This window comes from Sphingomonas horti (assembly GCF_009753715.1).
Classification (GTDB): Bacteria; Pseudomonadota; Alphaproteobacteria; order Sphingomonadales; family Sphingomonadaceae; genus Sphingomonas_B; species Sphingomonas_B horti.
Genome location: NZ_WQMS01000016.1, coordinates 384167 through 441236, shown reverse-complemented (window position 1 = coordinate 441236; position 57070 = coordinate 384167). Strand labels below are relative to the sequence as shown.

The window sequence follows — 57070 nt, the reverse complement described above, 5'->3', positions numbered from 1 at the left end:
GCCGGCGGCGGCGAGCGCGCCGACGAAGAACAGGCCGCCGATCGCGGCGGGGCCGAGGCCGCCGCTGTCCTGCCCCTCGCGGTCCAGCGGCTCCGTCTGCTTGCGATGGACGGCGGCGCGGGCCGGGTCCGACAGCCATTTGGCGACCTGGCCCTGCACGCGAGTCTTCAGGCTGCCGGTCAGCGCGGCGTGGCGATCCGCCTGCAGCGCCTGGATCGCCTGCGCGGCGACATCGGCGGCATCGTCCTTGGCCGCCTGGCCGGCGGGCGTATTCTCCATGTTCGCGCGGGCGAAGAAGTCGGTCTCGGTCGGGCCGGGCATGAACACGGTGACGTGGATGCCCTTGTCGGCGAGCTCGTTGCGCAGCGCCTCGCCGAACGAGCGCACGAACGCCTTGGACGCGGCATAGACCGCCTCGAACGGGCCCGGCATGATACCGGCGATCGAGGCGGTGTAGAGGATGCGGCCCTCCCCGCGCTCCGCCATGTCGCGGGCGACCAGCTTCGACAGCTGGACCAGGCCGCGCACGTTGAGGTCGATCAGCCGCAGCTCCTGATCGAGATCGGTTTCGGTGAAGTCGCCGCCGCCCGAGCCGATGCCGGCATTGGCGCAGACGATGTCGACCAGACCCTGCGCCTTCAGCTCGCGGTGGAGCTGATAGACGCCGGCTTCCGACGCGAGATCGGCGGCGATCGTGTCGACCGCGACGTCGGGCGCGCGCTCGCGGATCAGCTCGGCGGAGGCTTCGAGCTTGTCGACCTCCTGCGCGGCAAGCGTCACGTCATGGCCGCTTTCGGCGAACTGCCGGGCCAGCTCGAAGCCGATGCCCGACGATCCGCCGGTGACGAGAACGCGCGGCCGATTTTCCGCCATGGCCTTCACTCCGCTGGAGTTGCCGCCGCCTCCGAGCTGCCGGTGCGTGCGATCAATGCCGAACGCGCGAACATGGCCGGGCGTTCACTGGCGGTCGCACGCAGCGCGGCTGCCTCAAGCGCCTCGCGCTGCTCGTCCTCGGCCGCCTTCATCCGGCGATAAGTCGCGAGCGCCTGCCCGACCACCTGGTCCATATTGTAATAGCGGTAGGTGGCGAGGCGGCCGACGAACACGACGTCGGGCTCGGCCAGCGCAAGCGCCTCGTAACGCTTGAACAGCGCCTGGTTCTCGGGCCGCGGGATCGGGTAATAGGGATCGCCCTCGGCCGACGGATATTCGTAGGTGATGCTGGTCTTCGGCGCCGTCTGCCCGGTCAGGTATTTGTATTCCGTGATCCGGGTATAGGGCACGCTTTCGGCCGGGTAATTGACGACCGCGACCGGCTGGAACTGCTCGGTGTCCAAGGTCTCGTGCCGGAATTGCAGCGAGCGGTAGGGCAGCTTGCCGTAGCGATAGCCGAAATATTCGTCGATCGGGCCGGTGAAGACGAGCTTGTCGTACATCACCTCGCGCCGCACATCCTCCCACTCGACGCCGAGCCGCAGCTCGATGTTCGGATGGTCCAGCATCGCCTCGAACATCCGCGTGAAGCCGTCCAGCGGCATCGCCTGGAACTGGTCGGTGAAATAGCGGTCGTCGGTGTTGGTGCGGGTCGGCACGCGCGACGTCACCGACTTGTCGAGCTCCGACGGGTCCATGCCCCATTGCTTGCGGGTATAGCCCTGGAAGAAGGTCTCGTAGAGCTCGCGCCCGACCTTGGAGACGACGACGTCGGCCGAGGTCCTGATCTCGTCGACCGGCTCGGCGCGGCTTTCCAGGAACGCTTCCGCTTCGGCGTCGGTCTGCAGGTCGAGCCCGTAGAGCCTATTCAGCGTGGTGCGGTTGATCGGCATCGGCACCAGCTTGTCGCGCACGCTCGCCAGCACGCGGTGCTCGTACGGCCGCCACTTGGTGAAGCGGGACAGATAGGCGAAAATCTCTTCCGAGTTGGTGTGGAAGATGTGCGGGCCGTAGAGGTGGTAGAGAATGCCGTCCTCGTTCGGCAGATCATAGGCGTTGCCGGCGATGTGCGGGCGCCGGTCGATCACCAGCACTTTCTTGCCGCCATCGCGCGCAAGGCGCTCCGCCATCACCGAGCCGGCAAAGCCCGCCCCGACGATGAGCACATCGTAATGCGGCTTGTTCGCACGCGGCTGCACCGCCCGGCGCTCGGCGGCTGCCTCGGCGATCAGCGCCTGCATCTGCGACGCGGTCTCGTCCCACGACATGGTCGACAGCAGCGCGTCGACCGGACGCAGCCACTCGCGGTTTTCCTTCGGCAGCGCGAGCGCGGCTTCGCAGGCGGCGATGAAGTCGGCCGGATTGCTCGCGATCCGCACCGCGTCGAGCTCGCCATAATGGCGGATCACGTCCTTGATCGGGGTCGAGACGACCGGGCGGCCCGCGGCCAGATATTCGGGGGTCTTGGTCGGCGAGATGAACCTGGTCGCCTCGTTGATCGCGAACGGCATCATCGCCACGTCCCAGCCCGACAGATAGGCGGGGAGCTCGGCATAGTCCTTGCCGCCCAGCCAGGCGATGTTCGGCTGGGTGGGGAGATCGTCGGGGCTGATCTTCACGACCGGGCCGACCATCACGAAGGTCCAGTCCGGGCGCTTCGCCGCGACCTCCGACAGGAGATCCAGGTCCATCCGCTCGTCGATCACGCCGTAGAAGCCGAAGCGCGGGCGCGGCAGGCTCGCCTGGTCGGCCGGGTCCGGCTGCTTCGCGCGCGCCTGGCCGAAATGCCGGACGTCGACGCTGGAGGGGAAGGCGTGGACGCTCAGGTGCCGGCCGCGCTTCGCCTCATAGAGGCTGTAGCCGCCGGTGAAGACGAGATCGGCGAGCCCGATCAGCTCCTGCTCCAGCGGCAGCAATTCGGGCGGCGCGAACTTGAAATTCGCGAGCTCGTCCATGCAGTCATAGACGGTGCAGTCGGCCGCCAGGTGCCGCGAGAAGGGCAGCATCATCGGGGTGTAGTACCAGCGCACCAGCGGGCCCGGGCGGCTGGCGACCAGCTCGTCGGCGAGGCGGCGAAGCTGCCGCTCGTGCAGGTCGGCCTCGTCAGGGTTCAGGTGCGGCACGGCGACGGTGACGCCCGACCTGGCGCAGATCGACAGCGCCAGCGACGGCTCCGCAACCGCGTCGAAGATCGGCTCTTCCCAGAACACCACATGGTAATCGCGCGCGAAGCGGCTCATCAGCTGCTGCGGCCGCTGGAACACGAAATTCCAGCGCAGGTGCGAGAAGCACAAAAGGGTAGGCTTGACGGACGATCCGCCGGAGAAAGCCTGACGCTCGCGGCGACGGGAAGATCCAGATTTCATAGCGCTCCTTCGATCGCCAGCCCGCACTTCAGCATCCGCGAGGACCGCGGCGCCCCACTCACTCATCGGCTGGCACGCCTGTAAAAGCGCCGGAACAGGGACTTAGTTCCGCCCGTTACGGCTCCGTTCGTCGCGCCTGCGCAACGGAATTCACCTGGGTTAGTCGCGCCTCAGCCGCGCCGCACGAGGAAGGCGCCGGCGAAGACCAGCACCAGGCCGAAGACTCGCGCGAGCGTAGCCGGGCGCGGCTCCAGCCCGAGCAGTCCGTAATGGTCGAGCAGCAGCGCGCCGGCGAGCTGGCCGGCGACGGCCGCGGTCAGCAAGGCGCCGACGCCGATCCGCGGCACGACGAACGCCGCCATCGCGACGAAGAAGGCGCCATAGAGCCCACCGATCCACGCCCACCAGGGCAGCGCGCGGGCGCCGGGGAGCGTGCGCGGCCCGCTGCCGGCGAACAGCAGCACCGCGAGCGCGACCGTCCCCACCACGAACGAGATCAGCGCCGCCAGCACCGGCGAGCCCGACGCCCGCGCGAGCACCGCATTGGTCGGCGCCTGCACCGCCATCAGCACGCCGCCGGCAACCGCGAGGAGGATGTAGAGGAGGTTCGCCGTCATGGCGGCGCCTTTGCGCCGGGCGCGACGCGGCTGCAATGGGAGTTAGCTGCCGTTTCCCTCTCCCCGACGGGGAGAGGTCGACTCGCGCGCAGCGCGAGCGGGGTGAGGGGGCAGAGCCGCGGGGACCCAAACAAAAGCGGCGCCGGATTGCTCCGGCGCCGCCCTTGGTGATGCTGGTGTCAGGCGCCTTGCGGGGCCGGGTCGCCGAAGGGGCCGGGCTTCTTGGGCCGGGTCTTCGGGATCGAGCTGCCGCCGGCGACCAGGGGCACGACGCGGCCCTTGTTCTGGTCCTCGCGGCCGATGTCCTCGCCGGCGATCGCGCGCTTGGCTTCCTCGCCGGTGACCGTCTCATATTCGAGCAGGGCCTCGGCAAGGCGGTGGAGCTGGTCGAGATTGTCGGTCAGCACCTTGCGCGCGGTCGCTTCGGCTTCCTCGATCAGGTGACGGATTTCCTGGTCGATCAGCCGCGCCGTTTCCTCCGACACGTTCTGCGAGCGGGCGACCGAGTGGCCGAGGAACACCTCGTCCTGGTTGTCGCGGTAGCGCAGCCAGCCGAGCTTTTCGCTCATGCCATATTCCATCACCATCGCGCGGGCCATGTCGGTGGCCTGCTGGATGTCGTTGGAGGCGCCGGTGTTCAGCTCGTCCTTGCCGTAGATCAGCTGCTCGGCGATACGGCCGCCAAAGGCGAGCGCGAGCCGCGCCTTCATCTGCTTCATCGACATCGAATAGCGGTCGCGCTCCGGCAGGTTCCAGGTCACGCCCAGCGCGCGGCCGCGCGGGATGATCGTCACCTTGTGCAGCGGATCGCAGTTCGGCACGTGCAGCGAGACGAGCGCGTGGCCGGCCTCGTGATAGGCGGTCGCCTTCTTCTCGTCCTCGGTCATGACCATGGACTTCCTTTCGGCGCCCATCATGACCTTGTCCTTGGCTTCCTCGAACTCGCGCATCGCGACCAGGCGCTTGCCCTTGCGCGCGGCCAGCAAAGCGGCCTCGTTGACGAGATTGGCGAGGTCGGCGCCGGAGAAGCCCGGCGTGCCGCGCGCGATCGTGCGGCTGTCCACGTCCGGCGCCAGCGGCACCTTCTTCATGTGAACGGCCAGAATCTTCTCGCGGCCCTCGATGTCCGGGCGCGGGACGACGACCTGGCGGTCGAAACGGCCCGGGCGCAGCAGCGCCGGGTCGAGCACGTCCGGACGGTTGGTCGCGGCGATGATGATGATGCCCTCGTTCGCCTCGAAGCCGTCCATCTCGACCAGCAGCTGGTTCAGCGTCTGCTCGCGCTCGTCATTGCCGTTGCCGAGGCCGGCGCCGCGATGGCGGCCGACCGCGTCGATCTCATCGATGAAGACGATGCAGGGCGCGTTCTTCTTCGCCTGCTCGAACATGTCGCGCACGCGGCTGGCGCCGACGCCGACGAACATCTCGACGAAGTCGGAACCGGAGATGGTGAAGAAGGGCACGCCCGCCTCACCCGCGATCGCGCGGGCGAGCAGGGTCTTGCCGGTGCCGGGGCTGCCGACCAGCAGCGCGCCCTTCGGGATCTTGCCGCCCAGCCGCGCAAACTTGGTCGGGTCCTTCAGGAAATCGACGATCTCCTGCAGCTCCTCGCGCGCCTCGTCGATGCCGGCGACGTCGTCGAACGTCACCTTTCCGTGCTTTTCGGTCAGCATCTTGGCCTTGGACTTGCCGAAGCCCATCGCGCCGGAGCCCGCATTCTTCTGCATCTGGCGGATCACGAAGAACGCGACACCCAGGATCAGCAGGAACGGCAGCGACTGGTAGAGCAGGATCATCCAGAAGCTCGGCTCTTCCTTCGGCTTTGCCGAGAATTTGACGTTCTTGGCGATCAGCCGGTCGATCAGGCGCGGATCGTCGGGCGCCTGGGTGCGGAACGTCGAATCGTTGGTGTAGGTCCCGCTGATGATGTTGTCGGCGATCGCGACGTCCTTGACCGAGCCGTCATCGACCCGCTGCAGGAACTCGGAATAGGGAATCCCCTCCCCGCTCGCGGTGCGCGTCTTGGTGTCGAACATCGACACGAACAGCACCAGCGCCAGCACGACGCCGAGCCAGATCAGCAGGCTCTTCATCCAGGGGTTGGACGCGTTCGGATCCTTCTTGTCGTTCATCGCAGGCGAATCTCACGGGGAACAGGCCCACAACATAGGTGCCGAGGAGTTAACCGACAATGGCGGCGGTGGACCGGATGTTCGCATGCCCCCGCCCGGCCGCGCGGGCGGCGAGATTGACGGACGGCGCCTGTGAGCGCACAATATGAAGATAAGGGAAACCAGGTTCGGTCGCGCAAGAAGCAACTGACCAAGGGGGTAAGCATGACCCGGAATCTCTTGATTGGCACCGCCATGCTGTTCGCGCTGGCGGCGCCGGCGGCAGCCGCCAATTACACCTTCAACGTGATCTACAGCGGCGGCGGCATGGCGTCGCTTGCGGCCGGCAGCGACGACCCGACGACGACCGGGCTGGTCGCCGGCGACACCTTCACCTATCGGCTGACCGCGGCCGGCGCCGGAGAATGGACGACGCTGCAGGCGGGCTCTATCTTCCCGTTCTTCGCGCTGACCATCGGCAACAGCGGCACGCGGACGCTCGATTTCAACCTGAACCTGAACAACAACGGCTCCTCCGTGTTCAACCATTCCGAGATGGGCGCGGGCAACTCGTTCGCTCACCTCGGCACGAACACGGTCAGCTTCGGCGCCGGCATGGTCTGGGACGAATATGAGCTGAGCGGGACGCTGCTGACGTCCACCACCGCGACCACCAACCCGTCTGGGCTGCTGCCCTGGCCGGGCCAGGGGCCGGAACAATATCAGCCGACCTTCATCGCCTTCAACGCGAACGCGGTGCCGGAGCCGGCGAGCTGGGCATTGATGATCCTGGGCTTCGGCGCCGTGGGCATGGGCATGCGAGCCGGCCGGGCGCGGGTGCGCTTCGCCTGATCGACAGGCGGCGGCCGTCGCCTGCTAGCGCGGCCGCCGCGGAGGCGCGGGAGCGAAGGTCCAGCGCGTGCCGGGGCCGGCCTTGAGCGTGCCCAGCGTGGCGGCACGGCCGGCCTGAAGAGACGCGATCAGCCGCGCGAGGTCCGCGCCGCGGGGAACCTCGCCGTGGCTGGCGAAAATGCGAAGCACCAGGCGGCGGAGCAATTCCGGCGGGAGCCCTGCGGGATCAAGGCTGGCGCCGTCGAACCGCTCGGCCCAGGCGCGGTCCGTGGCCCATTCGAGCGCGGCGTCGGACTCGGCCAGATGCGCCGCGCTGTGCGCAAGCCGCGCCGGATCGAGCCAGGCGGCGCCGGCAAGCAGCGCGCGCGCCGCGGTCCGGTCGTAGCGCGGGTCGGCATTGCTCGGATCGCGCGCGGGCGCGATGCCGGCGGCGGCGACGATCGCCTCGAGCTCGGCCTTGCGCGCGCCGAGCAGCGGCCGGACCAGCGTCACCCCGGGGCAAAGCGGGCGGGCAGCGCGGATGCCGGCCAGGCCCGACAGCCCGGCGCCGCGCGCGAGGCGCATCAGCAAAGTCTCGGCCTGGTCGTCAACATGATGGCCAGTGGCAAGATGGGTGAGGCCGTGGGCCGCGCACCATTCGCCCAGCGCGGCGTAGCGCGCTTCCCGCGCCGCCGCCTGCACGCTCCCTTCGACGCTGACGGTCAGCACGTCATGCGGCACGCCGCGTTCGGCACAGAGCGCCCCGACAGCTTCCGCCTCGGCGCGCGATTCCGGGCGGAGCTGATGGTCGACGGTGGCGGCGCGGACGCGTCCCGGCCGCTCGGCCGCGCCGAGCAACAGCAATGCGAGGCTGTCCGGACCGCCGGACACGGCAAGGCCAATGGTGTCGCCAGCAGGAATCGCGTCGAAGAGTGGTCCGGGTCCGGTCATTGCGTCGACTGTAGCGGCGCGCGGACGGGCCCGCACCCCTGCCCTATTTGCCGCCGAAGAACCTGATCGCGTTCAGCGCGCTTTCGCCATAGCGATCGAAGAAGTCGCGGACCGAAAGCCTGATCGCCTCGACCGACCATCCGTGGCGCCACAGCTTTGGGTCGGAGACGACGCGCTGCTGCCACCAGATGAACGCGCGGTCGAAGCTTTCCTGGCTGTCCAGCGACGACATGTCGAAGGTGAGCACGACCTTGTCCTTCACGCCCCGGCTGCTTGCCGGCGACCAGCCGATCAGGAACGGGCCCGGGCCGCTCAGGTCCGCGCCCTGCAGCTCGGCGTCCTGGATGGCGCTGATCCCGCCGTAAAGATCGTAATGGTCGATCACGAAGTCGCAGTCATCCTTCTTCGCAGGCGCGGCCTCGGGCTGGGTCAGCGGCCAGACCGTCACCATCCAGTCCGACCGGCGCACGCTGTTCGGGATCGCTTCCGGACGCGGCAGATATTTCACGAAGGACTGGCACAGCCGCCACAGCCGGGCGCGGGTGGCAGGCGTGGGCAACCCGCGCAGGGCCACCACGCCATAGGCGCCGATCCCGCGCGGCGGGATGGCCGGGGCCGGGAGGTACATCCGGACCGGCACCAGCCGCCGCGCGTCAGACGTGCGCGCCGCGAACGACCTGCCCAGCAAGGCGCCGGCGACCACGCCCGCCGCGACACCGGTCGACAGGTTGCCGTAGTTCCCGGACCGGTGGTCCGGGTCCTCGCCGTCCTCGACGCAACGATCCTCAAGCACGTGCTGCCCGGTCGGGCAGACGAGCGGCGACGCGCCGGGCACCGGCTGGGCGCCCGCCCGCGGCTGTTGCGCCTGCGCCGACTGGAATGCGTGCGCGGGACCGAGCACCGCCAAAGTCACGGAGCAGAGCAGAAGAAGAGCGCGCTTCATCGGCGCTTCCCGCGATGCCGTCTGGCGGTCCGGCGCGACCGGAGCAGGCTGCCCACGGAAATGGCAGCCACCAGGCAGACCACCATCACCAGCGTCGCGCCCGCCGTCCGCGTCGGCTGGAGAAAGGCGATCGCCGCCAGCCCCAGCAACAGGCCGATCAATGCAGATGTCCCGAGATTGCCGAACACCGCGTCCCCCTATCCAGAGCGATCACGACCCGTCAGGCCCATATTCGCGCGCGCCGGCGCGGTCCGCAAGCGATAGTCGCGTGAACCTCCGTGCGGGTCTTGGCGGCGAGCGGCGTCTGTGGGCCGATAGCGCAAGGACGCCGCCGATGAACCGGACGCTGATCGCTGCGATGCTGTTGCCGCTGCTGGCCTGGGCGCCGCGGGCGGGCGGGGCCGGCGGATTGCCGCCGCAACCCGCCCATCCGAACGAGCCGCTCAGCGTGCTGACCTACAATGTCCATGGCCTGCCCTGGCCGATCGTCGAGCCGCGCGGCGCGGAGCTGGCGGAGATCGGGCAGCGGCTGGCGCAGCTGCGGATGGCGGGACGGCAGCCGAGCGTGGTCGTGCTGCAGGAGGCCTTCACGGCCGAGGCGGCGCGGATCGGAGCGGAAGGCGGCTATCGCTTTGCCGCGACCGGCCCTTCGGCAGGCGAACGCGACGCGGCGGCGGTGCGGCTCGATCCGTCATTCGCCGCGGGCGCCCGCGCCGACAAGGGCGAGACGGAAGGGAAATGGGAAGGCAGCGGCCTGCGCGTCTTTTCGGATTTCCCCATCCTGTCGGTCCGGCGGATGGCGTTTCCGCCTGAGGCGTGTGCCGGGTTCGATTGCCTGGCGAACAAGGGCGCGCTGCTGGTGACGATCGAGGTGCCGGGCAAGGGCGCGGTGCAGGTCGCGGCGACGCACCTGAACTCGCACGCGGCTTCCGGCGTGCCCGACGCGCGATCGATCGTCGCCTATCGGGCGCAGGTGGCGCTGCTGGACGGATTCCTGCGGCGCGCCGCCGATCCCGCCCGGCCGCTGATCGTCGCCGGCGATTTCAACGTCGGGGTGGCGCCGGGCCGCTGGCAAGCGCTCGCCGGCCGGGCATCGGGCTGGGAATCGATCGGCGATGGCCGCGGCGGCGAAGCACTGCGCGCATGCGTCGCGGCGGGACGGGTGGACCGGAGCGGCGACGCCGCCTTCATCATCCGCCGCGCACGCGACTTCGAATTCTTCGCCCCGGGCAAGGCGGAAGGACTGGCGCCCGATCACGCATCGGTGGTGTTCGGGCGCGGGCCCGACGGACGGGCGCTGTCCGACCATCTGGGGTTCAGCGTGACCTACCGCATGGGGTGAGCACGCCTGCGCCGCCATTGTGCCAATGCGAGACAATTGCGATCGCAGCGCCAATCTGGCCGGAAATTCCTATCGGCGGCGTTCGTTCGCGGCTAAATTGACAGCAGCGACTTCGTTCTGTCGCCGCCACCCGCCGCCGGCGGGGGCAGACGTAAAAGGGGGTTTGTCACATGACGCGCAAACGGGGTTTCATTGCCGCCATCCTGGCGAGCGCGGCGCTGGCGGGCGCCGCGACTTCGGCCGACGCGAAGATCAGTGCATCGATCGTGATTCCGGATTCCGAAGTCATCATCAACTTCAACAACACCGGGCTGGACTGGGTCTATGCCGGGCCGATCGCGCCGAACGAATTCGGGCCCGGCAATATCGAGCCCGCGAGCTATCGTGCCGCGGAAGGCTGGCGCACCGCCACCGTGTCCGAATGGGCGCTCCGCCCCGAATGGACCGATTTCGTGCGGCCGGGCTTTGCCGCGCCGAGCCCGTCGTGCGGCTTCACCGATCACAGCTCCTACCGCTTCACGTCGGAATATTGGAGCGACTATGCGCACGTGGACCTGTGCGATGCGGCGGCCGGCCGCTTCACGGACGGCGTCAACGGCCCGGTCGCGGGCGTGCCGGAGACGATCTATGTGCGCACCAGCGCCGGCGTCATCGCGGTTCCGGAGCCCGCGACCTGGGCGATGATGCTGGGCGGCTTCGGCCTGCTCGGCAGCGCCGCGCGGCGCCGCCGCCGGGCTGTCGTCACTTACGCCTGATCACGCTCGCCCTCGGGTCGGGCTGGGAAACGCCGTCAGCGCCACGCTGGCGGCGTTTTCCATGTCCGCGTGGTGGCGGTCACCCGCCGGCGCGCGTGGTGACGAAGGTGCCATGGGCCTGCTGCAGTCGGCGGACCAGGCCGGGAGCGAGAGGCCGGGTGAATTTGAGCCCGACCTTCATCAGGTGCACCCAGCGCACTTCCGCCTCCACCACCTGCTGGGCGGCGAGGCGGAGCATCACATAGGCGCCGACGTCGAGCGGCTCGTCACACAGGCCGGAGGCGCCGCCGCACGACAGGTCGCGCAGCCGGATCGAGCAGCACCGCCCCTTGATCCGGACCTCGAACGGATGGCCGTCGAACGGCATGCGCGGATAGACGCGGATGGCATCCCAGGACGCCGAGGCGGGATCGGGCATGCCCGGCGGAGCCGCCCTGGCCCCATAGTCGTTGCTCAGCTCCTCGCCCACGTGCCCGGCATATCCTTCCGTCTCGCTGCTTCCTCCAATGGCTGGCGGCGTGCGATGGATCGGACCTGGCTAGCAAGGCGAGGTAAAATGCGGGTTAAACCTTCGCCGAGCCGCCACCGATAAGGAACCGGAAACGCCTTTGCGGTAAAAGGCGCGGCCATGACCCTGCCACGCGACGACGACGACCTCGACCTGCCGTGCCATGCCTGGGACGACGGCAGCGCGTCGGTGACGCCGGACCAGCTGAAGGCCGTGATCGTCGACGACGACGAGATGATGCGCCGGCTGGTGCGGAGCGCGCTCAAGAGTTTCGGCCTCACGCAGATCCATGCCGCCGAGAACGGCGCCGACGGACTCGAACTTGCCCGGCGGGAAATGCCCGACATCATCATCGCCGACTATCACATGCCGGAGATGCACGGGCTCGAGCTGGTCAAGGGGGTGCGCGAGAACGAGGCGCTGGACCGGACCGTGATCATCATGCTGAGCGCCGCCGACGAGCACGAGGTGATCGAGGGCGCGCGCCAGCTCGGCGCCGATACTTTCATGGTCAAGCCGTTCGAGCGCCCCGCCCTGAAGCAGCTGATCGACACGCTCTATCACCGCTTCAATTGCGCGAAGATCGCCTGGTCGGCCTGACGGTCGCGACCGGCTGAGGCGCGGGCGGGCGTCCGCTCCATCCGTGCTCCATTGCGTCACACTCCACGGCCGGGATAGCGTCCGGCCATGAGTCTCTACCTCGCCGTTGCCTGGCTGCCCTGATGCCGCTTCGGCACCGCGTTCGGGGCGGATGCGCCTTGTGTTGCACGAAAGACACACCACATCGGCGGCACTTGATTGAGGGGACCGCATGAATCTCGAAAAATTCACCGACCGCGCGAAAGGCTTTCTCCAGGCGGCGCAGACGGTCGCGATCCGCATGTCGCACCAGCGCATCAGCCCGGAGCATCTGCTGAAGGCGCTGCTGGAAGACAATGAAGGCATGGCCTCGGGCCTAATCCGCGCGGCCGGTGGCGACCCGGCGGTGGCGCTGAAGGAAACCGACGCGGCGCTGGCCAAGGTGCCGTCGGTCTCGGGGTCCGGCGCGCAGCAGACGCCCGGCCTCGACAATGACGCGGTGCGCGTGCTGGACCAGGCGGAGCAGATCGCGAGCAAGGCAGGCGACAGCTATGTGACCGTCGAGCGCCTGCTGCTGGCGCTGACCCTGGCGACCACCACCGCCGCCGGCAAGGCGCTCGCCAAGGCGAACGTGACGCCGGCCGGGCTGAACGACGCCATTTCCAAGCTTCGCGGCGGCCGCACCGCCGATACCGCCTCGGCCGAAGACCGCTACGACGCGCTGAAGAAATTCGCGCGCGACCTGACCGAGGCGGCACGTGAGGGCAAGCTCGACCCCGTGATCGGCCGTGACGAGGAAATCCGCCGTACCATTCAGATCCTCGCCCGGCGGACCAAGAACAATCCGGTGCTGATCGGCGAGCCGGGCACCGGCAAGACCGCGATCGCCGAAGGCCTGGCGCTGCGCATCGCCAATGGCGACGTGCCGGACTCGCTGAAGGACCGGCGGCTGATGGCGCTCGACATGGGCGCGCTGATCGCCGGCGCCAAATATCGCGGCGAGTTCGAGGAGCGGCTGAAAGGCGTGCTCGACGAGGTCCGCCAGGCCGAAGGCGACATCATCCTGTTCATCGACGAGATGCACACGCTGATCGGCGCGGGGAAAGCCGAAGGCGCGATGGACGCAGGCAACCTGCTGAAGCCCGCCCTCGCCCGCGGCGAGCTGCACTGCATCGGCGCGACCACGCTCGACGAGTATCGCAAATATGTCGAGAAGGACGCGGCGCTGCAACGGCGCTTCCAACCCGTCTTCGTCGACGAGCCGACGGTTGAGGACACGATCTCGATCCTGCGTGGCCTCAAGGAAAAATACGAGCTGCACCATGGCGTGCGGATCACCGACGGCGCGATCGTCGCCGCGGCGACGCTTTCCAACCGCTACATCACCGACCGCTTCCTGCCCGACAAAGCGATCGACCTGATGGACGAGGCCGCCAGCCGGCTCCAGATGGAGATCAAGTCGAAGCCGGAGGAGATCGAAAATCTCGACCGGCGCATCATGCAGCTGAAGATCGAGCGCGAAGCGCTGAAGAAGGAGACCGACGCGGCCTCGCAGGAGCGGCTGTCGAACCTCGACGCCGAGCTGGCGAACCTGGAGCAGCAGTCGGCCGAGCTGACCGCGCGCTGGCAGGCTGAGAAGGAGAAGATCGCCGGCGAAGCCAAGGTCAAGGAGCAGCTGGACCAGGCGCGGATGCAGCTTGAGCAGGCGCAGCGGCAGGGCGATCTCGCGAAGGCCGGAGAGCTCAGCTACGGCGTGATCCCGGCGCTGGAGAAGCAGCTGGCCGAGGCGCAGGGCGCGGCGGCCGGCGCGATGCTGCGCGAGGAAGTGACCGCCGACGACATCGCCGGCGTGGTCTCGCGCTGGACCGGCATTCCGGTCGACCGGATGCTGGAAGGCGAGCGCGAAAAGCTGCTCCACATGGAAGACGTGATCGGCAAGCGGGTGATCGGCCAGGCCGACGCGGTGCACGCCGTCTCGACCGCGGTGCGCCGCGCGCGCGGGCCTGCAGGATCCGAACCGGCCGCTGGGGTCGTTCCTGTTCCTGGGGCCGACCGGCGTCGGCAAGACCGAGCTGACCAAGGCGCTGGCCGAGTTCCTGTTCGACGATGCGTCCGCGATGGTCAGGATCGACATGTCCGAATTCATGGAAAAGCACGCCGTGGCGCGGCTGATCGGCGCGCCGCCGGGCTATGTCGGTTACGAGGAGGGTGGCGTTCTTACCGAAGCGGTTCGCCGGCGCCCGTACCAGGTGGTGCTGTTCGACGAGGTGGAAAAAGCGCACAACGACGTGTTCAACGTGCTGCTGCAGGTGCTCGACGATGGGCGACTGACCGACGGCCAGGGCCGCACGGTGGACTTTTCGAATACGCTGATCATCCTGACCTCGAACCTGGGCAGCCAATTCCTAAGCCAGGTCGCGGACGACGAGGACGTGAAGTCGGTCGAGCCGCAGGTGATGGAGATCGTGCGCGGCCATTTCCGACCCGAATTCCTGAACCGGCTGGACGAGATCATCCTGTTCCACCGGCTGGGCCAGGAGCATATGGGCCCGATCGTCGACATCCAGGTGGCGCGGGTGCAGCGGCTGCTCGCCGACCGCAAGGTGACGCTGGAGCTGACCGACGCCGCGCGCGCGTGGCTGGGCCGCGTCGGCTACGACCCGGTCTATGGCGCACGGCCGCTGAAGCGCGCGGTGCAGAAATATCTGCAGGACCCGCTCGCCGAGATGATCCTGTCCGGCGATGTGCGCGACGGCGCGACCGTCAGGGCCGACGAGGGGGATGGGCGGCTGGAACTGGCGGTAAGCTAGGTCCCGTTCAGACTGAGCCTGTCGAAGCCCACCCTTTCTTTTCTCAGTCAAAGAAGGAAAGAAGGAAGGGGCTTCGACAAGCTCAGCCCGAACGGGATTATGAGCTCAACCCGAACGGAGTTTATGAGCCCCAATACCCAGACCATTCCCCGCGACCCGCTGTGGCTGGCGCATCGTTATATCGAGAACAAGGACGCGGTCCAGTTCCGGCACGTCACGCGCGAGGAGCATCGCGCGGCGACTTTCGTCACCGACGAATATCTGCCGAGGGACGCTCAGCGCCTCGAGATCGATCGTCGGCAGGCGCTGGCCGCCGCCGCGCCTGCCGCGCCGGTGCACTTCATCTTCCATTCGGCTTTCTGCTGCTCGACCCTGCTCGCCCGCGCGTTCGATCGAGACGGGGTGGCGATGGCGCTGAAGGAGCCGGCGATTCTCAACGACATCACCGGCTGGCGACGGCGCGGCGCATCGGGGCGCGACGTCGCCGAAGCGATGGACGGCGCGCTGGCCCTGCTCGCGCGGCCGTTCGCCGCCGGCGAGGCAGTGGTGATCAAGCCATCCAATATCGTGAGCGGCCTGATCCCGATGATGATGGCGCTGCGCCCGGACGCGAAAGCGCTGCTGCTGCACGCGCCGCTGCCGCTGTTCCTGACCTCGGTCGCCAAGAAGGGGCTGGATGGCCGGCTGTGGGTGCGCGAGCTGTTCATGGGGTTGCGGACCGACGGGCTGGTGCAGCGTCTGGGCTTCGATGACGCGCAGTTTTTCGGCCAGACCGACCTGCAGATCGCGGCCGCCGGGTGGCTGGCGCAGCAGGCGCTGTTCGCGGAGCTCGCCCGCGCGCTGGCACCGCGGGTTCGCACGCTCGACAGCGAGTCGCTGCTCGATGCGCCCGAAGCGAGTGTGGCGGCGCTGGCGCGGCTCTATGGCCTGGGGGTCAATGAGGCACAGGTCGCGGAGATCGTGGCAGCCGCGTTCGGCCGGAATTCGAAGTCAGGCGAGGCGTTCGGCCGCGCCGAGCGCGAGGCGGAATATGCAGGCGCGGCGGCCGCGCATCGCGACGAGCTGGAGAAGGTCGGGCGCTGGGCCGAAGTGACCGCGGAGCGCGCGGGGATCCCGATGACGCTGCCGGGGGCACTGCTGGGCTAGAGCGGCGCGGTCTGGCGATCGACATCGCTCGCCCCGACCGGAGGCCAAAGCGCGAAGTGGAGGGGCGCATGCTCCGAGCAGCGCCCCCCGACTTCGCTCGGGACGAGCGTGAGATGTTGAGTGCCGGCGGCAAAAGGCAGGATCATAAAAAGGGGCGGCTCCTTTCGGAACCGCCCCTTCTCTGTTGGCGTCAGCCGTCGGCGCTTAGAAGCGCAGGCGGGCACCGACGCGATAGGTGCGGCCCAGCGCGTCGAAGGTCGACGGGAAGGTGTTGCCGCTGTTGTAGGACGTCGTGCCGATGTCCTGGCCGGTCAGCGGCGGCTTCTTGTCGAACAGGTTCGCCACCGTCAGCGTCAGCGTCAGGTTGTCGCCCACGCCGATCCGCGTCGCCAGATCGAAGTAATCGAACGACGGGATGAAGCCGAGGTTACGCGTCCCGAACGCACCCTGCTGCGGGGAGCCCGGCAGCGTCGAGTTGTTGCTCGGCGTCGCACCGACCAGATTCCCGAAGGTCCCGGCGGCATCCGGCTCGATCCGGAACGAGCTGAGGTGACGCCACAGCAGCGACACGTCGACATTCTCGAACGACAGCGTGGTGCGCTGGGTCCAGCTGAACTCCGGCTGCAGCGAGCCGCAGTTCGGGCTGATATAGCCGACGCACTGGCGGAACAGGCCGACCCCGGTGACCGCCTGGAAGCGATTCTCACGCGTCCAGTTGCCGGCGAAGCTGAGGGCCAGCTTCGCGAAGCCCAGGTCCGTGTTGTAGTTCATCGTCGCGTCGATGCCGTCGGTCTTCAGGCGGCCGAGGTTCGACGTGGCGAGGAACAGGCCCGGAGCGATCGCCGGGTCGCCCGAAAGGTCACCACGGAGCGGGTTGCGCCGGATGATCGTGCAGGCGCTGGACGACGCCGCATTGGCCCCCGGAGTATAATCCGGGATCACAGCGGTCTGACCGCTCGCCAGCCGAACGGTGTGCGAGCCCGACGGCTCACCGAAGCAGGCGGTGATCGCGTCGTCCGGAGTCGGGCTGGTGATCGCGCCCGAAACCTTGATGTTGTAATAGTCGATCGAGGCCGAGAAGCCCGGCAGGAAGTCCGGCTGGATCACCGCGCCGACGGTCCAGGAGTTCGACTTCTCCGGCTTCAGGTTCAGGTTGCCGCCACCCGTGGCGTTGGCCTGACCCGCAGTCGGGACCGGGATGGCGCCGAGCGAGCTGTTCGGCGCGCCCTGAGCCGTACAAACGGCGGCAAGCGTTCCGCTCGGCACGCCGCGGATCACGTTACCCTGATCGTCGATCGAGGCGCAGGGATCGTCGGACAGCGAGGTCAGGCCGGTGTTCACCGGGCTGAACAGCTCCGCGATGTTCGGCGCACGCACGGCGTGGGCATAGTTGCCGCGGAACTTGATCGCCGAGATCGGCTCCCAGCTGCCGCCCAGCTTCCAGGTGGTGGTGTTGAACTTCGGCGCACCCGGAGCATTGACCGTGTAGTGCGAGTAGCGGATGCCGCCCTCGAAAGTCAGGCTCTGGAAGAACGGCTTGTCCTGCACCAGCGGGGCGATCAACTCGCCGAACGCTTCATAGACGTCGAAGCCGCCGTTGATGAACGGCGAAGCGCCGCCGGCGCCGCCCAGGTCACCCGATTCGGCGAGCGTGTCGGACTTCTGCAGCGCGGTGTAGCGGCGATATTCGCCACCGATCGCGAAGCTGACCGCATCCGACGCCCAGGGCAGGGTCGCGCCGAAGTCGCCCGAAACCGTCGCGCGCGCCTGGGCGAGCGTGGTGCGGGTGAGCACGGTGCTGTCCGCGGTCAGGAAGTCGACCATCGGCGCGGTGATCGAGCCTTCGGGCCCGAACACATCGACCGGAACGCAGCCGTTCGAGTCGTCGAAGCAGACCGGATTGGCGCGCGTGCCGCCAGCGCGGACACCCTGCTGGAAGCGCGAGTTCAGCGTGTAGCCGCCGATGTTCTGCAGGTTCTCCGACTCGCCGTACGAGCCGAACAGGTCGTAGTTGATCGAGTCGGTGATGCCGCCGCGGACGCCGAGGCGATAGTCAAAGATCTGCGTGACATAGGTGCTGACACGCGGACCGACTTCCGTCGCGCGACGCGACAGCGAGACGGTCGCTTCGCGATACGCAGCGTCGCCCGGACGCAGCGCCGGGTTGGCCGCCGCGGCGCACTCGGCCGGCGTGAAGCGCGGGGTATAGACGCCGTCGTTCGCGGTCGTGTCGAACGCGCAGAACGCGTTGCGCTGCGCATCGGTCAGGAACGGGTTGTTGAGCGGCAGGTCGACCGCGATGCCGAACGCACCCGACGGCGCGATGATGGTCTGCACCGTGTTCTTCGAGAACAGGCCGCGCGTGTAGACTTCGACGCCGTCGGTGACCTCATAATTGGCCTGGCCGAAGATGTTGAAGCGCTGGAACGGCGTCTGGAAGACGTTGTACGGGTTGAAGTTGAACGGCACGCTCTGCGCGCTCGTCGCGTTGAACGCATTGCCGGCGCCGTTGACCTGGCGGCTGCCCTGGACGGGAGCGCAGGTCGCGGCGGTGGTGCAGGCCGTGCCGGTCGGGTTCACGCCCGAGAAGGTCGACGGAACCGCGGTGCCCGAACCCGAAACCGCGCGGTTCAGGGCCGAGATGTTGAAGCGGCTGAACGAACGTGCGCCCTGATAGACCGGGTCCGCTTCCTGGTAGCCGATCGAGAAGACAGCATTGCCGCGGCCGTCGTCGAAGTTGGCGCCGATGGTCGCGTCGACGCGGAAGATGTTGCCGTCACCACGCTCGGTGATCTGCTCCGAGGCCGAGACCTCGAGGCCCGAGAAATTGCGCTTGGTGATGAAGTTCACCACGCCCGACACCGCGTCCGCACCATAGGTGGTCGACGCACCGCCGGTCAGCACTTCGGTCCGCTCGATCAGAGCGAGCGGGATGTTGTTGAGGTCGAAACGGCCGTTCAGTTCGGCCGGGACGAGGCGCACGCCGTCGATCAGGACGATGTTGCGCTGCGAACCGAGGCCGCGCAGGTTGACGAACGACGCACCGCCATTGCCGTTGTTCACCGCCGAACCGATCGACGGCACGACACCCGGAACTTCGCGGAGCAGCTGCTCGGCGACGTTGGTCTGGCGCAGCTCGACTTCTTCCGAGGTGGTCACGTTGACCGGCGCCGAACGCTCGAGGTTCGGGTTGGTGATCAGCGACCCGGTGACGACGATCGTCCCCTCGTCCGGAGCCGCCTCGGCGGCCTGGGTCTGCGCATAGGCGGCGGTGCCCAGCATCGAAGCGCCCAGCAGGACGGTCGAAGCCAGCAGGTGCCGACGAAGTGCAAGCTGCATAGTCTTTCTTCCCCTTTGTCGTGGCCGGTCGCTGCCGGACGCACGTGGTGGCATAGCTGCAAACGAAGCTATCACGCCGCTACTAGGCGAAATGACGCATCCAGAACAACGCCCCGCCTCTGGTAAATGCGAGTTTTGCCCCCAAGTGTAGCATTTCAGTCACAGTCCCGGCGCGCCCTTGCCGGGCCGCCAGCGGCGCCTTACCCTCGCGCGGTCAACCGAGGGGCCCTGCCGATGATCCGTTTTGCCGTGACCGTGCTGACCGCATTCGCGCTGGCCGCGCCTGCCGTAGCGGCAGACGAGCCCCCGGCCGCGATTCAGGCGCTCGGTGCCTGCCGCGCGATCGCCGACAATGCCCAGCGCCTGGCCTGCTACGACCAGGCGGCCGGCGCGCTGCTGCAATCGGTCGAGCGCAAGGAAACGGTCGTGCTCGACAAGCAGGCAGTGACGAAGACCAAGCGTTCGCTGTTCGGCTTCTCGCTGCCCCGGCTGCCCTTCTTCGGCAACGACAAGGACGACAAGGAAGACGAGTTCACCCAGATCGAGGAGCCGATCACGACGGTCCGCTCGATCGGCTATGGCCGCTTCCGCTTCACGCTGGGCGACGGCGCGACCTGGGAAACGACCGAAGGCATCAACGCCTTCCCGAAACCCGGCCAGAAGGTGCTGATCAAGAAAGGCCTGATGGGCAGCTACTTCATCAAGTTCGAAGGCAATCGCTCGGTCAAGGGCATGCGGGTCGGTTAATTCTCGACCACCGGCACTTTCCTGAGGTCCTGACCGGTCATCGGGCCGGTCAGCGCCATCGGGTCGATGCGGGCGCCCCGCCATTTCATCGCCCAGTGGAGATGGGGCCCGGTCGCGCGGCCGGTGCTGCCGATGCGGCCGAGCAGCTGGCCCTTCCTGACGTGATCGCCTTGCTTCACGTCGATTTCGGACAGGTGCAGGAAGGCGCTGTTCAAGCCCATGCCGTGGTCGATCATCAGCAGATTGCCTTCCAGCGTGAAGGGCTTGTCGGCGGCGAGCACGACGACTCCGTCGGCGGGCGCGGTGACCGGGGCGCCCGCGCCGCCGGCGATGTCGACGCCCGAATGATAGGCGCCGGGCTCATTGCCGCGATAGATGCGCTGCGAGCCGAACACGCCGCTGATCCGCCCCTTCGCCGGCCAGGCGAAGCGCTGGCGCCAGCCATCGCTGTCGGACCGGACCGCGCGTGCGGCGACGATCTGCGCGACTTCCGGCGCGCGCAGCCGCTCGAATTCCTCGTTGGTGACGGGCGGGCGCTTGGCGACGTTGACATGCTGCAACGCCCAGGCGTGCGGCGCGACGGCGAGCGTGCGCGTGACGATCGTGCCGGCATCGGTCCGCGCGGCCAGCGTCAGCGTCGCCGGCGCGTCGCGGTCGAAGCCGAGCATGAAACGGCCGTCGGGTGCGAGCGGCACCGGCTCGCCGCCGAGCGTCAGGCCGACGGTGCCGGGCGGCGCGGTCCCGTAGGCGACGCCGCCCTGTTCGATCTTGCCCTGGAGCTTGAAATCGGCGGATGGCGCGGCCGCGACCAGCGCGACCGCCGCGAACGCGAGCAGGCCTTTCACTTCGCGGTCATGGCCCGGGTCGCGATTTCCGCCGTCGCATAGGCTTCCTGCCGCGCGTTCGACCAATAGCGCAGCGCGTCGAGCGGGATCTTCTCGCCCGAGACCGCGCAGACGACATGATCGCCCTGGGAGAGGACGCGATAGCCGTTCGCCATATAATGAAGCCGGGCGGGCTGGCTGCGGTTGAACATGAGCATGTCGCAAACACCTTATTACAATAGCGAGGGCTGGCTGGGCGGCGGCGCCTCGCGCTTTCCTCCCGATGTGGCGCGTTCGACGCGCGCGTCAACATTGCCATCGGCGAAGTGCAGGCTGAGCGCGACCGCCGACCGCGCCTGGGCGGCGCTGGTCACCACCTGCCCGCCTCTGCCTTCCACCCAGGCATAGCCGCGGGCGAGCAGATTCTCGGGATTGACCGACTGCGCCAGCCGCCAGACCGCGGCCAGCCGGTCGGCGCATCGATCGAGCCGGGTGCGGAGCAATGTCGGGCGGAGCGCGCCGCTCGCCCGGGCCAGCTCGCCGCGCGCATCGGCGACGCGGCGGCCGAGCCCGCGCCGCAGCCGCTCGCCATAATCGTCGACGCGCTGCCGCTGCGGATCGAGCAACGAGGCCGGAGTCGGCAGCAACCGGGTCAGCGCGTGCAGCCGCTCCCCCGCGCGCTCGTGATAGCGGCGGGCGCACCGCTCCATCCGCGTGCCCTGGTCGCGGACATAGGCGCGCAGCTCGGCGCGGACCGGCACCGCCATCTCGGCCGCCGCGGTGGGTGTCGGCGCGCGCACGTCGGCAGCATAGTCGCACAGGGTCGTGTCGGTCTCATGACCCACGGCGGAGATGATCGGGATGGTGCAGGCAGCGACGGCGCGGACCACCACTTCCTCGTTGAACGCCCAGAGATCCTCGATCGAGCCGCCGCCGCGCGCGACGATGACGAGTTCCGGGCGCTGCCCGTCGGGCATCCGGCAGAAGCCGGCGATCGCGGCCGCGACCTGCTCGGCCGCCCCCTGCCCCTGCACCATCACCGGCCAGACCGTCACGTGCGTCGGGCAGCGATCCTCCAGCCGGTGCAGGATGTCGCGGATCACCGCGCCGGTGGGCGAGGTCACGACGCCGATCCGCCGCGGCAGGAACGGCAGCTTCTTCTTGGCGCCGGCGTCGAACAGCCCCTCGGCGCCCAGCTTCGCCTTCAGCTTTTCCAGCAGCAGCATCAGCGCGCCTTCGCCGGCAAGCTCCAGCCGCTCGATCACGATCTGATATTTGGAGCGGCCGGGATAGGTGGTGAGCTTCCCTGTCGCGATCACCTCGATCCCGTCCTCGGGGCGGAAGGGCAGCGCACCGACTCCGGTCTTCCACATCACCGCGTCGATGCAGGCCTTGTCGTCCTTCAGCGTGAGGTATGCGTGGCCCGAGGCCGCCCGCTTGTAGCCGCTGATCTCGCCGCGCAGCCGGACCATGCCGAAACTGTCCTCGACCACGCGCTTCAGCGCGAAGGCGAGCTCGGACACGCTCAATGCGGGCGCGTTGTCGCCGGGCGCCTGGGCCGCCACCAGGTTGCCGTTCGCGCCGGGAAATTCGGAAGCCATCCGCCTCTCCTAGCCCCTCTGGACTTTGCGCGCCAAGAGGCGGAGATTCGGGCAGACGCGTCACGGGGGAGAACCAGGTGGCGGACGGGGACGACAAGAAGGGCTGCTCGCCGCAGGTGATGGCGGCAATGATCACGGCCGCCGGGGCGATCACCGTCGCCGTGATCACCACCCAGAGCAAGGCGCCCGCGCCGCAGCCGGCGCCGACCGTTTCACCGGACCCGATCGCGACGCCGGCGCCGTTCGTCGCCTCCCCCGCGCCAAGCCCCGCCCCGAGCCCCTCGCCCACGGACGCCGCGGCCGGCAGGCAATTGCTGGTGCGCAACCGCTGCAACCTGCCGGTCAATCTGTGGATCGTGTACGAAGGCCCGAACGGGCTGGAGTTCAGCGGCTATGGCATGTGGACCTATGCGCCGGGCGAGTCCTCGTTCGCCGCGTTCAACTCCAGGAACATCCGGCCGATCAACGACAGCATCCTGTTCTACGCCGAAACGACCGACGGAACGGTGAATTGGGTCGGCGACCGCAACATGGATTTCAACGGCCGCATCCTGGCGATGCGCAAGGCCGATATCGCCACCGACGCCGAGGGCAATTATGTGATGGAGCTGAACTGCTCTTCAAGCTAGCCGGGGCGCATGAACGTCCTTCTGATCGGATCGGGTGGCCGCGAGCATGCGCTGGCCTGGAAATTGGCGCAAAGCGCGCGGCTGGGGAAGCTGTACGCCGCGCCGGGCAATCCGGGCATCGCGCGGCATGCCGAGTTGGTGGCGATGGACGTGACCGATCACGAGGCGGTGATCGGCTTTTGCCGGAGGCAAGCGATCGGGCTGGTCGTGGTCGGGCCGGAAGCACCTTTGGTGGCGGGGCTGGCCGACGATCTACGCGCGGCGGGCATTCCCGTGTTCGGGCCGGACAAGGCGGCGGCGCAGTTGGAGGGATCGAAGGGCTTCACCAAGGACCTGTGCACGCGGGCGCGGATTCCGACCGCCGGCTATGTGCGGGCGGACGGAACCGATGACGCGCTCGCCAGGCTGGCGCCGTTCGGGCTGCCGGTGGTGATCAAGGCCGATGGCCTCGCCGCCGGCAAGGGCGTGGTGATCGCGACGACCCGCGACGAAGCCGAGGGGGCGATCCGCGCCGCCGACGGCCCGCTGGTGATCGAGGAGTTCCTGGCCGGCGAGGAAGCGAGCCTGTTCGCGCTTTCGGACGGCAGGACGGTGGTGCCCTTTGGATCGGCGCAGGATCACAAGCGTGTCGGGGACGGCGATACCGGCCCCAACACCGGCGGCATGGGCGCCTATTCGCCCGCGCGCGTGCTGACCCCGGCACTCGAATCCCAGGCGATGCGCGAGATCGTCGAGCCGACCGTCCGCGCAATGGCGGAGGCGGGCACGCCGTTCGTGGGTGTCCTGTATGCGGGGCTGATGCTGACCCCGGCCGGCCCGAAGCTGATCGAATATAACGCCCGCTTCGGCGACCCGGAGGCTCAGGTACTGATGCCGCGGCTGGAAAGCGACCTGCTGGAGCTGATGCTGGCCTCAGCCGAAAGCCGGCTCGACCAGGTCGAGGCGCCGCGCTTTTCGCACCGCGTCGCGCTGACGGTGGTGATGGCGGCGAACGGCTATCCCGGCACGCCCGAGACCGGAGGCACGATCGACGGGATCGAGGCGGCCGAAGCGGCCGGCGCGATCGTATTCCAGGCCGGGACCAGTGACCGGGACGGCCGGCTCGTCGCCTCGGGCGGGCGCGTGCTCGCGGTGACGGCGGAGGGTCCGACCGTCCGCTGGGCGCAGAAGGCCGCCTATACCGCGATCGAACGGATCGACTTCCCGAGCGGCTTCTGCCGCCACGACATCGGCTGGCGCGAGGTCGCGCGCGAAACACAATAAAAGGAGCGTTGAGGGATGGACTGGATCGAACAAAATTGGGTGCTCGTCCTTTTGGGCGTGATCGTCGTGCTGGTCGCCATCTGGTGGCTGGCCGGCAGCGGCAAGCGCGTGGAGGCGGACAGGACGGCAGCGCCGCTGGAGAAGCGCGAGGAGGTGTCGCCGGTGGTGACCGGGCCCGCGGTCGCGCCGATCGACGTGCCGCCGCCGGTCGAGGTCGAGCCGGTGAAGCCGGAACCCGAGGCGCTGGTCGAACCGATTCACCCGATCCCGGCCGGGCCGCCCGACGAGCTGACCCGGATGAAAGGCGTGGGCCCCAAGGTCGCCGCGCTGCTGAACGGCCTCGGCATCACCCGCTTCGACCAGATCGCGGCATGGACCGACGCCGACGTGGCGCGGGTGGACGCCCAGCTCGGCGCGTTCAAGGGCCGGATCGCGCGCGACCAATGGGTCGAGCAGGCCCGCCTCCTCGCGGCGGGCGACACCGCGGGATACGAGGCTAAATTCGGAAAATTGGGGTGACGTGACGTCTCCCCTCCCGCTTGCGGGAGGGGCCGGGGGAGGGCCTTTGCTGGACGCGCACCGGCCGGGAAGGCGCTTCCCTCCTCTAACCCCCTACGCAAGCGGGAGGGGGATTAGCGCTCGCTCAGATAATAGCGGTCCTTCGCCGCCAGGGCCTCGTCCAGCTCATAGACGATCGGCTGGCCGGTCGGGATCTCCAGCTCGGTGATCTCGCTGTCCGGGATGTGCGACAGGTGCTTGACCAGCGCGCGCAGCGAATTGCCATGGGCGGAGATCAGCACCCGCTCTCCGCCACGTAGCGCCGGCGCGATCTCTGCCTCCCAATAGGGCAGCACGCGCGCGATCGTGTCCTTCAGGCTCTCGGTCGCGGGGACCTGGATGCCGGCATAGCGGCGGTCGTTCGACAGGTCGAACGGGCTTGCCGAATCCATCACCGGCGGCGGCGTGTCGAAGCTGCGGCGCCAGATCCTGACCTGGGCGTCGCCATGCTTCGCCGCCGTCTCCGCCTTATCGAGGCCGGTCAGTCCGCCATAGTGGCGCTCGTTCAGCCGCCAATGCTTGTCGACCGGCAGCCACAGCCGCCCCATCGCTTCCAGCGCGATGTTCAGCGTCTTGATCGCGCGGGTCTGATAGCTGGTGAAGCACCGGTCGAAGTCGAGCCCCCGGGCGGCCACCAGCTCGCCCGCTGCCTTCGCCTCGGCAACGCCTTTTTCGGTCAGGTCGACGTCCCACCAGCCGGTGAAACGGTTCTCAAGGTTCCAGGCCGACTGGCCATGGCGGATCAGCACGAGCGTGGGCATTGTGACTCCTGATGGAACCCGACGGGGTTCAGAGCGCGTCGATCATCGCCGCGAGATTGTCGAGGCAATCGTGCGCAAGGCGCTTGCAGCGTTCGGGCGACCAGCCATGCTCCGGGTCCGGATTGTCGGCGTGATCCTTGAACGGCATCTCCAGCGTCATCGACACGGCGCCGTAACGCTCCGCCAGTTGGGTCGTCGACATCGACATATTGGCCTTGCCGGGCGCGGCGACCTCATAGCCCTTGGCGACCTGGAAATCGGGCGAACGCTCCGCGAGCGTATCGCGGAAGCGGGTGTAGAGCGCGCCCTTTTCCTCGCTGTAGGACGGAATGCCTTCGAAGCCGGCGATGAAGTTCGCCGGGATCGCCTCGTCGCCATGCACGTCCATCGCGAAATCGACGCCGGTCGCATCCATCGCATTGCGGACGGCCAGCACTTCGGGGCTGCGCTCTTCCGACGGCGCGTGCCATTCGCGATTGAGGTTCACGCCGGCGGCGTTGGTGCGCAGATGCCCACGGAAGCTGCCGTCCGGGTTCATGTTGGGCACGACATGCAGCGTGGCCTTCGAACGAAGCGCCTTCGCCGTCGCGTCGTCAGGGTCGGTCAGCTTCTCAAGCGCGCCTTCCATCCACCATTCGGCCATCGACTCGCCGGGATGCTGGCGGGCATAGAGCCAGACCTGCTTCGCCCCTTCGCCCATCGTCAGCAGGTCGAGCGGGCGCCCGTCGAGCGTCCGGGTCAGCTCGCGCTGGGTGACGCCCGGTCGGGCCGCGATGCGCGTAATCAGGTCGTAATGACGTTCCATCGAATAGGGCGCGAAATAGGCGACCCAGAGCGCGTTGGTCTCGGGGCGGACGCGGATCGTCAGCACCTTGCCGTCGAAATCGGTGTCGGCCTGGCGCCAGGTCTCGCGATCCTCCGACACGCGGGCGCGATAGTCGGGCCAGCCGAGCGGATAGGCGGAGCTGGCCACGTTCACGATGCGGAGCGTGATGTCGCGCCCCGCCGCGTTGCCGACGCGGAAATGGAACCATTGGTAGAAATCGGACTGGTGATCGGTCTCGATCTCCAGGTCGGCCTCATGCCCGCCTATGTTCAGGACGCGAATGTTGCCGCTGTCGAAAGCGCTGGTGATGCTGAAGGTCATGGCACGCTGATAGTGCGGCCGGACTCTCCCGGAAAGTCCCTGAACAGCGCATTTGCGAGCCGGCCGGCCAGGGCCGCCGATTCGCGCTCCGGCGCCTCGCCGCGGGCACGGCCTTCCCACACGACCGTCTGATCGGAGCGGCGCTTCAGCTGGACCGAGAGCTCCGCACCGACCCAGAGGCCGCCGCGATTGCCGCCTAGGCCGAAGCTGATGCCGCCGCCCACGCCGCTGTGCCAGCCGCCGGTCGAGCCGCCGATGCCGACCGAGACCGGCGAGCCGCCGACGCGCTCCCGCGCGGCCGTGCGCACGTCCACCACCGCGACGTAGAGGCTCTGGCCGACGCCATCGACCTGCGCGAAGCCGAGGCGGCCCAGCTCGCTCGCGACGGCATTGGCGTAATAGTCGAACTCAGGCCCCCGGCGCGCGCCGGGCTCGGGCTCGATCGCGACGGTGCCGCGCTCGTTGACCTGGCCCAGGTGGAAGCGCGTGACCTCGACCGGCGGCGACGGCGTCGCGCAGGCGCCGAGCGCGAGCAAAGAAGCCAGCAGGAGGAAGCGGGTGCGGACCATGGCGGCACTGTCCTTTCGAGCCTTTGTCCGTTAAACGTATCGAAGCCGTAATTAGCTGCAAGGCTGGATCGCCTTGACCTTCGCGGCGCTCTCGACTAGGCGGGCGCCTCGCTTTTCAGCCCAGATTCGAGCCAGGCTTTAGAACAATGAAGATTCGTAACTCGCTCAAGTCCTTGAAGGACCGGCATCGGGACAACCGCGTGATCCGCCGCCGCGGCCGCACCTATGTGATCAACAAGACCAACCGCCGCTTCAAGGCTCGCCAGGGCTAAGCGCGCGTGACGGTCCGCGGCGTCGTCTTCGACGTCGGCAACGTCCTTTTCACCTGGGACCCGCGGTTCCTGTACGAGCGCCTGATCGAGGACGATCGGGCGCTCGACGCGTTCCTGCGCGACGTCGTCACGCGCGACTGGCATTTCCAGCACGACGCCGGCCGGCCCTTCGCCGAAACCAGCGCCGAGCTGATCGCCGAATATCCGCAGCACGCGGAGCTGATCGCCGCCTGGAGTCCACGTTTCAACGAAAGCGTCGGCCCGCCGGTCGACGGCATGATCCCGCTGGTCGAGGAGCTCGACGCCGCCGGCGTGCCGCTGTTCGCTATCACCAATTTCAGCGGCGAGTTCTGGGGCCCGTTCCGCGACACGCAGCCGGTGTTCGACCGCTTCCGCGACGTGATCGTGTCGGGCACCGAGCGGCTGGTGAAGCCCGATGCGGCGATCTACCAGCTCGCGCTCAAGCGTTTCGGCATGCCGGCGGATGCGCTGATCTTCATCGACGACAGCGCCAGGAATGTGGCGGGAGCGGAGGCGATCGGAATACGGGGCCATCTGTTCCGGGACGCGGCAACGCTCAGGACAGAGTTGACGGCGCTCAGCCTCCTCTGACGTCATCCCGGCGCAGGCCGGGACCCACCTTTTCTTTTTGCCGCCGTCCGTGCCAAAGGCAGGTGGTCCCGGCCTGCGCCGGGATGACGAGGGAGAGCTATGCGCGCATTTCTGATACCACTGGCGCTGATTGCCGCACCGGCGCTCGCCACACCTCTCACGCCCGCGCAGATCGCCGAGATCGACAGCATCGCCCAGCAGGCGCTGAAGGAAACCGGCGTCCCGTCCGCGTCGATCGCGGTGGTGACCGATGGCAAGCTCCAGTTCGCCAAGGCCTATGGCAAGCAGCGCGGCGACGCGTCCGCGCCGATCACGAGCGCCGCTTATCCGATCGCGTCGGTGTCGAAGCAGATCACCGCCGCCGCCGTGCTGCTGCTGGCCGAGGAAGGCAGGCTGTCGCTGGACGACAAGGTGTCGAAATATCTCCCCGATCTGACCGATGCCGACACGATCACGATCCGGCAGCTCTTGAGCCACACCTCCGGCTATCGCGATTACTGGCCGCAGAATTACGCGTTCGCGGCGATGGAAAAGCCGGTGAAGCCGCTGGAGATCCTCGACCGCTGGGCGAAGCTGCCGCTCGATTTTCGGCCGGGCAGCCAGTGGCAATATTCGAATACCGGCTTCGTCGCCGCGGGCCTGATCGTCGAGAAGGTCTCGGGCGAGCCGTTCATGCAGTTTCTGCAGACCCGCATCTTCCAGCCCCTGCACATGAAGGTCGGCGATGCGGACCATGACCTGAAACCGACCGACGCGAGGCCGTTCACGCGCTTCGCCTTGGGGCCGGTGCGCGCCGCCACCGCGCCCGCTTCGGGCTGGCTGTTCGCGGCGGGGCAGTTGCTGACGACGCCGACCGAGCTGTCCAAATGGAACATCGCGCGGATCGACCGCGCGTTGCTGAAGCCTGAGAGCTGGGCCGAGCAGGAGCGCGAGATCGTGCTGACCGGCGGCAAGGGCTCCGGCTATGGCCTGGGCGTATCCGTCGACCAGATCCGCGGCCATGCGCGCGTGCAGCATGGCGGCGCGGCCGTCGGTTATCTGGCGGACAACCGCGTCTATCCGGCCGACAAGGCCGCGGTGACGGTGGTCGTCAACGCCGATTTCGGCAATGCGCACAACGCGATCGCGGACCGTATCGAAGCGATGATCCTGGGCCAGGACCCGGAGACCGCCACCGCTCGGGCGATCTTCGACCAGCTTCGTCAAGGGCAGGCGGACCGGGCGAAGTTCACGGGCAACTTCAACGCCTATCTGACCCCGCAGGTGCTGGCCGACCACCGCGCCAGCCTGATGCCGCTCGGCGAACCGCAAAGCTTTGTCCGGCTGCGCCCGGCCCGCCTGCGCGGCGGCTTCACCTCCGAGGTTTACGAAGTGCGCTACCCCTCCGCCAAGCTGATCATCAGCATGCGGGCCGAACCGAACGGCGGACGGATCGAGGAATTCCTGATCTACCCGGAGGCGCAGTGACATGCGTTACTGGCTGCTGCGATCCGAACCCGACGTCTATGGTTGGGAGCATCTGGTCCGCGACGGCGCGACCGAATGGGACGGCGTGCGCAACTACACCGCGCGGAACTTCCTGAAGGAAATGCAGCCCGGGGACCGCGCTTTCTTCTACCATTCGAACAAGGAGAAGGCGGCGGTCGGCATCATGGAGATCACCCGCGCCTGGAAGCCCGACGGAGAGGAAGGCGACTGGGCCTCGGTCGCCGTCAAGCCGGTCGAGAAGCTGCCGCGCCCGGTCACCCTCGCCGAGATCAAGGCCGAACCCCGCCTCGTCAAGCTGGAGATGCTCCGCCAGTCCCGCCTGTCCGTGACGCCGGTGCGCGAGGAGGAATGGTCGGTGATACTGGAGATGGCGGGCGGCTGATTGGCCCTTCAATCCCACGGATTGACGAGAGACACCCCGGAAGGTTCGAAGTCTGCAATATTGCGGGTCGCCACAAGAGCATCTTCCTCAAGCGCTATCGCGGCGATCTGCGCGTCGGGAAGCGACATGGTGCGGCCTGATGCCACCACGGACGCGAGCATCGGGCCATAGCGCATTGCAGCGGCCGGTCCGAACGGGACGGTACGGCCTGAATAGCGCACTCGCCACTCCGTCAGCCGGGCCTCCAGCATGCGGCGCTTGGCTCCGGTCGAGAGTCGCGCCACGCCATAGGTGAGTTCCGCCAGCGCGATCGACGGCAAGACGGTCTCTTCCTCGTTCAGAAGATACCAGCGTTCGACGGCAGGATTCGCGGCCTCTTTCATCAGCTCCGACACGACATTCGTGTCGAGCAGGATCAAAGGTCGATCCCCTGATGGGGCTGGCGGTGCTCCTCGATAGCCGCTTCCAGTTCGGCGACCGCCTGATCGTCGGCCGGCGTCAGCCTGCGCAGGCGTCGCAGAAAGGCGGCCGCGCTTTCCGGCTTCGGATGCTTGAGCGCATATTCGGAGAGCGCATCCTCGACGATTGCGTGGATGGGCCGCCGCTCCCGCCGCGAAAGCTCGTGGGCGAGGTCGCGAGCGCGAGCCGAACGGACCGAAAGTTGCGGAGCTGTCATGCCGTCAAGCTAGTGCGTTGATGGCATGATGGCAAGAAGACGCCTTAAGCCGCCTCCGCCACCCGCTTGGCGCGCTTGCGTTCGTGCGGGTCGAGGTGGCGTTTGCGGAGGCGGATGCTCTTGGGCGTGACTTCGACCAGCTCGTCGTCGTCGATATAGGCGATCGCCTGTTCGAGCGTCAGGCGGCGGGGCGGGGTCAGGCGGATCGCATCGTCCTTGCCGCCGGAGGCGCGGAAGTTGGTCAGCTGCTTGGACTTCAGCGGATTGACCTCGAGGTCCTCGGGCTTGGCATTCTCGCCGATGATCATGCCTTCGTAGATCGCCTCGCCCGGATCGACCATCAGCACGCCGCGCTCCTCCAGCGCGTTCAGCGCATAGGCGACCGCTTCACCGGTGCCGTTGGAGATCAGCACGCCGTTCTTCCGGCCCTCGATCACGCCCTTGTAGGGGCCGTATTTCTCGAACAGCCGGTTCATGATGCCGGTGCCGCGCGTATCCGACAGGAACTCGCCATGATAGCCGATCAGGCCGCGCGAGGGCGCCGAGAAGGTGATACGGATCTTGCCGCCGCCCGACGGGCGCATGTCGGTCAGCTCGGCTTTCCGGATCGACATCTTCTCGACGACGGTGCCCGAATGCTCCTCGTCGACGTCGATCACGACGGTCTCGTAAGGCTCCTCGCGGCCGTTCGGGCCGTCGCGGAACAGCACGCGCGGGCGGCTGATGCCGAGCTCGAAGCCCTCGCGACGCATGGTCTCGATCAGCACGCCCAGCTGAAGCTCGCCGCGGCCGGCGACCTCGAAACTGTCCTTGTCGGCGCTTTCGGTGACGCGGATCGCGACATTGGATTCCGCCTCGCGGAACAGGCGGTCGCGGATCATGCGGCTGGTGACCTTGGTCCCCTCGCGCCCCGCCATCGGCGAATCGTTCACGGCAAAGCGCATCGAGAGCGTCGGCGGATCGATGGGCTGCGCCTGGATCGGCGTGGTGACGGCCGTGTCGGCGATCGTGTTGGCGACCGTCGCGACGGTCAGGCCTGCGATGCTGATGATGTCGCCCGCCTTCGCTTCCTCGACTGGCACGCGCTCCAGCCCGCGGAACGCCATCAGTTTCGACGCGCGGCCGGTCTCGATCACGTTGCCGTCGGAATCCAACGCGTGGATCGGCTGGTTCAGCTTGACGGTGCCGGCATTGACGCGACCGGTCAGGATGCGGCCGAGGAAATTGTCGCGGTCGAGCAACGTCACCAGGAAACTGAACAGCGCGTCCTCGTCGACCTTCGGCGCGGGCACATGCTCGACGATCTTCTGGAACAAAGGCGCCAGCGTGCCCTCGCGCGCATCCGGATCGTCCGACGCATAGCCGTTACGCCCGGACGCATAGAGCACCGGGAAATCAAGCTGCTCGTCGCTGGCCTCCAGGCTCACGAACAGATCGAACACTTCGTCCAATACTTCCTGCACGCGCGCGTCGGACCGGTCGATCTTGTTGACGACGACGATAGGTCTGAGGCCCAGCGCCAGCGCCTTGCCTGTCACGAACTTGGTCTGCGGCATCGCCCCTTCGGACGAATCGACCAGCAGGATCACGCCGTCGACCATCGACAGGATGCGCTCCACCTCGCCGCCGAAATCGGCGTGGCCGGGGGTGTCGACGATATTGATCCGCGTGGCGCCTTGCCCTCCCGCCGGGGCCCACTCGACCGAGGTGCACTTGGCCAGGATCGTGATCCCTCGCTCTTTCTCCAGGTCGTTCGAATCCATCGCGCGCTCTTCGACGCGCTGGTTGTCGCGGAACGTGCCGGACTGGCGGAACAGCTGGTCGACGAGCGTGGTCTTGCCATGATCGACGTGCGCGATGATGGCCACGTTGCGGAGGCTCATTGGAATTCCTGGGATTCGAGCGGGAACGGGCGGCGCCCTTAGCGCAATTGCTGCGCTGCGGAAAGAGTGCCGTCAGCGAATATGGGAGCGCCTGGCCAATCGGCAAGAAGGGCAGTTCCAGTTCATAGAGCCCCTGCGCCTACGTCTGAAACGGGTGGTTCTCGGATATGCCGATCAGGCGATTAAACTATAGCCGATCGCGCAGGCTCCCCCGATCGCAATCGGTATCGACCACGTCTCCAAAGGCAACGACATAAACTTGTTTCTGGCGGGGTAGATCAGCCTATTGCGTAAGCGACTGGACCGCACAGCAGCTAGCTTTTTCGCGTTGAGCTTGCGACCAACTCCCCAGTTCACCGCTGCGACGAAGATGAAGGCTGTGCCCCAGAACCACGGTGCGTCGCTTAGAAGCGGTCTGCCTGCCTGAAGCACAATCCCGAAAATCGTGAGAACCACAATGAGGGTTATCGGTGTCAGATAGCCCTTCCCGGTCCACCAAAAGACGAGCAATGCGCAATCCTCAAAACCTTCGATGCCCTGTTCCTAGCATCGGGTGACATGTCCGCAACGGCTGGTTGGCGGACCTTTACCGTTTGAGGTTTCGTAGAACGATGTTCAGGGCCAGCCGATACGCGGCATAGGTGATGAATAGGCCGGCGCAGATCAGACCAACCAGTTGCCAAGGCGGCACCTCAGGCCGCAATCGCTCATAGGCAAATCCTGCCACACCGAGTGCAGCCACCAGCATAGTGAATAGGATTCGTTCCGCTGCTCGGGCTTTCCGCTGCTTGTCCAATCTACCCCCCTGCGTGGCGTCCATCCAAGTTTCTACGTCGGTTCGCTATGACCGCAATGGAGCGGAAGCCGCCGCTCTCCCCGCCGTCAGTCACCCCCGCCATTGCTCCATGAAATGCTTGCGGCACAGCGCGACGTAGCGATCGTTGCCGCCGATTTCGGTCTGGGCGCCTTCGCGGACGGGGCGGCCTTCGACGTCGATCCGCAGGTTCATCGTCGCCTTGCGGCCACAGGCGCACACGGCTTTCAACTCGACCAGCACATCGGCGAGCGCCAGCAGGCATTTGCTGCCTTCAAACAGTTCGGCACGGAAATCGGTGCGCAGGCCATAGGCGAGGACCGGGATGCTCATCTCGTCGGCGACGCTCGCCAGCTGCAGCACCTGGTCGCGGGTCAGGAATTGCGCTTCGTCGATCAGCACGCAGGCGAGCGGAGTGACCGCGTGCTCGGCCGCGATCGCAGCGCGCATGTCGGTATCGGGATCGAAGCTGTGCGCCGGCGCCTCGATACCGATGCGCGAGGTGATGATGCCTGCGGCGTACCGGTCGTCGATCGCGGCGGTGAACAGCATCGTGTGCATGCCCCGCTCGCGGTAATTGAAGTCCGCCTGCAGCAGGGTCGTCGATTTCCCCGCATTCATCGAGGCGTAGTAGAAATAGAGCTTGGCCAAATGTCCCCCTTGCCCCTCTCCCGTCGGGAGAGGGCGACTCGCACGTGCGGCGCGAGCGGGGTGAGGGGTTCGGGAGCGGGACGTCAAGCCTGCATCCCCTCACCCGGTCGCGCCTTGCGCGACTCGACCTCTCCCTATGGGAGAGGTGAGGCCGCCGCCTCCAACCGCGCCACCGCCCGCTCCCGCCCGATCAGCGGCAGCAGCGCGGCCATGTCGGGGCCGTGATCCCGCCCCGTCAGCGCACAGCGGAGGGGAAGGAACAGCGGCTTGCCTTTGCGGCCGGTGATCTCTTTGAGCGCGCCGGTCAACGCGTGCCAGGGATCGGCCGCCCAGTCGATCCGCGCGGCGGTCTCGGCGGCGGCACGGAGATAGTCGCGGTCTTCGCCGACGACCTCGGGCGCGACCGGGCCTTCGATGACGTGCCACCAATCGGCCGCGTCGGCCACGCGTTCCAGGTTCGGGCGCACTACTTCCCAGGCGCGTGCGTCCATGCCGGCCGGCAGGCGTTCGGCGACCTGTTCGAAACTCAGCAGATGGACGGTCTGCGCATTGAGCTTCGCCAGCTCCGCCTCGTCGAACCGCGCCGGCGCCCGGCCGAACGTCGCGAAGTCGAAGCGCTCGACCAGCGGCGCCATCGATGCGACCGGCTCGACCGACAGGCTGGTGCCGATCCGCGCCAGCTTGGCCGCCAGTGCAAGCGGCTCGTTTCCGGTTTCTCGCCAATGATCGACATCCGTCGCGCCAAGGCGCTTCGACAATTTGCCCTCGGCGCCAGTCAGCAGCGCCTCATGTGCAAAGGCTGGCGGAGGTGCCCCCAGCGCCTCGAACATCTGAACCTGCGCGGCAGTGTTCGAGACGTGATCCTCGCCGCGCACCACATGCGTCACGCCCATGTCGATATCGTCGATCACCGAGGGCAGATGATAGAGCCACGAACCATTCGCGCGGCGAATCACAGGGTCGCTCAACAGCTTCGGATCGAACCGATGGGGCCCGCGGATCAGATCGTCCCACTCGATCGCTGTGTCATGGTCGAGCTTGAAGCGCCAGTGCGGCCGCTGCCCCTCGGCCTCAAGCCGCGCGCGGTCCGCTTCGCCCAGCTTCAGCGCGGCTCGATCATAGACCGGCGGCAGCCCGCGCCCGAGCTGGACCTTGCGCTTCAGCTCCAGCTCCTGCGGCGTCTCGAAGCAGGGATAGACCCGTCCCGCCTCGCGCAAGGCCGCGAACCGCTCCTTATAAAGCCCGAACCGCTCCGACTGCCGCGCCTCGCCGTCCCAGTCGAGCCCGAGCCAGCCCAGATCGGCCCGGATCGCCACGACGAACCGCTCCTCCGACCGCTCGCGATCGGTGTCGTCGATCCTGAGCAGGAACCGCCCGCCCTGCTGACGCGCGAACAGCCAATTGTGCAGCGCCGTCCTAAGGTTGCCGACATGCACGCGCCCCGTGGGCGACGGCGCGAAACGAGTGACGACGGTCATCAGCCCGTCCGGAACGCGTTGGTGATCGGGTAGCGGCGGTCGCGGCCGAAATTGCGCTTGCCGAGCTTGACGCCCGGCGGGGCCTGGCGGCGCTTATATTCGGCGACGTAGAGCAGGCGCTCAATCCGGGCGACGGTGTCGCGGTCGAAGCCGCGGGCGGCGACCGCGTCGACGGACAATTCCTCCTCGACCAGGCCGTGCAGGATCGGATCGAGCACGTCGTAGGGCGGCAGCGAGTCCGAATCCTTCTGGTCGGCGCGGAGCTCGGCCGTGGGGGGCTTGTCGATCACCCGCTCCGGCATCACCGGGCCGTCGCCGCCCAGGCCCAGCGCCGGCCGGTTCGCGTTGCGCCAGCGGCAAAGCTCGAACACCGTCGTCTTGTAGGCGTCCTTCAGCACCGAATAGCCGCCGGCCATGTCGCCATAGAGCGTCGCATAGCCGACCGACATCTCGCTCTTGTTGCCGGTGGTCAGCAGCATGTGGCCGAATTTGTTGGAGAGCGCCATCAGCGTCACGCCGCGGATGCGCGCCTGGACATTCTCCTCGGTCAGGTCCGGCTTGCGTCCCGCGAAGCCGGGCGCCAGCATCGCGTCGAAGGCGGCAACGGCCGGCTCGATCGGGATGCTGTCGAGGCGCACGCCCAGCATCCGCGCGCATTCGGCCGCGTCGTCGAGCGACTCCTGGCTGGTATAGCGCGACGGCAGCATCACGCACCACACGCGGTCGGCACCCAGCGCATCGACCGCTACGGCCGCCGACAGCGCGCTGTCGATGCCTCCGGACAGGCCCAGCACCACGCCCGGAAACCGGTTCGCGTTCACATAGTCGCGCAGCCCCACGAGCATCGCGTGATACGCATCGGCCGGATGCGGATCGAGCGCGTGGATCTCGCCCGGCGCGCAGCGCCAGCCGCCGGGGCCGCGCTCCCACTCCGTCATCACCAGCACTTCTTCCCAGTCGGGCAGCTGGTGGGCGAGCGTGCCGTCGCCGTTCAGCACGAACGAGGCGCCGTCGAACACGATTTCGTCCTGCCCGCCGACGCGGTTCAGGAAGACCAGCGGCAGCCCGGTTTCGGCGACCCGGTCGGCGGCGATCTTGCCGGTGCGCAGATCGTCCTTGTCGATCTCATAGGGGCTGCCGTGCGGCGCGATCAGCAGCTCCGCCCCCTGCTCCTTCAGATGATTGCAGACTGCCGGGAACCAGATGTCCTCGCAGATCGGCAGGCCGAGCCGGACTCCCCGCCAGTCGATCGGCTGCGGCAGCGGCCCGGGCGTGAACCAGCGCTTCTCGTCGAACGTGCCGTAATTCGGCAGCTCATGCTTGCGCGTCGAGGCGACGATGCGGCCGCCTTCCAGCAGGTTCAGCGTGTTGTAGAGCCGGTCGCCTTCCGCGCGGACGCTGCCGACGATCATCGCCGGGCCGCCGTCCGCCGTCGCCTCCGCGAGTCGGCGGAGCTGTTCCTCGGCGCGCGCGTGGAGCGCGGGCTTGAGGATCAGGTCCTCGGGCGGATAGCCGATCAGCTGCAGCTCCGGGAACACGACCAGGTCCGCGCCTTCGGCCTTGCTTCGCCACTCCAGCATCGTGTCGGCATTGCCGGCGATGTCGCCGACGCGCTGGCTGATCTGGACGAGAGCGATGCGGAGCCGGTCGGTCATGATCGGTCCTTATCTATGTCGTCATCCCCGCGAAAGCGGGGACCCACCTTTCTTTGCCTCGTGTGCTCCGGAGAGAAGGAGGAAGGTAGGTCCCGCTTTCGCGGGGATGACGACGCGGACTGGAGCCTCTAAAGCCGCGACAGAATCGTGACAGCGGGACGCCCATGAAGCTTCTATCCGGAAACGCCAACCTGCCGCTCGCCCGGGCGATCGCGGACTATCTGGAGCTGCCGCTGACCGAAGCGAGCGTGCGCCGCTTCGCCGACGAGGAAGTGTTCGTCGAAATCCATGAGAATGTCCGCGGCGAGGACGTATTCATCGTCCAGCCGACCGGCTTTCCCGCGAACGACAATCTGATGGAGCTGCTGATCTGCATCGACGCGTTGAAGCGCGCGTCGGCCAGGCGGATCACCGCCGTCGTCCCTTATTTCGGCTATGCCCGGCAGGACCGGAAGCCGGGGCCGCGCACGCCGATCTCGGCCAAGCTGGTCGCCAACCTGATCACCGTCGCCGGCGCCAACCGCGTCCTTTCGGTCGACCTGCATGCCGGGCAGATTCAGGGCTTCTTCGATATCCCGACCGACAATCTCTATGCGGCGCCGGTGATGTCGGCCGACATCCTCGCCCGCTTCCCGGCCCAGAACCTGATGGTCGTGTCGCCGGACGTCGGCGGCGTCGTGCGCGCGCGGGCGCTCGCCAAGCGGCTCAACAACGCGCCGCTGGCGATCGTCGACAAGCGCCGCGAGCGGCCCGGCGAATCGGAAGTGATGAACATCATCGGCGACGTCGCCGGCCGCTTCTGTATCCTGGTCGACGACATCGTCGATTCCGCGGGGACGCTCTGCAACGCCGCCGCCGCGCTGCGCGAGGCGGGCGCGGAGGACGTCGTCGCCTATGTCAGCCACGGCGTGCTGTCCGGCGGCGCCGTCGCCCGCGTCGACGGATCGTCGCTGACCGAGCTCGTCATCACCGACTCGATCGCCGCGACGGAGAGCATCGCCCAGGCGAAGCGCATCCGCACCCTCACCATCGCGCCGCTCCTCGCCGAGGCGATCAAGCGGATCGCCGACGAGAGCTCGGTCTCGAGCCTGTTCGACTAGGCGCTGACGGGCTCGTCGTCGTCGCTGTTGACCGCGGCCAGCACGCCGATCGCGGCAATGCCCGCCAGGATCGCCAGCGCGATGACCCCGCCCGCGCCACCGGCCAGCCTGCTTTCGCCCGCTTCGGGAGCCGCGCGCACGATGGACAGCTTGGCCGCCGATGCACTGGTCTGGGCGATCGCCGCAGTCGGCAGGGCGCCGATCATGCTGCCGGCGATGATGGCGGAGGTCAGAGACTTGATGCGCATACGCGACTCCCTCTTTATTGGCGCCATTTGAACGGCATGGGCAAAGAGCGGTTCCGGACATGCGGCAGACGCCATTGCCGGCGCGACGGGCCGCGCGTTTGTGCTTTGCGTGGACGCCGCTCGGGGCCGAGCCTATGCGCCTGAACAAGATCTGGACATTGGCGCGCGCGATCCGCGTCGGCCTGGTCGCCGGCCTGATCGCGCTGCTGCTCTGGCCGATCCATGCCATCAGCCCGGAGCGGGTGCGCCCCCTGTTCGTCGCAGCGCTCGCGGTCACGGCGGCGGGTGGCGCCTCGATCCTCTGGATGAGCGCCGCCGACCTGCTGACCGTCAGGCGCGACCGCCGTATCCTCCCGGCGCGGCTGTTCGATCTGGCGCTCGGCCTCGCGATGACGGTTCCGCCGGCGCTGGCGCTGCTGTCGCTGCTCAACGGAAGCGGATGACGCGCGACAGAACAGATCGCGCGGACCCCTTTCGGATCTTAGCCCCTCTCCCGCTTGCGGGAGAGGGAGGGGCCCGCTCGCGAAGCGAGTGGGAGGGTGAGGGTCCGCCCTGCCCACGCTCGCCGCGCTGCGCTCTGCCCCCCTCACCCCGCTCGCGCTGCGCACGAGTCGCCCTCTCCCCGTCGGGGAGAGGGGAAACGTCCACAATCCACCCGTTGCGGACCTTTGCTGCTCAGGTCGGTTCCGTTTGGCGGTCTGCGTCTGCGCGCAAGCCGTGCTCGCCGCCGCCCGAAAGGAAATCCAGCAGATCGCGATTGAGCCGGTCGGGTGCGGTCGCGAACAGGCCGTGGGGTTCGCCTTCATACTCGATCAGCCGCGCGTGCGGGATGCCGCGGGCGGCGGCGTGGGCGCTGGGGGCGATCGGCACGGTCTTGTCGCCGGTGCCGTGGATGATCAGCGTCGGCACGCCCGCGAAGGACGGCAGGTCGGGACGGAAGTCCGTACGGCCGAACGCGTCGACGCAGTCGATGGTCGGCTTCGGGCCCGCCATCATCGCCAGCGTGAAGGTCCAGTCGAGCAGGCCCTGGCTGACCGGGCTGGAGACCCAGCCGACGCCGTAGAATTGCTTGCCGAAGGTCTGGAGGAAGTCGAACCGGTCCTTGCGGATCTGCGCCTTCATGTCCTCGAACACGCTGGCGTCGACGCCGTCCGGATTGTCGGGCGTCTTCAGCAGATAGGCGACGACGGAGCTGACCAGGGCCGCCCGCGCGATCTTGCCCGAGCCGTGGCGGGACAGATAGCGCGCGACTTCGCCGCCGCCCATCGAGAAGCCGACCAGGCTGACGCGATCCGCGCCGCAGCCATCGATCACCGCCGCGAGATCATCGGCGAAGACGTCGTAATTATAGTCGGCTCCGCAATGCCCCGATAGGCCGAAGCCGCGCCGGTCATAGGTGATGACGCGGCGGCCGGCCTCCAGCAGCGCCAGAGTCTGGTACTCCCACATGTCGCCGGTCAGTGGCCAGCCGTGGATCAGGACGACGGGCTCGCCCGATCCCATGTCCTTGACGTGCAGCTTCGTCCCGTCGCGCGCTTCGACATAGGCCATGATCGTCACTCCCGCATGAGCCGGGGAGTGAACGGGCCGGATGCGCGGCCGTTCCGGGCAAGCGGCGGCGCCAAAGAAAAAGCCCCGGCGTTTCCGCCGGGGCTCGTTCTTGGCTGCGAGCCGGAGCTTACTGCTCCAGGTAATCGCCGGCGGCTTCGTCGCTGCCGTCGCCGCTGACCACGGCCACGGCGAGCGGATCGTCGCCGCTGTCGTCCTCGACCGGACGGCGCAGCTCGGCCGCGTGCTCCTCGGCGGCGCTGTCGGGCGCGACCAGCGAGGCCTGCCAGTCGCGCTGGGCGGCGCGGAGCGCGGCATCGCGGCTTGAGGCGGCGACGCGCATGCGGTTCATGCCCGCACCCGTGCCCGCCGGGATCAGGCGGCCGACGATCACGTTCTCCTTCAGGCCCATCAGCGTGTCGGTCTTGCCCTGGACCGCCGCCTCGGTGAGGACGCGGGTGGTCTCCTGGAACGACGCGGCCGAGATGAAGCTGCGGGTCTGCAGCGAGGCCTTGGTGATGCCCAGCAGGACCGGCTTGCCTTCCGCCGGGCGCTGGCCCGGCTTCAGCTTCGCGTTGACCTCGTCCATCTCCTCGCGGTCGAGCTGCTCGCCCTTCAGCAAGGTCGTGTCGCCGTCCTCGGTGATCTCGACCTTCTGCAGCATCTGACGGACGATCGTCTCGATGTGCTTGTCGTTGATCTTCACGCCCTGGAGTCGATAGACTTCCTGGATTTCCGACACGAGATATTCGGCAAGCGGCTCGATGCCGAGCACTTCCAGAATGTCGTGCGGATCGGGCGAGCCGCCGATCAGGTTGTCGCCACGCTTGACGTAGTCGCCTTCCTGGACGTCGATCACCTTCGACTTCGGCACCAGATACTCAACGACTTCGCCGCCGTCCTCCGGCTGGATGCCGATCTTGCGCTTGGCCTTATAGTCCTTGCCGAACACGACGCGGCCCGAGACCTTGGCGATGATCGCGTTTTCCTTGGGCTTGCGCGCCTCGAACAGCTCGGCGACGCGCGGCAGACCGCCGGTGATGTCGCGGGTCTTGGCGGCTTCGCGACTGGCGCGGGCGAGCACGTCGCCCGCCTGCACCGCCTGCCCGTCCTCGACCGACAGCGTCGCGCCCGGCGCCAGCATGTAGCGGCCCGCCTCGCCCGACGTCTCGTCGAGCAGGGTGATCCGCGGACGCAGATCCTCCTTCGACTTGGACGTCGCGCGATATTCGGTCACCACGCGCTGCGCGATGCCGGTCGCTTCGTCGGTCTGCTCGACGAGCGTCTTGCCCTCGATCAGATCCTGGAACTTCACGACACCGCCCTTTTCGGTGATGATCGGCATCGTGAACGGATCCCATTCCGCGATCCGCTCGCCCTTCTGGACGATATGGCCGTCGGCCAGCAGCAGGTTGGCGCCGTAGGGGATACGGTGCGTGGCCCGCTCGCGGCCGTCCATGTCGACGATCGCGAGCTCGCCGTTACGGGCCAGGGCAATGGTGCGGCCGCGGCTGTCGACGATCGTCGGCAGGTCGCGATACTCGATCCGGCCATCGCTGACCGCCTCGAGGTTCGACTGCTCGTTCAGCTGCGCTGCGCCGCCGATGTGGAAGGTCCGCATCGTCAGCTGGGTGCCCGGCTCGCCGATCGACTGGGCCGCGATCACGCCGACCGCTTCGCCGATATTGACCGGCGTGCCGCGGGCCAGGTCACGCCCGTAGCAGGCGCCGCAGACGCCGCCCTTGGATTCGCAGATCAGCGGCGAGCGGATGCGCACCGACTGGATGCCGATTTCCTCGATTCGCGCGACCATCGCCTCGTCGAGCAAAGTCCCTTCCGCGACCAGCGTCTCGCCGGTCTTGGAATCGACGATGTCCTCGGCGGTTGTGCGGCCGAGCACGCGCTCGCCAAGCGACGCGATGGTGGCGCCGCCCTGGACGATCGCCTTCATCTCCAGCGCCCGCTCGGTGCCGCAATCCTCCTCGACGACGACGCAATCCTGCGACACGTCGACGAGACGGCGGGTCAGGTAACCCGAGTTCGCGGTCTTCAGCGCGGTGTCGGCGAGACCCTTGCGGGCGCCGTGGGTCGAGTTGAAGTATTCAAGGACGGTCAGGCCTTCCTTGAAGTTCGAGATGATCGGCGTTTCGATGATCTCGCCCGACGGCTTGGCCATCAGGCCGCGCATGCCGGCAAGCTGCTTCATCTGGGCCTGCGAACCGCGGGCGCCGGAATGGGCCATCATGTAGATCGAGTTGATCGGGGCGAGGCGGCCGTTGTCGAGCCGCGGCGTCGCCTTGATCTCCTCCATCATCGCGTTCGCGACCTGGTCGCCGCAGCGGCTCCAGGCGTCGATCACCTTGTTGTACTTTTCCTGCTGGGTGATCAGGCCGTCCTGATATTGCTGCTCGTAGTCCTTCACGAGGTCGCGGGTCTCGTCGACCATGCGGTCCTTCGTGGCCGGAATGATCATGTCGTCCTTGCCGAACGAGATGCCGGCCTTGAACGCGTGGCGGAAGCCCAGCGCCATGATCGCGTCGGCGAACAGCACCGTCTCCTTCTGGCCGGTGTGGCGATAGACCACGTCGATGACGTCGCCGATCTCCTTCTTGGTCAGCAGCCGGTTGACGGTCGCGAACGGCACCTTGTGGCTCTTCGGCAGCGTCTCGCCGAGCAGCATGCGGCCCGGCGTCGTCTCGACCCGCTTCATGTAGGTCTTGCCGTCCTCGTCGGTCTGAGGGACGCGGCTGACGATCTTCGAGTGCAAGGTCACTGCGCCGGCGTCGAGCGCCTGGTGCACCTCGGCCATGTCGGACAGGAGCATGCCCTCGCCCGGCTCGCCATCGCGCTCCATCGACAGGTAATAGAGGCCCAGCACCATGTCCTGCGACGGCACGATGATCGGCTTGCCGTTGGCGGGCGACAGGATGTTGTTGGTCGACATCATCAGCACGCGCGCTTCCAGCTGTGCCTCAAGGCTCAGCGGGACGTGCACGGCCATCTGGTCACCATCGAAGTCCGCGTTGAACGCGGCGCAGACCAGCGGGTGAAGCTGAATCGCCTTGCCTTCGATCAGCACCGGCTCGAACGCCTGGATGCCGAGGCGGTGGAGCGTCGGCGCGCGGTTCAGCAGCACCGGATGCTCGCGGATCACCTCGTCAAGGATGTCCCAGACTTCCTTGCGCTCCTTTTCGACCCACTTCTTGGCCTGCTTCAGCGTCATCGACAGGCCTTTGGCGTCCAGGCGTGCGTAGATGAACGGCTTGAACAGCTCCAGCGCCATCTTCTTCGGCAGGCCGCACTGGTGCAGCTTCAGCTCCGGACCGGTCACGATCACCGAGCGGCCCGAATAGTCGACGCGCTTGCCGAGCAGGTTCTGGCGGAACCGGCCCTGCTTGCCCTTCAGCATGTCGGACAGCGACTTCAGCGGACGCTTGTTGGCGCCGGTGATGGTGCGTCCGCGGCGGCCGTTGTCGAACAGCGCGTCGACCGCTTCCTGCAGCATGCGCTTTTCGTTGCGGACGATGATGTCCGGCGCGCGCAGCTCCATCAGCCGCTTCAGGCGGTTGTTGCGGTTGATCACGCGGCGGTAAAGGTCGTTCAGGTCCGACGTCGCGAAGCGGCCGCCGTCCAGCGGGACGAGCGGGCGCAGCTCGGGCGGGATCACCGGGATCACGTTCAGGATCATCCATTCCGGGCGGTTGCCGGAATCGATGAAGCTCTCGACGACCTTCAGCCGCTTGATGATCTTCTTGGGCTTCAGCTCCGACTTGGTCGTCGCCAACTCCTCGAGAAGCTGGACGCGCTCGCCCTCCAGGTCGAGATTCTCGAGCATGATGCGGACCGCCTCGGCGCCGATGCCGGCGGAGAAGGCGTCCTCGCCATATTCGTCCTGCGCCGAAAGCAGCTCGTCCTCAGTCAGCAGCTGGTAGCGCTCAAGCGGGGTCAGGCCCGGCTCGATCACCACATAGGCCTCGAAGTACAGGATGCGCTCCAGCTGCTTCAGCTGCATGTCGAGCAGCAGGCCGATGCGGCTGGGCAGAGACTTCAGGAACCAGATGTGCGCGACCGGCGCGGCCAGTTCGATATGGCCCATCCGCTCGCGCCGGACCTTCGAGACGGTGACCTCGACGCCGCACTTCTCGCAGACGATTCCCTTGTACTTCATACGCTTGTACTTGCCGCACAGGCACTCATAGTCCTTGATCGGGCCGAAGATGCGCGCGCAGAACAGGCCGTCACGTTCCGGCTTGAACGTGCGGTAGTTGATCGTCTCCGGCTTCTTGATCTCGCCGAACGACCAGGAACGGATCCGCTCCGGCGACGCGATGCCGATCTGGATCTGGTCGAACGTCTCCGGCTTGGTCAGCGGATTGGCGAAGGGGGTCATCTCGTTCATTTTTTGCTCCGGTCCCCCTCCCGCTTGCGGGAGGGGCTAGGGGTGGGCAAATCTTTGTCGGCTCCGCGGGGGCAGGTCAGGCCCACCCCCGGCCCCTCCCGCAAGCGGGAGGGGGAGAAGGTCGGTTACTCCGCAGCCTCGGCCAGTTCGCCGTCCTCGTCGTCGCCGTGCGACGCGAGTTCGACGTTCAGGCCCAGCGAGCGCATTTCCTTGACGAGCACGTTGAAGCTCTCCGGAATGCCGGCCTCGAAGGTGTCGTCGCCCTTGACGATCGCTTCATAGACCTTGGTGCGGCCGACCACGTCGTCGGACTTCACCGTCAGCATTTCCTGGAGCGTATAGGCGGCGCCGTACGCCTGGAGCGCCCACACTTCCATCTCGCCGAAGCGCTGGCCGCCGAACTGCGCCTTGCCGCCCAGCGGCTGCTGGGTGACGAGGCTGTACGGCCCGATCGAGCGCGCGTGGATCTTGTCGTCGACCAGGTGGTGGAGCTTCAGCATGTAGATGTAGCCCACGGTCACCTTGCGGTCGAACGCCTCGCCGGTGCGGCCGTCGTACAGCGTCGACTGGCCCGACGTGTCGTAGCCGGCCAGCTGCAGCATGTTCGACACGTCCGCCTCGCGGGCGCCGTCGAACACCGGCGTCGCCATCGGCACGCCGTTCTTCAGCAGCTGCGCCATCTCGACGATGTCGTCGTCGGAGCGGCCCGCGATCTCGGCGGCATAGTCGTCGCCATAGACGGCCTTCAGCCGCTCGCGCACCGCCTCGGGCGCCTTGCCGCCCTTGCCGTCCGGATTGGCTTCGTGCCACGCGTCCAGCGCCTCGCTGATCTGGCGGCCCAGGCCGCGCGCAGCCCAGCCCAGATGCGTCTCGAAGATCTGGCCGACGTTCATGCGGCTCGGCACGCCCAGCGGGTTCAGCACGATGTCGACATGCGTGCCGTCCTCGAGGAACGGCATGTCCTCGATCGGCAGGATGCGGCTGATCACGCCCTTGTTGCCGTGGCGGCCGGCCATCTTGTCGCCTGGCTGCAGCTTGCGCTTCACCGCGACGAAGACCTTGACCATCTTGAGCACGCCCGGCGGCAGCTCGTCGCCCCGCTCCAGCTTCTCGCGCCGATCCTCGAACTTCTCGTTGATCAGCTTGACGGCCTCGTCATACTGACCCTTCACGGCTTCCAGGTCGCCCTGGACCTTGTCGTCCTGGACGGCGAACTTCCACCATTCGTGGCGCTCGACGCTTTCCAGCAGGTCGGCGTCGATTGCCGAGCCCTTCTTCACGCCCTTCGGCGCCGCCGTCGCGACCTGGCCGACCAGCATCTCGCGCAGCCGGCTCCAGGTGGCGCGGTTCAGGATCGCGCGCTCGTCGTCGGCGTCCTTCTTCAGCCGCTCGATCTCCTCGCGCTCGATCGCCAGCGCGCGCTCGTCCTTGTCGATGCCGTGGCGGTTGAACACGCGCACGTCGACGATCGTGCCGGCCACGCCCGGCGGCAGCCGCAGCGAGGTGTCGCGCACGTCCGACGCCTTCTCGCCGAAGATCGCGCGGAGCAGCTTTTCTTCCGGCGTCATCGGGCTTTCGCCCTTCGGCGTGATCTTGCCGACCAGGATATCGCCCGGCTCCACTTCGGCGCCGATATAGACGATGCCCGCCTCGTCGAGGTTGCGCAGCGCTTCCTCGCCGACGTTCGGGATGTCGCGGGTGATGTCCTCGGGCCCCAGCTTGGTGTCGCGGGCCATCACCTCGAACTCGTCGATATGGATCGACGTGAACACGTCGTCCTTCACGATCCGTTCGGAAATCAGGATCGAGTCCTCGTAGTTGTAGCCGTTCCACGGCATGAACGCGACGAGCGCGTTGCGGCCCAGCGCCAGCTCGCCGAACTCGGTCGACGGGCCGTCGGCGATGATGTCGCCGGCGCTGACCACGTCGCCCACCTTCACCAGCGGACGCTGGTTGATGCAGGTCGACTGGTTCGACCGCTCGAACTTCATCAGCCGGTAGATGTCGACGCCGGACTTGCCGGCCTCGACCTCGCCGGTCGCGCGGACGACGATGCGGGTCGCGTCGACCTGGTCGACGATGCCAGCGCGCTTGGCGGCGATCGCCGCGCCCGAATCGCGCGCGACGGTCTCTTCCATGCCGGTGCCGACGAACGGCGCCTCGGCGCGGACCAGCGGCACCGCCTGGCGCTGCATGTTCGATCCCATCAGCGCGCGGTTGGCGTCGTCATTCTCCAGGAACGGGATCAGCGAGGCCGCGACCGACACCAGCTGCTTCGGCGACACGTCCATCAGCGTGATCGTCTCGGGCAGCGCCATCAGGAACTCGCCCGCCTGGCGCGACGAGACCAATTCCTCGGTGAAGCGGCCTTCGGCATCCAGCTCCGCGTTCGCCTGCGCGATCGTGTGCTTGGCTTCCTCCATCGCGGACAGATAGACCACCTCGTTGGTGACCTTGCCGTCGACGATGCGGCGGTACGGCGTCTCGATGAAGCCGTATTTGTTGACGCGGCTGAAGCTGGCCAGCGAGTTGATCAGGCCGATGTTCGGGCCTTCCGGCGTCTCGATCGGGCAGATGCGGCCATAGTGGGTCGGGTGGACGTCGCGGACCTCGAAGCCCGCGCGCTCGCGGGTGAGGCCGCCCGGCCCGAGCGCCGAGACGCGACGCTTGTGCGTCACTTCGGAAAGCGGGTTGGTCTGGTCCATGAACTGGCTGAGCTGCGACGAGCCGAAGAACTCGCGCACCGCGGCGACCGCGGGCTTCGCGTTGATCAGGTCGTTCGGCATCACCGTCGACACGTCGACCGACGACATCCGCTCCTTGACCGCACGCTCCATGCGCAGCAGGCCGACGCGATACTGGTTTTCCAGCAGTTCGCCGACCGAACGGACGCGGCGGTTGCCGAGATTGTCGATATCGTCGATCTCGCCCTTGCCGTCCTTCAGGTTCACGAGCTCCTTGACGACCGCGAGGATGTCCTCGGTGCGCAGCGTCGTGATCGTGTCCTCGGCATCCAGGCCCAGGCGCATGTTCAGCTTGACGCGGCCGACGGCCGACAGGTCATAGCGCTCCGGATCGAAGAACAGGCCGGCGAACAACGCTTCCGCCGTCTCGCGCGTCGGCGGCTCGCCGGGGCGCATCACGCGGTAGATGTCGCTGAGTGCCTGGTCGCGATCCTCGGCCTTGTCGGCCTTCAGCGTGTTGCGGATCCAGGGGCCGGTGTTGACATGGTCGATGTCGAGCAGCTCGATCCGGTCGAGCCCGGCCTTGTCGATCTTCTCCAGATTCTCGGCCGAGACCTCGTCGCCCGCCTCGATATAGATCTCGCCGGTCGACTCGTTGATCAGGTCCAGCGCCGAATAGCGCCCGAAGATTTCCTCGGTCGGGATCAGCAGCGTGGTCAGGCCGTCCTTGGCCGCCTTGTTGGCGGCGCGCGGCGTGACCTTCTGGCTGGCCGGGAACACGACCTCGCCGGTGTCGCCGTTGACGACGTCGAAGGCCGGCTTCTGCCCGCGCCAATTCTCGGCGATGAAGGGAACCTTCCAGCCGCCCTCGCCGCGCACCCAGGTGACGGTGTTGTAGAAATGGTGGAGGATTTCCTCGGCATTCAGGCCGAGCGCGAACAGCAGCGACGTGACCGGCAGCTTGCGCTTGCGGTCGATGCGGACGTTGACGATGTCCTTGGCGTCGAACTCGAAATCGAGCCAGGAGCCGCGATACGGGATCACGCGCGCGGCGAAGAGATATTTGCCGCTGGCATGGGTCTTGCCGCGGTCATGGTCGAACAGCACGCCCGGCGAACGGTGCATCTGCGAGACGATGACGCGCTCGGTGCCGTTGATGATGAAGGTGCCGTTCTCGGTCATGAGCGGCATGTCGCCCATATAGACGTCCTGCTCCTTGATATCGAGCACGGAGCGGCTTTCCGTATCGGGATCGACCTCGAACACGATCAGGCGCAGCGTGACGCGCATCGGCGCCGCGAAGGTGATGCCGCGCTGGCGGCACTCGTCGGTGTCGTACTTCGGCGGCTCGAGCTCGTAATGAACGAAGTCGAGCTCGGCGGTGCCGGCAAAGTCGCGGATCGGGAAGACGCTGCGCAGCGTCTTTTCCAGGCCCGACACATAGCCGATCGACGGATCGGAGCGCAGGAACTGTTCGTAGCTTTCGCGCTGGACCTCGATCAGGTTCGGCATCTGCACCACTTCGTGGATGTTGCCGAAGACCTTGCGGATGCGCTTGGACGCGCGGCCAGCCGGAGCCGGAACTGCCTGAGTCGCCATGGGGGTTTAGTGCCTCGCCGTTAGAATTCGGACGCAAGCCGGACGCAAAAAGCCGCGTGTCCTCAAGGTGAGAACCGCAGCTCCAAGCGTCCAGGGCAACCGACAGCCTTCCATTCGTTCGGCCCGCCGCGCCATTGCGTGCCATGTCCCGAAAACTGTGGTGAGGGGCGCCATATAGGGGCGCGGCCACGGCCTGTCAAAGGGCGCGCGCGAAAGTAAAGCCGAAATTGTCCAATGGACTCGCCGCTGGGCGGCTGCAATGCACGGCTGATCGCAACGCCTGCGACCAGTCGAGCCAAAGGGCCGTTGCGTTGCGACTATGACACAGAATCACATCGCTCGCCGGGTCGCGCTCGGTCTGTTGCTTGGTTCCGCCGCGATCCCCGCCGCTGCGCAAGACGTGCAGCCGGTCACCCCGCCCATCCTGACGCCGGCGCCCAGCTCCGCACCTGCGCCCGAAGCCGTCGCACCGGCTCCCGCGCCGGCGGCATCGCCGTCGATCACCTTCGCGCCGCAATCGCCGGTCGTGCAGAACGTGCCGCCGCCTCCGGCTCCCCCGCCCGAGGCGACGGCTCCCGAGGCTCCGGCTGCCACCGCGCCCGCGCGACGGCCGGTCCGATCGGCTGCACGAGCGCCCGCGCCCGCCGCGACCAACGAGGCAGTGCGGCCTGCGCCAGCACCGGCCGCGGCGCCTGCTCCGCTCGCCGCGCCCGCTACCGCCCCGGTGACCGCCGCGCCGGTCGCCGAAGCGCCGCTGCCGGCGCCCGCCGCCGCGCCGGCCCCGGCCGCGCAACCGGAAGAGCTCAGCAGCGCGGCTGCCTGGGGCATGCTCGCAATCCCGGTCATCGCGATCCTGGCGCTCGGGACATGGCTGCTCGCGCGCCGCCGCCGGTCGCGCGCCGAGGCCTATGACGAGCCTTACTACGCGCCGGCCGACGAAGCCGTGGTCGAGGCACCGCTTGCCGCCGCGCCGGCTGCGGCCGAAGCGACGGCCCGGCCATGGATCGATATCGGCCTGCGCCCGGTCCGCGCCGAGGACGCGCTTGAGGTCGAGGTGACGGTCAGCAACTCGGGCGACGCGCCGGCGCAGGACGTCAAGGTGTCCACCTGGATGCTGAACGGCGCGGACTCGTCGGACAGCGAGCAGGCTCTGATCGAAGCCCGCTCGGGCGCGCAGATCGCCACGGTCGACGTTGCTCCGGGCGAAGATCAGAGCGTCGATACCAGCGTCGCGCTGCCCGACGACGCCGGCACCCCGATCCTCGTCGCGGAAGCTCGCTACCCGCTGCCGACGGGCGGCGAAGGCCGCATCGCCGCGACCTTCGAGATCGACATGACCGAAGGCGACGCCGAAGCCCGCCTGCACGACGTGCTGGAACGGGCGTAGGCGTCTAAGTCCTCCCCTGCGTTTGCAGGGGAGGGGGACCGCTCGCGAAGCGAGTGGTGGAGGGGCCCGGAGCGGAGCGGAGGGTTTTCACTTCGCGCTTCGCGCTCAGCCCCTCCACCATGCTTCGCATGGTCCCCCTCCCCTCAGCAGAGCTGAGGGGAGGATCCTTAAAGCACGTATTTCGACAGATCCGTATCCCGCGCGATGTCGCTGAGCTGCGCGTCGACATAGGCGCGGTCGATCACCAGCTTCTCGCCCTTGCGATCCTCGGCGTCGAAGCTGACCTGCTCCAGCAGCTTTTCCATCACCGTCTGCAACCGGCGGGCGCCGATATTCTCGACCTGCCCGTTCACTTCGGCGGCGATGCGGGCGACGGCGGCGATGCCGTCATCGGTGAAGTCGATCTCGACGCCTTCGGTGGCGATCAGCGCCTTGTACTGCTGCGGCAGCGAAGCCTTGGTGTCGGTCAGGATGCGGACAAAGTCCTCCTCGGTCAGCGCCTTCAGCTCGACGCGGATCGGCAGGCGGCCCTGCAGCTCGGGCAGCAGGTCGCTGGGCTTGGCGACATGGAAGGCGCCCGACGCGATGAACAGGATATGGTCGGTCTTCATCGGCCCGTATTTGGTCGCGACCGTGGTGCCCTCGATCAGCGGCAGCAGGTCGCGCTGGACGCCCTCGCGGCTGACCGAGCCGCCGCGCACGTCGCTGACTGCGATCTTGTCGATCTCGTCGAGGAAGACGATGCCGTTGGCTTCCGCATCGGCGAGGGCCTGGCGGCTCACCTCGTCCTGGTCGAGGCGCTTGTCGGCCTCCTCCTCAAGCAGCTTTTCCCAGGCGGCGCGGACGTTGATCTTGCGCTTCTTGGTCTGGCCGCCGCCGAGCGCCTTCGACATCATGTCGCTCAAGTTGATCATGCCGACCTGGCCGTTCATGCCGGGGATGTCGAACGGCATCTGCGGCTGGTGGGCAAGCTCGACCTCGATTTCCTTGTCGTCGAGCACGCCTTCCTGAAAGCGCTCGCGGAAAGCGGCGCGGGTCGCTTCGCTCGACCCCTTGCCGGTCAGCGCATCGAGCAGCCGGTCCATCGCCGCGGCCTCGGCCTTGTCCATCACGGCGGCGCGGCGGCGCTCCTTCTCCAGCCGGATCGCTTCCTCGACCAGGTCGCGGGCGATCTGCTCGACGTCACGGCCGACATACCCCACTTCGGTGAACTTGGTCGCCTCGACCTTCACGAACGGCGCGTCGGCGAGCCTGGCGAGACGCCGGCTGATCTCCGTCTTGCCGCAGCCGGTGGGGCCGATCATCAGGATGTTCTTGGGCGTAACTTCGTCGCGCAAGGACGGCTCCAGTTTCTGCCGGCGCCAGCGGTTGCGCAGCGCCACCGCAACGGCGCGCTTGGCTTCGGTCTGTCCGATGATGTGTTCGTCGAGCGAGGCGACGATGGCTTTGGGGGTAAGGGAGTCGTTCATTTCGTCTCTTCTCCCCTCCCGCTTGCGGGAGGGGTCGGGGGAGGGATTGGTGGAACGAGAGGCGTTGAGGAGGCCAGGCCCTCCCCTAACCCCTCCCGCGAGCGGGAGGGGAATTCAGCTCGCGCTCTCCAGGCTTTCGATCGTCAGCTGGTCGTTGGTATAGACGCAGATGTCGGCAGCGACGGCCATGGCCTTGCGCGCGAGCGTTTCGGCGTCGGGCTCATATTCGGCGAGCGCACGCGCGGCGGCCAGCGCATAATTGCCGCCGGACCCGATCGCCGCGATGCCGTTCACCGGCTCCAGCACGTCGCCATTGCCGGTCAGGATCAAGGTCACGTCCTTGTCGGCGACGATCATCAATGCCTCGAGGTTGCGCAGATATTTGTCGGTGCGCCAGTCCTTCGCCAGCTCGACCGCTGCGCGCAGCAGCTGGCCGTGGTGCTGCTCAAGCTTGCGCTCCAGCCGCTCGAACAAGGTGAAGGCGTCGGCGGTCGCGCCGGCGAAGCCGCCGATCACCGATCCGTCGCCGAGCTTCCGAACCTTGCGCGCATTGGGCTTCATCACTGTCTGGCCCATCGACACCTGGCCGTCGCCGATGATGACGACCTTGTTGTTCCGTCGGACCGAAAGAATCGTGGTGCCGTGCCATTGCGGCAGGCCATGCTCATTCCCGCTCATGGCCGGCGATATGGGACGGCGGTTGCGCGGGCGCAACGGCGGGCGCATGATCCGGCCCGGGACAAAGAAGAGGGGATCTGGAATGAGTGCCGAGCTTCCGCAGCCTTCGACCACCTCGCTTGCCGACCGCGTCAAGAACATCCTGATCCAGCCCAAGGACGAATGGGGCCGCATCGACGCGGAGCCTGCGACCGTCGCGGGCATCTACAAATCCTACGTCGTGCCGCTGGCCGCGATCGGGCCGGTGGCCGGGCTGATCGGCATGACCGTGTTCGGCGTCCGCGTCTTCGGCCTGAGCTATCGCCCGAGCTTCGGCGCGACGCTGTCGACCGCGGTCGCGGGTTATATCGCGGCGCTGATCGGCGTCTATGTGCTGGCGATGATCCTGAACGCGCTCGCGCCCAATTTCGGCGGGCAGAAGAGCGAGGTCCAGGCGATGAAGGTGGCCGCTTATTCCTGCACCGCCTCGTGGGTCGCCGGCATCTTCCAGCTGATCCCGGCGCTGGCGTGGCTCGCGATCCTGGGCCTCTACAGCCTCTATCTGCTGTGGCTCGGCGCCCCGCGGCTGATGCGGGTGCCGCAGGACAAGGCGGCGACCTACACGATCGTGACGATCGTCGCCGCGATCGTGCTGTTCTTCCTGGTCGGCCTCGTCGCGAGCAGCGTCACGTCGATGTTCATGCCGCGCATGCCTTTGCCCGGCGGAACGTTGAGCGTCGGCTGAGTTTTTCCGCTTTCCCCACGCGGCGCGGCGTGTATCGTCCGCCCGCCGTTTGGGGAACGACTCACTAACATGAACCGAATTCTGATTGGATTGACCGGCATCGCGGTCATCCTGGGCCTCGCGCTGTTGCTGTCGACCAACCGCCGGGCGATCCGGCTGCGCGTGGTCGTCCCCGCCTTCGCGCTGCAGGCGGGCTTCGCATTGCTGGTGCTGGGGACCAGCTGGGGCCGCGACGTGATCGGCGCCATGTCGCGCGGCGTCTCCAACCTGCTCGGCTATGCCAAGGCCGGCACCGACTTCATCTTCGGCCCGCTCGCGTCTCCGGAGATGGGCGCGAACAGCTTCGCGATCGCGGCGCTGCCGGTGATCATCTTCTTCGCCTCGCTGATCTCGATCCTCTATTATCTGGGCGTGATGCAGTTCATCATCCGCTGGGTCGGCGGCGCGATCCGGCTGGTCACGGGCATCACTCGCGTCGAGAGCCTCGGCTCGGCCGCGAACATCTTCGTCGGCCAGTCCGAAAGCCCGCTGGTGATCCGCCCCTATCTGGCAAGCCTGACGCCGTCGCAGCTGTTCTGCATGATGACGGTCGGCATGGCTGGCGTCGCGGGCACGATCCTGGGCGCCTATGCGTCGATGATCGGCGCGCAACTGCTGCCTTACCTGCTCGCCGCGAGCTTCATGTCCGCGCCGGGCGGCGTGCTGATGGCCAAGATCATCATGCCCGACGAGATCGCGACGCCGGAACCGGATGAGGTGGTCGACGCCGAAAGCGCCGGCGAAGAGGTTGCTCTCGCCGAGGCCACGCATGACGAGGAGCGGCCGGCGAACATCATCATGGCGGCGGCACAGGGCGCGCAGACCGGCGTCAAGCTGGCCGTCGCCGTGGGTGCGATGGTGCTGGCGTTCGTCGCGCTGGTGGCGCTCGCCAACGGGCTGCTCGGCGGAATCGGCGCCTGGCTCGGCTATCCGGAGCTGTCGTTCCAGATGCTGCTGGGTCTCGTTTTCCGGCCGATCATGGTGCTGCTGAACGTGCCGTGGGACGAAGCGGGCATCGCCGGCGGCCTGTTCGGTACCAAGATGGTGCTGAACGAGTTCGTCGCCTTTATCGAGCTCGGCAAGGTGCAGGCCACGCTTTCGCCGCAGACGGTGGCGGTCGTCACGTTCGCGCTGTGCGGTTTCGCGAACTTCAGCTCGATCGCGATACAGATGGCGGTGACCGGCGGCCTTGCCCCCAACCAGCGCCCGGTGATCGCCCGGCTGGGCCTGCGCGCGCTGGCCGCCGGCTCCCTCTCCAACCTGATGAGCGCGGCGCTGGCGGGACTGCTGGTCGGCTGAGCCAGACCTCTTGCGCTTGACGTTACGTCAAGCGCTACAGCGATTCGCGATGGATGCGATCGACATATCGGAGGTGGCGCGGCGGACCGGGCTGACGCCGCGGGCTCTGCGCTTCTACGAGGCACGCGGGCTGGTGCGGCCGTTGCGCACGGGAGCCGGACGCAGGCTCTACGGCCCGGGCGAGTTGGCGCGGCTTCATGCCATGGTAGCGCTGAAGCGCGCCGGGTTCCCGCTGTCGGCGATCGGCCGGATGCTGGCGGGACGCGACCTCGACCTGGGGCGGCTGGTCGCGGCACAATTGGAGGAGCTCGACGCCCGCGCCGCCGAACTGGCCGAAGCGCGCACGCTGCTCCTCACCGTTCAGTCCCGCATCGATCGCGGCGAGCCGATCGACGTCGCGACCTTCTGCTCGCTGATCCGAACCGGAGAAGGTCATATGGAAGAGCAACGCTGGAAGAACGTCACCGACCGCTATTTCACTCCCGAGCAGAAGGCGGATTTCGCGAAGCAGATGGCCCAGCTGCCGCTGGGCTTCGACCAAACGGACTATTCCGCAAAATGGAAGGATCTGGGCGGGCGCATCAAGGCGGCGCTGCCGCTCGACCCGCGCTCGGACCAGGCCCGCGCGTTCCTGGCCGAATGGAAGACGCTGCTGGCGCCGTTCACTCAGGTCGCGACCCCGGAGATGCAGGCCGGCGTATCCAAGATGTACGAACGGATGGACGAATGGCAGGGCGAGGCCGATCCCGGCTTCGACAAGCAGGTGTTCGACTTCATCCGCGAAGTCGGCCGCGCGAACGGCGGCGCCTGCGGAGCCTAGGCCTCGGCGACCAGCGGGGCGACCTGACCGGCGAACTCGGTGCGCTTCATCGTCAGGCGCGTAAGTTCATTCAGGTCGCCCTGGATACGCGTCGGCGTTACGCCGGTGAAGCGCTTGATCTCGCGGATGCAGTGCGACTGGTCGTAAAAGCCCTGCTCCAGCAACTCCGGAATCCCGGCCTCGCGCTTGGCGAGGACGACTGCCGCCCGAAGCGCGCGATACTTCCGCGACAACAGCTTGGGCGGGGCGCCGTAGAGCCGCTTGCAAAGCCGTTCGACCTGGCGGCGCGACAATCGCGTGGCGGCGACCAGATCGTCGACTTCGGGGCTGAGCGTCGATTGCAGCCAAGTGTCGACCGCGCGGGTGAACCAGCGCGACTGGCCATGGCCGCGGGCCACCAGGTCGCGGACCAGCGCGTTGCCGATCGCGACTCGCTCATCTAGCGAATCGGTTGCCCGCAGCCGATCGGCAACGTCGTGCAATTCGCGCCCGAACAGCTCGGTCGCGTCGATCACCCGGTTGGTCAGCGACGAGGCGTCGGTGGCGATCATCGCGCCCCATCCGGCGGGCAGCAGGCCCGCGCCGAAGACCTCGGCCGGTCCGTCGACCCAGACATGAGTGACGCCCATCGTCGGGCCGACGATCTGGATCTCGGGTCCGCCCTGGACATGACCATCCGCGAATCGGTAGCCGCCCGATCCTTTCAGCATGAAACGAAGCTGGGCGAGGTCGGCGCGATCGTCGTCCTCGAATCGCGGCACGTCGGCCCGGAAGTTGTAGAAGACGGACACATAGTCCGTCAGCGCCGCATCGGGTGCGGCATAGTCGAGGGAAACCGCGACCATCGATGCGCCCCTGTTTTATCTGGGCCACAGCATAGCCGATTGCATGGCGTCAAAAAAGTGGCCCGGCGGGAACAAGTCCAGCCGGACCTTAAGGTCAAGAACCCCCAAATCTTTCGGGAGCCCTTCGGGTCGCGAGGTTTGGATACCGTATTGGCCGCAGAGTCGGATAGGACAGAATCGACACGACGGCAGGTTTAACTGCCGATGAACCAATCCTTTGCGACCGGCGCGTCGATCGTGCAGCAAAGGCCGGCGGGCGCGAAATCGAGCTTGACGCTGCCGACCAATTCGCTCGCGAGCGCCCGTTCCAGCATCATCGAGCCGAACCCGCGGCGTCGCGGCGGCGCGACCCGAGGGCCGCCTGTTTCCGTCCAGACCAGCCTCAGCCGGCCATCGTCGATCTTCCAGGATATCGCCACCTGCCCCGAGTCGTTGGACAGCGCCCCATATTTGACTGCGTTGGTGCACAGCTCGTGCACCGCGAGGGCCAGGGTCACAGCCATTTTCGGAGGCACGCGGATGTCGGGCCCACGGAGTTGCAGGCGCCGCCGGTTCGGATCGCACGCCGCCGCGGCCGAGCGGATCACCTCGATGATCGAGGCCGGTTCCCAGCTTTCCCGCGTCAGCAGGTTGTGGGCGGCGGCGAGAGCGGCCAGCCGGCCTTCGAAAGCTTCGCGGCGGGCGCGGTCGCGGCTGCCCGCGAAGCTCTGGTGCGCAAGCGCCTGAACCACCGCCAGCGTGTTCTTCACGCGATGGTTGAGCTCGTGCAGCAGCAGCCTTTGATGCTCCTCGTCGCGCTTGCGGTCGGTGATGTCGAGCGCGACGCCGATGACGCGATCGACGGCACGTCCGCTCGAACGCTGGAACTCGGCACTGACCAGCAGCCAGCGCACTTCGCCCCGGCTCAGCCGGTATCGGACCTCGGCCTGGAAATGCGGCTCCCCCGCCTTCAGCGAGGCGACGGCAGTCCTGGAAAGGCGGTCGAGGTCG

49 protein-coding genes and 1 pseudogene (2 of these 50 cut by a window edge) are annotated in these 57070 nt (G+C 67.5%); 20 read left to right on the top strand and 30 right to left on the bottom strand.

Going from position 1 to position 57070, the window contains the following annotated elements:
* The 4 genes from GON01_RS15000 to ftsH form a co-directional block, all read right to left on the bottom strand.
* Positions 1-873 carry the 5' portion of an SDR family NAD(P)-dependent oxidoreductase gene (locus GON01_RS15000; protein ID WP_157028152.1) on the bottom strand. 81 nt of this gene lie to the left of the window's left edge, so the window shows 873 of its 954 coding nt (coding positions 1-873); the start codon lies at positions 871-873; the stop codon falls past the left edge of the window.
* Positions 874-878: 5 nt separating this feature from the next.
* Complete coding sequence (glf, locus tag GON01_RS14995; protein ID WP_232328865.1) at positions 879-3299, bottom strand: UDP-galactopyranose mutase; 2421 nt, start codon at positions 3297-3299, stop codon at positions 879-881.
* Positions 3300-3469: 170 nt separating this feature from the next.
* Positions 3470-3916 carry a DMT family transporter gene (locus tag GON01_RS14990; RefSeq protein ID WP_157028151.1) on the bottom strand — a complete coding sequence of 149 codons (447 nt, stop codon included), beginning with the start codon at positions 3914-3916 and terminating at the stop codon, positions 3470-3472.
* 179 nt (positions 3917-4095) lie between these two features.
* A complete protein-coding gene (gene ftsH / locus GON01_RS14985; RefSeq protein WP_157028150.1) occupies positions 4096-6048 on the bottom strand; it encodes an ATP-dependent zinc metalloprotease FtsH in 1953 nt (650 codons plus the stop codon).
* A gap of 204 nt (positions 6049-6252) precedes the next feature.
* On the opposite strand from ftsH, the gene GON01_RS14980 reads away from it, so the two are divergent.
* Complete coding sequence (locus GON01_RS14980) at positions 6253-6879, top strand: PEPxxWA-CTERM sorting domain-containing protein (protein WP_157028149.1); 627 nt, start codon at positions 6253-6255, stop codon at positions 6877-6879.
* A 24-nt stretch (positions 6880-6903) separates the two neighbouring features.
* Here GON01_RS14980 and tilS read toward each other — a convergent pair whose 3' ends face one another.
* From tilS to GON01_RS14965, 3 genes are read right to left on the bottom strand one after another with little or no spacing between them, the layout of a single operon-like run.
* Complete coding sequence (tilS, locus tag GON01_RS14975; RefSeq protein ID WP_157028148.1) at positions 6904-7809, bottom strand: tRNA lysidine(34) synthetase TilS; 906 nt, start codon at positions 7807-7809, stop codon at positions 6904-6906.
* A gap of 43 nt (positions 7810-7852) precedes the next feature.
* Positions 7853-8752 (bottom strand): hypothetical protein, encoded by a 900-nt coding sequence (locus tag GON01_RS14970; RefSeq protein WP_157028147.1) that lies wholly within the window; start codon positions 8750-8752, stop codon positions 7853-7855.
* On the bottom strand, positions 8749-8940 hold the full coding sequence (locus GON01_RS14965) for a hypothetical protein (protein WP_157028146.1): 192 nt from the start codon (positions 8938-8940) through the stop codon (positions 8749-8751). Before GON01_RS14965 ends, GON01_RS14970 begins: the two co-directional genes overlap by 4 nt.
* Positions 8941-9086: 146 nt before the next feature.
* On the opposite strand from GON01_RS14965, the gene GON01_RS14960 reads away from it, so the two are divergent.
* Together GON01_RS14960 and GON01_RS17100 are read left to right on the top strand one after the other, a co-directional pair.
* Positions 9087-10094: an endonuclease/exonuclease/phosphatase family protein gene (locus tag GON01_RS14960; RefSeq protein WP_157028145.1), complete on the top strand. Its 1008-nt coding sequence runs from the start codon at positions 9087-9089 to the stop codon at positions 10092-10094.
* A 170-nt stretch (positions 10095-10264) separates the two neighbouring features.
* A complete protein-coding gene (locus GON01_RS17100) occupies positions 10265-10849 on the top strand; it encodes a PEPxxWA-CTERM sorting domain-containing protein (protein WP_157028144.1) in 585 nt (194 codons plus the stop codon).
* Between the two features lie 79 nt (positions 10850-10928).
* Here GON01_RS17100 and GON01_RS14950 read toward each other — a convergent pair whose 3' ends face one another.
* Positions 10929-11318, bottom strand: coding sequence for a PilZ domain-containing protein (locus GON01_RS14950; protein WP_157028143.1), 390 nt, complete (start codon positions 11316-11318; stop codon positions 10929-10931).
* Positions 11319-11477: 159 nt separating this feature from the next.
* Between GON01_RS14950 and GON01_RS14945 the strand changes: the two genes are divergently transcribed.
* The 3 genes and pseudogenes from GON01_RS14945 (at position 11478) to GON01_RS14935 (ending at position 15892) form a co-directional block, all read left to right on the top strand.
* On the top strand, positions 11478-11957 hold the full coding sequence (locus GON01_RS14945; RefSeq protein WP_157028142.1) for a response regulator: 480 nt from the start codon (positions 11478-11480) through the stop codon (positions 11955-11957).
* A 211-nt stretch (positions 11958-12168) separates the two neighbouring features.
* Positions 12169-14746 (top strand): annotated as a pseudogene (gene clpB / locus GON01_RS14940) (ATP-dependent chaperone ClpB).
* Between the two features lie 123 nt (positions 14747-14869).
* A complete protein-coding gene (locus GON01_RS14935) occupies positions 14870-15892 on the top strand; it encodes a hypothetical protein (RefSeq protein ID WP_157028141.1) in 1023 nt (340 codons plus the stop codon).
* Between the two features lie 204 nt (positions 15893-16096).
* Here GON01_RS14935 and GON01_RS14930 read toward each other — a convergent pair whose 3' ends face one another.
* Positions 16097-19231, bottom strand: coding sequence for a TonB-dependent receptor domain-containing protein (locus tag GON01_RS14930; protein WP_157028140.1), 3135 nt, complete (start codon positions 19229-19231; stop codon positions 16097-16099).
* 234 nt (positions 19232-19465) lie between these two features.
* Between GON01_RS14930 and GON01_RS14925 the strand changes: the two genes are divergently transcribed.
* Positions 19466-19978 (top strand): hypothetical protein, encoded by a 513-nt coding sequence (locus tag GON01_RS14925; RefSeq protein ID WP_157028139.1) that lies wholly within the window; start codon positions 19466-19468, stop codon positions 19976-19978.
* Here GON01_RS14925 and GON01_RS14920 read toward each other — a convergent pair.
* From GON01_RS14920 to xseA, 3 genes are read right to left on the bottom strand one after another with little or no spacing between them, the layout of a single operon-like run.
* Positions 19975-20823, bottom strand: coding sequence for a M23 family metallopeptidase (locus GON01_RS14920; protein WP_181600002.1), 849 nt, complete (start codon positions 20821-20823; stop codon positions 19975-19977). The genes GON01_RS14925 and GON01_RS14920 overlap by 4 nt on opposite strands.
* Complete coding sequence (locus tag GON01_RS14915) at positions 20820-21020, bottom strand: DUF2093 domain-containing protein (protein ID WP_157028138.1); 201 nt, start codon at positions 21018-21020, stop codon at positions 20820-20822. The genes GON01_RS14920 and GON01_RS14915 overlap by 4 nt, the downstream gene beginning before the upstream one ends.
* Before the next feature lie 15 nt (positions 21021-21035).
* On the bottom strand, positions 21036-22403 hold the full coding sequence (gene xseA / locus GON01_RS14910) for an exodeoxyribonuclease VII large subunit (protein WP_157028137.1): 1368 nt from the start codon (positions 22401-22403) through the stop codon (positions 21036-21038).
* A 77-nt stretch (positions 22404-22480) separates the two neighbouring features.
* Between xseA and GON01_RS17265 the strand changes: the two genes are divergently transcribed.
* Genes GON01_RS17265 through GON01_RS14895 form a run of 3 tightly spaced genes read left to right on the top strand, consistent with a single transcriptional unit; the run spans position 22481 to position 24814 of the window.
* Positions 22481-23032: a hypothetical protein gene (locus GON01_RS17265; RefSeq protein WP_157028136.1), complete on the top strand. Its 552-nt coding sequence runs from the start codon at positions 22481-22483 to the stop codon at positions 23030-23032.
* 9 nt (positions 23033-23041) lie between these two features.
* Positions 23042-24295 (top strand): phosphoribosylamine--glycine ligase, encoded by a 1254-nt coding sequence (gene purD / locus GON01_RS14900; RefSeq protein WP_157028135.1) that lies wholly within the window; start codon positions 23042-23044, stop codon positions 24293-24295.
* 15 nt (positions 24296-24310) lie between these two features.
* Positions 24311-24814 (top strand): hypothetical protein, encoded by a 504-nt coding sequence (locus GON01_RS14895; RefSeq protein ID WP_157028134.1) that lies wholly within the window; start codon positions 24311-24313, stop codon positions 24812-24814.
* A gap of 113 nt (positions 24815-24927) precedes the next feature.
* Here GON01_RS14895 and gpmA read toward each other — a convergent pair whose 3' ends face one another.
* From gpmA to GON01_RS14880, 3 genes are read right to left on the bottom strand one after another with little or no spacing between them, the layout of a single operon-like run.
* Positions 24928-25614: a 2,3-diphosphoglycerate-dependent phosphoglycerate mutase gene (gene gpmA, locus GON01_RS14890; RefSeq protein WP_157028133.1), complete on the bottom strand. Its 687-nt coding sequence runs from the start codon at positions 25612-25614 to the stop codon at positions 24928-24930.
* A 28-nt stretch (positions 25615-25642) separates the two neighbouring features.
* Entirely contained in the window at positions 25643-26761 is a 1119-nt protein-coding gene (locus GON01_RS14885; RefSeq protein ID WP_157028132.1) for a M14 family metallopeptidase, read from the bottom strand.
* Entirely contained in the window at positions 26758-27330 is a 573-nt protein-coding gene (locus GON01_RS14880) for a DUF4136 domain-containing protein (protein ID WP_157028131.1), read from the bottom strand. Before GON01_RS14880 ends, GON01_RS14885 begins: the two co-directional genes overlap by 4 nt.
* A gap of 146 nt (positions 27331-27476) precedes the next feature.
* Here GON01_RS14880 and ykgO point away from each other — a divergent pair, with 146 nt between their 5' ends.
* The 4 genes from ykgO to GON01_RS14860 all read left to right on the top strand — a co-directional run bounded on the left by ykgO (position 27477) and on the right by GON01_RS14860 (position 30084).
* Entirely contained in the window at positions 27477-27602 is a 126-nt protein-coding gene (ykgO, locus tag GON01_RS14875; protein WP_003046794.1) for a type B 50S ribosomal protein L36, read from the top strand.
* Between the two features lie 6 nt (positions 27603-27608).
* Positions 27609-28214, top strand: coding sequence for an HAD family hydrolase (locus tag GON01_RS14870; RefSeq protein WP_181600001.1), 606 nt, complete (start codon positions 27609-27611; stop codon positions 28212-28214).
* Positions 28215-28313: 99 nt separating this feature from the next.
* Positions 28314-29681 carry a serine hydrolase domain-containing protein gene (locus GON01_RS14865; RefSeq protein ID WP_157028130.1) on the top strand — a complete coding sequence of 456 codons (1368 nt, stop codon included), beginning with the start codon at positions 28314-28316 and terminating at the stop codon, positions 29679-29681.
* 1 nt (position 29682) lies between these two features.
* The gene (locus tag GON01_RS14860) at positions 29683-30084 is read left to right on the top strand and encodes an EVE domain-containing protein (RefSeq protein WP_157028129.1); all 402 of its coding nucleotides are present in this window, start codon (positions 29683-29685) and stop codon (positions 30082-30084) included.
* A gap of 8 nt (positions 30085-30092) precedes the next feature.
* Here the strand turns inward: GON01_RS14860 and GON01_RS14855 are convergent, their stop codons facing one another.
* The 7 genes from GON01_RS14855 to GON01_RS14825 all read right to left on the bottom strand — a co-directional run bounded on the left by GON01_RS14855 (position 30093) and on the right by GON01_RS14825 (position 37241).
* Entirely contained in the window at positions 30093-30503 is a 411-nt protein-coding gene (locus GON01_RS14855; RefSeq protein ID WP_157028128.1) for a type II toxin-antitoxin system VapC family toxin, read from the bottom strand.
* Positions 30500-30760: a plasmid stabilization protein gene (locus GON01_RS14850; protein ID WP_157028127.1), complete on the bottom strand. Its 261-nt coding sequence runs from the start codon at positions 30758-30760 to the stop codon at positions 30500-30502. The genes GON01_RS14855 and GON01_RS14850 overlap by 4 nt, the downstream gene beginning before the upstream one ends.
* Before the next feature lie 44 nt (positions 30761-30804).
* Entirely contained in the window at positions 30805-32643 is a 1839-nt protein-coding gene (gene typA / locus GON01_RS14845) for a translational GTPase TypA (protein WP_157028126.1), read from the bottom strand.
* 586 nt (positions 32644-33229) lie between these two features.
* Positions 33230-33439: a hypothetical protein gene (locus tag GON01_RS14840; protein ID WP_157028125.1), complete on the bottom strand. Its 210-nt coding sequence runs from the start codon at positions 33437-33439 to the stop codon at positions 33230-33232.
* Between the two features lie 90 nt (positions 33440-33529).
* Complete coding sequence (locus GON01_RS14835; RefSeq protein WP_157028124.1) at positions 33530-34108, bottom strand: thymidine kinase; 579 nt, start codon at positions 34106-34108, stop codon at positions 33530-33532.
* Positions 34109-34242: 134 nt separating this feature from the next.
* Positions 34243-35586, bottom strand: a complete 1344-nt coding sequence (gene gltX, locus GON01_RS14830; protein WP_157028123.1) for a glutamate--tRNA ligase — start codon at positions 35584-35586, stop codon at positions 34243-34245.
* A complete protein-coding gene (locus GON01_RS14825; protein WP_157028122.1) occupies positions 35586-37241 on the bottom strand; it encodes an NAD+ synthase in 1656 nt (551 codons plus the stop codon). Before GON01_RS14825 ends, gltX begins: the two co-directional genes overlap by 1 nt.
* Positions 37242-37405: 164 nt before the next feature.
* Here GON01_RS14825 and GON01_RS14820 point away from each other — a divergent pair, with 164 nt between their 5' ends.
* The gene (locus GON01_RS14820; protein ID WP_157028121.1) at positions 37406-38341 is read left to right on the top strand and encodes a ribose-phosphate pyrophosphokinase; all 936 of its coding nucleotides are present in this window, start codon (positions 37406-37408) and stop codon (positions 38339-38341) included.
* On the opposite strand, the gene GON01_RS14815 is transcribed toward GON01_RS14820, so the two are convergent.
* On the bottom strand, positions 38338-38589 hold the full coding sequence (locus GON01_RS14815) for a hypothetical protein (protein WP_157028120.1): 252 nt from the start codon (positions 38587-38589) through the stop codon (positions 38338-38340). The two genes, GON01_RS14820 and GON01_RS14815, sit on opposite strands and share 4 nt — an antisense overlap.
* A gap of 134 nt (positions 38590-38723) precedes the next feature.
* Here GON01_RS14815 and GON01_RS14810 point away from each other — a divergent pair, with 134 nt between their 5' ends.
* Positions 38724-39032, top strand: coding sequence for a hypothetical protein (locus GON01_RS14810; RefSeq protein ID WP_157028119.1), 309 nt, complete (start codon positions 38724-38726; stop codon positions 39030-39032).
* A gap of 232 nt (positions 39033-39264) precedes the next feature.
* Here GON01_RS14810 and GON01_RS14805 read toward each other — a convergent pair whose 3' ends face one another.
* The 3 genes from GON01_RS14805 to rpoB all read right to left on the bottom strand — a co-directional run bounded on the left by GON01_RS14805 (position 39265) and on the right by rpoB (position 48819).
* The gene (locus GON01_RS14805; RefSeq protein WP_157028118.1) at positions 39265-40140 is read right to left on the bottom strand and encodes an alpha/beta fold hydrolase; all 876 of its coding nucleotides are present in this window, start codon (positions 40138-40140) and stop codon (positions 39265-39267) included.
* 127 nt (positions 40141-40267) lie between these two features.
* On the bottom strand, positions 40268-44536 hold the full coding sequence (gene rpoC, locus GON01_RS14800) for a DNA-directed RNA polymerase subunit beta' (protein ID WP_157028117.1): 4269 nt from the start codon (positions 44534-44536) through the stop codon (positions 40268-40270).
* A 125-nt stretch (positions 44537-44661) separates the two neighbouring features.
* Positions 44662-48819 (bottom strand): DNA-directed RNA polymerase subunit beta, encoded by a 4158-nt coding sequence (gene rpoB / locus GON01_RS14795; protein ID WP_157028116.1) that lies wholly within the window; start codon positions 48817-48819, stop codon positions 44662-44664.
* A gap of 319 nt (positions 48820-49138) precedes the next feature.
* Between rpoB and GON01_RS14790 the strand changes: the two genes are divergently transcribed.
* On the top strand, positions 49139-50206 hold the full coding sequence (locus tag GON01_RS14790; protein WP_157028115.1) for a COG1361 family protein: 1068 nt from the start codon (positions 49139-49141) through the stop codon (positions 50204-50206).
* A gap of 167 nt (positions 50207-50373) precedes the next feature.
* Here the strand turns inward: GON01_RS14790 and hslU are convergent, their stop codons facing one another.
* Both hslU and hslV read right to left on the bottom strand, forming a co-directional pair.
* Positions 50374-51675 carry an ATP-dependent protease ATPase subunit HslU gene (gene hslU, locus GON01_RS14785; RefSeq protein ID WP_157028114.1) on the bottom strand — a complete coding sequence of 434 codons (1302 nt, stop codon included), beginning with the start codon at positions 51673-51675 and terminating at the stop codon, positions 50374-50376.
* 114 nt (positions 51676-51789) lie between these two features.
* Positions 51790-52353 (bottom strand): ATP-dependent protease subunit HslV, encoded by a 564-nt coding sequence (hslV, locus tag GON01_RS14780; RefSeq protein ID WP_157028113.1) that lies wholly within the window; start codon positions 52351-52353, stop codon positions 51790-51792.
* Between the two features lie 82 nt (positions 52354-52435).
* On the opposite strand from hslV, the gene GON01_RS14775 reads away from it, so the two are divergent.
* The 3 genes from GON01_RS14775 (at position 52436) to GON01_RS14765 (ending at position 55235) form a co-directional block, all read left to right on the top strand.
* Positions 52436-53077 (top strand): Yip1 family protein, encoded by a 642-nt coding sequence (locus tag GON01_RS14775; protein WP_157028112.1) that lies wholly within the window; start codon positions 52436-52438, stop codon positions 53075-53077.
* Between the two features lie 69 nt (positions 53078-53146).
* Positions 53147-54415 carry a NupC/NupG family nucleoside CNT transporter gene (locus GON01_RS14770; protein WP_157028111.1) on the top strand — a complete coding sequence of 423 codons (1269 nt, stop codon included), beginning with the start codon at positions 53147-53149 and terminating at the stop codon, positions 54413-54415.
* A gap of 49 nt (positions 54416-54464) precedes the next feature.
* Positions 54465-55235 (top strand): MerR family transcriptional regulator, encoded by a 771-nt coding sequence (locus GON01_RS14765; RefSeq protein ID WP_157028110.1) that lies wholly within the window; start codon positions 54465-54467, stop codon positions 55233-55235.
* Here the strand turns inward: GON01_RS14765 and GON01_RS14760 are convergent.
* Positions 55232-56080 carry a helix-turn-helix transcriptional regulator gene (locus tag GON01_RS14760; RefSeq protein ID WP_157028109.1) on the bottom strand — a complete coding sequence of 283 codons (849 nt, stop codon included), beginning with the start codon at positions 56078-56080 and terminating at the stop codon, positions 55232-55234. The genes GON01_RS14765 and GON01_RS14760 overlap by 4 nt on opposite strands.
* 194 nt (positions 56081-56274) lie before the next feature.
* Positions 56275-57070: the 3' portion of a sensor histidine kinase gene (locus tag GON01_RS14755; protein ID WP_157028108.1), read on the bottom strand. It continues 590 nt past the right edge of the window; only the last 796 of its 1386 coding nucleotides appear in the window; the start codon falls outside the window, past its right edge; its stop codon occupies positions 56275-56277.

What these genes read in the sequence shown, in the direction of transcription:
- rpoB (WP_157028116.1), bottom strand. Translation starts at nt 48,819, where the DNA reads ATGGCGACTCAGGCAGTTCCGGCTCCGGCTGGCCGCGCGTCCAAGCGC.
- GON01_RS14960 (WP_157028145.1), top strand. Translation starts at nt 9,087, where the DNA reads ATGAACCGGACGCTGATCGCTGCGATGCTGTTGCCGCTGCTGGCCTGG.
- GON01_RS14850 (WP_157028127.1), bottom strand. Translation starts at nt 30,760, where the DNA reads ATGACAGCTCCGCAACTTTCGGTCCGTTCGGCTCGCGCTCGCGACCTC.
- GON01_RS14805 (WP_157028118.1), bottom strand. Translation starts at nt 40,140, where the DNA reads ATGGCCTATGTCGAAGCGCGCGACGGGACGAAGCTGCACGTCAAGGAC.
- glf (WP_232328865.1), bottom strand. Translation starts at nt 3,299, where the DNA reads ATGAAATCTGGATCTTCCCGTCGCCGCGAGCGTCAGGCTTTCTCCGGC.
- GON01_RS14945 (WP_157028142.1), top strand. Translation starts at nt 11,478, where the DNA reads ATGACCCTGCCACGCGACGACGACGACCTCGACCTGCCGTGCCATGCC.
- purD (WP_157028135.1), top strand. Translation starts at nt 23,042, where the DNA reads ATGAACGTCCTTCTGATCGGATCGGGTGGCCGCGAGCATGCGCTGGCC.
- GON01_RS14885 (WP_157028132.1), bottom strand. Translation starts at nt 26,761, where the DNA reads ATGACCTTCAGCATCACCAGCGCTTTCGACAGCGGCAACATTCGCGTC.
- rpoC (WP_157028117.1), bottom strand. Translation starts at nt 44,536, where the DNA reads ATGAACGAGATGACCCCCTTCGCCAATCCGCTGACCAAGCCGGAGACG.
- hslU (WP_157028114.1), bottom strand. Translation starts at nt 51,675, where the DNA reads ATGAACGACTCCCTTACCCCCAAAGCCATCGTCGCCTCGCTCGACGAA.
- GON01_RS14880 (WP_157028131.1), bottom strand. Translation starts at nt 27,330, where the DNA reads ATGGTCCGCACCCGCTTCCTCCTGCTGGCTTCTTTGCTCGCGCTCGGC.
- GON01_RS14820 (WP_157028121.1), top strand. Translation starts at nt 37,406, where the DNA reads ATGAAGCTTCTATCCGGAAACGCCAACCTGCCGCTCGCCCGGGCGATC.
- GON01_RS14860 (WP_157028129.1), top strand. Translation starts at nt 29,683, where the DNA reads ATGCGTTACTGGCTGCTGCGATCCGAACCCGACGTCTATGGTTGGGAG.
- ftsH (WP_157028150.1), bottom strand. Translation starts at nt 6,048, where the DNA reads ATGAACGACAAGAAGGATCCGAACGCGTCCAACCCCTGGATGAAGAGC.
- tilS (WP_157028148.1), bottom strand. Translation starts at nt 7,809, where the DNA reads ATGACCGGACCCGGACCACTCTTCGACGCGATTCCTGCTGGCGACACC.
- GON01_RS14925 (WP_157028139.1), top strand. Translation starts at nt 19,466, where the DNA reads ATGATCCGTTTTGCCGTGACCGTGCTGACCGCATTCGCGCTGGCCGCG.
- GON01_RS14810 (WP_157028119.1), top strand. Translation starts at nt 38,724, where the DNA reads ATGCGCCTGAACAAGATCTGGACATTGGCGCGCGCGATCCGCGTCGGC.
- GON01_RS14765 (WP_157028110.1), top strand. Translation starts at nt 54,465, where the DNA reads ATGGATGCGATCGACATATCGGAGGTGGCGCGGCGGACCGGGCTGACG.
- typA (WP_157028126.1), bottom strand. Translation starts at nt 32,643, where the DNA reads ATGAGCCTCCGCAACGTGGCCATCATCGCGCACGTCGATCATGGCAAG.
- gltX (WP_157028123.1), bottom strand. Translation starts at nt 35,586, where the DNA reads ATGACCGTCGTCACTCGTTTCGCGCCGTCGCCCACGGGGCGCGTGCAT.
- xseA (WP_157028137.1), bottom strand. Translation starts at nt 22,403, where the DNA reads ATGGCTTCCGAATTTCCCGGCGCGAACGGCAACCTGGTGGCGGCCCAG.
- GON01_RS14895 (WP_157028134.1), top strand. Translation starts at nt 24,311, where the DNA reads ATGGACTGGATCGAACAAAATTGGGTGCTCGTCCTTTTGGGCGTGATC.
- GON01_RS14865 (WP_157028130.1), top strand. Translation starts at nt 28,314, where the DNA reads ATGCGCGCATTTCTGATACCACTGGCGCTGATTGCCGCACCGGCGCTC.
- GON01_RS14825 (WP_157028122.1), bottom strand. Translation starts at nt 37,241, where the DNA reads ATGACCGACCGGCTCCGCATCGCTCTCGTCCAGATCAGCCAGCGCGTC.
- GON01_RS14915 (WP_157028138.1), bottom strand. Translation starts at nt 21,020, where the DNA reads ATGCTCATGTTCAACCGCAGCCAGCCCGCCCGGCTTCATTATATGGCG.
- ykgO (WP_003046794.1), top strand. Translation starts at nt 27,477, where the DNA reads ATGAAGATTCGTAACTCGCTCAAGTCCTTGAAGGACCGGCATCGGGAC.
- GON01_RS14980 (WP_157028149.1), top strand. Translation starts at nt 6,253, where the DNA reads ATGACCCGGAATCTCTTGATTGGCACCGCCATGCTGTTCGCGCTGGCG.
- GON01_RS14930 (WP_157028140.1), bottom strand. Translation starts at nt 19,231, where the DNA reads ATGCAGCTTGCACTTCGTCGGCACCTGCTGGCTTCGACCGTCCTGCTG.
- GON01_RS14760 (WP_157028109.1), bottom strand. Translation starts at nt 56,080, where the DNA reads ATGGTCGCGGTTTCCCTCGACTATGCCGCACCCGATGCGGCGCTGACG.
- GON01_RS14790 (WP_157028115.1), top strand. Translation starts at nt 49,139, where the DNA reads ATGACACAGAATCACATCGCTCGCCGGGTCGCGCTCGGTCTGTTGCTT.
- GON01_RS14775 (WP_157028112.1), top strand. Translation starts at nt 52,436, where the DNA reads ATGAGTGCCGAGCTTCCGCAGCCTTCGACCACCTCGCTTGCCGACCGC.
- GON01_RS14770 (WP_157028111.1), top strand. Translation starts at nt 53,147, where the DNA reads ATGAACCGAATTCTGATTGGATTGACCGGCATCGCGGTCATCCTGGGC.
- GON01_RS14815 (WP_157028120.1), bottom strand. Translation starts at nt 38,589, where the DNA reads ATGCGCATCAAGTCTCTGACCTCCGCCATCATCGCCGGCAGCATGATC.
- GON01_RS14970 (WP_157028147.1), bottom strand. Translation starts at nt 8,752, where the DNA reads ATGAAGCGCGCTCTTCTTCTGCTCTGCTCCGTGACTTTGGCGGTGCTC.
- GON01_RS14990 (WP_157028151.1), bottom strand. Translation starts at nt 3,916, where the DNA reads ATGACGGCGAACCTCCTCTACATCCTCCTCGCGGTTGCCGGCGGCGTG.
- GON01_RS17100 (WP_157028144.1), top strand. Translation starts at nt 10,265, where the DNA reads ATGACGCGCAAACGGGGTTTCATTGCCGCCATCCTGGCGAGCGCGGCG.
- hslV (WP_157028113.1), bottom strand. Translation starts at nt 52,353, where the DNA reads ATGAGCGGGAATGAGCATGGCCTGCCGCAATGGCACGGCACCACGATT.
- GON01_RS14935 (WP_157028141.1), top strand. Translation starts at nt 14,870, where the DNA reads ATGAGCCCCAATACCCAGACCATTCCCCGCGACCCGCTGTGGCTGGCG.
- gpmA (WP_157028133.1), bottom strand. Translation starts at nt 25,614, where the DNA reads ATGCCCACGCTCGTGCTGATCCGCCATGGCCAGTCGGCCTGGAACCTT.